Source organism: Candidatus Saccharibacteria bacterium oral taxon 488, assembly GCA_005697215.1.
Classification (GTDB): Bacteria; Patescibacteriota; Saccharimonadia; order Saccharimonadales; family Saccharimonadaceae; genus Nanosynbacter.
The window spans coordinates 173,015-230,685 of the sequence record CP040003.1 but is presented as its reverse complement, the minus strand read 5'-3'; the positions used below and the strand labels follow the sequence as shown (position 1 = coordinate 230,685).

Sequence of the window (57,671 nt, the reverse complement as noted above, 5' to 3'; positions counted from 1 at the left end):
CGTAACTACTGAACAAATTAATGACGCGGTGGCGCGGCTGGGCCGAGAGCTGACTAACGAATACCGGGACAAGAATCCGCTGGTCATCGGCGTACTGCGCGGTGCGGCGCCGTTCATGATCGATCTGGTGCGCGCCATGGATTGCTATATGGAAATCGATTTTATTGACGTCTCTAGCTACGGCGACACGACTGAATCATCCGGCGCGGTCACTATCCTCAAAGACATTGATAGCGACGTTACTGGGCGGCATGTTTTGTTGGTCGAAGACATCGTCGATACTGGCCGAACGTTGGAAAAATTGCTGGAATTATTCGCCGGTCGCGGTGCCGCCTCAGTCAAAGTCTGCTCACTACTCGATAAACCCGAACGGCGTATCGCCAACGTTACCGCCGATTACGTCGGCCTGTCAGTTCCTAACGAATTCGTCGTCGGCTACGGCCTAGACTTCCGCCAACAATACCGAAACCTACCGTATATCGGAGTGTTGAAGCCTGAGGTGTATCAGGGATAAAGTAATACGCTACTAATGATGAGTCTGAAAAGGTTCATTACTCATAGAGTGGTGTCTCACGGCAATCTGACCAGATAGCCTAGAGGCCGATTGTACATGATCACGCCATACTCTTTCAATGACCGACTTATGATCTTCATGCCACTTTTCTAATTCTACAGCCCTGGCCGGGTCAAGCTTACCGATAGCTTCCTTAATCACGAATTCTGCATCAGCAGGACTTAGTGGAGATTCGATCGGCCCAGCCGTTGCCAACTGATCATCACAAAGTAATGCCCCATAAAACCTCCTCGCGTCTATCGTATTCCCCCTAGCGCTATAGCCTGTTTTCCTAATAGAGATATAATACTCTTCGCTACCATAACCTTCAAAATATTCTATTTTCTCAAAATTTCCATTTTTATCATAATACGCAGTCGGGGTTTTTCGCTGCAAATCTGCTTCTTCATAGCCCCTCAGAACATGCCGAGCATCTTCATCACTCAATTCTCCCATACCAACAGCAAACTCAACGGCTTCTTTAAACTGAAAAGGAGATGCAAAGCAGGCCTGAAGAGAATCTTTATCAAGCATCCAATAAGTTGAGCATCCGGACATATCATCAAACCCCCTAAGGTAGAAATTGTATCCATCTAAGCTAACGATGATACTCTCCTCCTCTTTCCCATGACGGATGGTACGATGTACTTTATTCTCAGAGTCAGCACAACGAGGCTCAGGTATCTCTACAATCGGTAACTGCAGTCTATCGGCATGCATATGCATTACCTGCGCAAGACGATGATTTACCGGCTCACCTTTTGGTGTTACTTTGTAGAAAAAACCAACGGTTTGCAGCTGGTGACCCTCGTGTTCGGCGAGAGCCACGACTTCATTATGATCATACTGTGAAGTCCTATTTAAAAGTTCATTCGGATCTATAATATCACAAATATGACCCTGTTTTATGAGCAGATCTCGATTATTGTTACGAGCACTCGCATCAGCTCCAGAAGTTATGACTATATTCCCTTCAGGAGCATCAATAATAAGCCCACCGGCCCCCCAAGTGGCGGTGTGGTCTTGGTCGATCAATGACATACTAGCGGAAACCCTATCTCCAATGCGCTCAGGTTGTTTATACATAGATATAGATTGGTCTCCTGATGTCTCAGGACCAAACCCCTCCATTAAGCCCAAGGCACAACCAGCCGTGGCGCTCATTTTGGCAAATGGATTAATAGCGTGAACAAGATATCGGAAATGTTTTGGATTATGTTCTTTCGGATCAGTCGTTTCACCCCAAAGACGCGGCTGATGATGTTGTTCAATAGACCTATCTTTTTCTGACATAACAACTATTATACATATTTTATTGTAACATGTCAACGTTTTGGTCTAAGATGTTGCTCAACTACGGCAGATCGTTATAACAAAACTACCACCTACAACTTCTCCACCGCCGCCACAAATTGCTCGCCGCGGTCGACGTAATTTTTGAACATGCCAAAGCTGGCGGCCGCCGGACTGAGGATGACAACATCGCCCGGGCGAGATAATTGACTGGCTTGGGCGACGACATCCACCATCGTCGTCTGGCCGAGCACCACTGTTGTCGCCGTCACCGATGCTTGACGCAGCGACTGCTCAATCTTCGCCGCATTCGCCCCGATAATGACCACCGCCCGCACCGTTTGTCTGGCAATCTCCGTGGCCATTTCATCATAATCCGCCCCCTTGTCGTACCCACCGACGATCAGCACTTTCGGCGCTTCAAACGCCCGCAGCGCCGCGATGGCACTGCCCGGTGTGGTGGCGATACTGTCATCGTAATACTTCACGCCGTTTTTCTCAGCAACGAATTTTAATCGATGTGGCAATCCCGTAAAACTCTCTAGCCCAGCCGCGTACTGCTCGTCGGTCACCGTGATCGGCAATTCCGCCACCGCGCTCATCGCCGCACAGGCGTTCTCGAGGTTGTGTGCGCCCGGTAGCCGCAAATGATCAGTGCGACAAATCCGCCGATCTTGCACACAGAAGTAGCCATCCCGGACATACACCTGATCCTCGTCGGGAACGGCATAGCGGTGCGCGAAATCTAGCGCATCACCCCCGCAATACTCACACGTCGCATGACCCTGCTCATCCAATAGTCCATTAAAAGGCGTAGCAGCTACTTCCTTCGAATATTTATTCGTTGGATGATATAAACATGTATCAATAATGCCCTGGTGACGACGAATATTTTTCTTGGCGTCGAGGTACTCGGCAAAATCCGTATGCACCTCCAAATGGTCTGGCTCAATCATCAACACCACGGCAATGGTTGGCGACTTCTCGAGATCCCACAGCTGAAAACTCGATAGTTCATAGACAACGAAGTCGTCCTTTGTGATGTTTGGTAGCGCGTCCAGTGCCGGCACACCAATATTCCCAACCAGATACACCGTCTGACCGGCCGCCCGCAAGATCGCCGCGATCAGACTACAGGTCGTACCCTTGCCTTTCGTCCCCGTCACGCCAATAATCGGCGCCGGACACTTGTCAAAAAACTCATTGGTCGCCGACCATATTCTGCCCGACGTTTTGAGTAGCCGCGGTGGCACACCCGGTGCTCGCACCACCATATCGGCATCCTGCAGCTGCTCAGCAAACACCGACTCGCCAGTCCGCACTACCACCCCGTCCGGCGCATCTTCAACCGCTTTCTGATCAGCAATCACAAATTCAGCATCAGGAAAAGCCTGCTGAAAATATCTCAAACTTGATATACCCTCAAGTCCATAGCCAGCGATAATGATCTTCATAGTTTCTATTATACCATCAAGAACTTCGAGATATTGGAACATCTAGCGCTGGATTGACTACATCTCTCTCCTGCAGCTTCTTGCCCCACTCTTTACTAAGAGTATCAAAACTAACTCGGGCAACCACATACGATTCCGCTTTATGCCGACGTAGCTCCACGTTAACAGCAACTGGAGGGATTAATCCGGAATCTATATGGGTTTGAAAGCGATGCAAAAGATCGTCTCGGATAAAGTCGACGATATAGTCACCAGTAACCTGCGGCACAAAATCATAGCGTAGCAAAGGCCTGCGTGGGAACCGGGATGGAACTGTTGGGTTTTTGTCATCGCTGTTTTGATTAATAAATATAGCCCGTTCTTGGCTGGCAACACTAGGGTATATTCCATCCCCTTTCTGCCGATCCTCCAGGGCGCACTGGCGTACAACTTGTGCAAACTCAGCAATTTTGGAGCACCAATGCAATATAGCAAGGTCATCTGGCTGTAAAATAACCTCTTCGTTCTGTGGAGTTAACTCTTCAGAATCAGCGGTACTATGCTGTGAAGCATCACTCCGAATCGCGTGTTCGCCTATCTCTCGCAACACTGCATCACTAACGGCCTCCTCTTTAACTCCTTCATCAATTTGTCGTGGATATACGTTAGCCCTAAAAATTACCGAGCCATATGGAAGCACCGGAAGCCGATCGTCATAGGACGGTTTAACTGTATGCGCTTCGATAATACTCTCGGGAATAAGCCCAGAGTCGATATACGGCTGAAGCCACTTTTTCATATGGATTTCGATAAGCTCCTCCTCATCCTTTGGACGCAACGAATTCCTATTAGTCTCAGTCGCCTTGCATACTTCATATAAACAAATCGCATCATCCCTATGCCTATTGTTGAGATTGTCGGTATAATCAAGGGGCATACTCGCCACAAGATGAACAGCGGAAGGATCGATAGGCCGCGAGCCATTTATAATACTCCTGCGCAGATCACGCACTTCACGATAGATCGTACTGACGAGTGCCAACACATTTCGACCCTCTAGTATGCGGCCCTTATCAATATCCCGCTCTAGTGTTTCAGCAGCCGCATCACTACGCTCCTGATCAGCAATCATCCGCCCGAGCAGCTCCGCTCGCTCCTGCTCCGATATTGCTGGACCAATATCAGTCCTTTCCCCCTGAGTCGATATGATATGTCCACATGTCTCGCTCGTATTACCCTTACCCATGTCTTGCCTCCTCTCCTATGTTTCCTACCCAAACAACCCCTCAAGCTTCTCCTGCAGTCGCCCGAGCAGCTCCTTATCGCCGCTACTCACGCCAGCAAGCACCCAGGTATTTGCTGCAAAAAACTCTCGTGCCACCCGAACAATTTGATCAGCGGTCACCGCCAAAATTGCTGTCGGCACGCCCTCGTAATCCTTGACGAAATCATCGGCAAAATAACGCCCGGTATAAAAATTGCTGACCTGTGCCACCGTTTGTGCCCCCATCTGATAGCGGCCCAGCGCATACGACTTGGCATTCTCGATGTCCTCCGAGGTGATCGTCCCGTTCAGCACCCGGCGCAGCTCACGCACGATGATATCGAACAGCGCCTCTGCTGTCTCGAGGTTGACCTGGCCGCCAAAGTCCCAGGCCGAATCATAAAACCCGACCGAGGTGTCGCTGAACACGCCGTAAGCCAGCCCCTTCTTGCGCGCCGCCCCGAAAATCCGCGAGCTCATCGTCCCGGTCAAGATATGATTCAAGCAGCCCATAGCATCAGAATCCTCATCGCTCAGCTCACGCGGCAAATTCATCGACCAGCCGAATGTCAGATTCGAGGCCTCCTTGCGGCGGATAAAAATCGGTGCGGCACTCGACAGGTTATCGTGCGGAATGGTAAACCGCTCGCCCGGCTCTAGCTGCCACTGCTCCAGCGATTCACGAATCGTCGCCATCCGCCCAGTCAACTTGCCCGCCACCACAAATCGCATATTGTTGAGCGTATGCGTCCGCCGATGATGCTCCTTGATATCCTTTAGCGTGATCGCGTCAATCGTTTTCAGCCGCTGATTATATGTCAAAATATCCTCGCCCAGCGCTTGCTGCACCCGCGGCCACATCACGCGGTTGTGGTTATTGAGATAGCCGGTCAGCTCGCTCCGAACGTTACCTTTCTCGGCCTCTAGTTCTTCGGCATTAAAGCGCGGCGTAGTAATTGCCAGCCGCTGTAATTCCAAAATCCGATCCCACTCAAAATCCGCGCAGGCGGCCTCATACACCATTGAATAATCAGAGGTGAACGCATTATGATAGGCGCCATTCTTGGTAAACTCCTGCTCATACGCGTGCTCCGAACGAAACTTCTCATTCGCCCCAAACGCCATGTGCTCCATGATGTGCGCCGTCTCGTAGATGTCCTTGCCGCGAACGTAGCGATTGCCCGCTCGAAACTGCACCTGAAAGCTCATCACCGTCGCATCCGGCACATCAATGAACAGGCCTTTCGCACCATTTTTCAATTTTATTTCTTTGACCGTATGTTTCATCTGTCTGTCGCTCTCTGCCCACCGGTTTTAGATTTATTTGCGGTTCTTTTTGCGGTTTTGGCGCTGCGCTTTTTTCTTCTTGCGTGCTTGGTTTTTAGCGCGGTTCGACTCAGCGTTAGATTTACCCTTTTTCACCGAAAAGTCACCGTCGCGATTTTCCTCGCCCGCACCAACTTCATTGACACCGCGCTCAACTGCACTTTCGGCTAGGCGCGTTAGCTCGGTATCATACTCATCATCCTGCGACTGGCGAATCACCGCGTCAGATTTATGAATATGAAAAATTGTGTTCAGAACTTCGTTACGCAGATTTTCCTGAAGGCTGGTGAACAATTTTTGTGACTCCGCCCGGTATTCTACCAATGGATCGCGCTGGCCAACGCTGCGCCAGTGGATCCCTTCGCGTAGGTGTTGCATATTCTCTAGGTGCTGCATCCACAGGGTGTCGAGCACCGCCATATACACCTCGCGCTCTACACCGCGTAACTCTTCAGTACCGATTTCTTCATCTTTTTCCCGGTAGGCCTGGTGTGCTAGTTTCAGGGCTTTCTGGAGGCGTGGACGGTCTTTTTTCTCGCGGCCAACCTTGCGCACGGCCGCCTCATCGACCGGAAAGGCCGACGTAAATTCTTCGACAAACTCCGGATTATTCTTAGTTGGCAGCGCTGCCAGTTCATGAACTTTCGCTCGCAGTAAGCGTTCAATCTCCGGCTTAATATTGTCGCCCTCCAAGATCTTGCGGCGCATGACGTATACCACGCGGCGGTGGCGATTAATCACGTTGTCATACTGAACAACACTTTTGCGCGTATCAAAGTTGTAGCCCTCGACGCGTTTCTGGGCTGCCTCCAACGTCTTTGACACGGCGCGGTTTTGGATTGGCGTTTCCTCGTCGACTCCCAACCGATCCATCAGCGCTGCGATTCGCTCGCCCTGGAAAATTCGCATCAAATCATCCTCGGTCGATACATAGAACTGCGTCTCGCCCGGGTCGCCCTGACGACCGCCGCGACCGCGCAGCTGATTGTCGATGCGTCGTGACTCGTGCCGCTCTGAACCGATCACCACCAAGCCGCCCAATTCCTTGACGCCCTTGCCGAGCTTAATGTCAGTACCACGTCCAGCAATGTTTGTCGCTAGGGTAATCGCGCCCTTTTCACCAGCCTTCTCGATGATAGCCGCCTCGCGCTCATTATTCTTGGCGTTCAAAATCTCAAACTTGATGCCTTCTTTTTCCAAATATTTGGCAATCTGCTCATTCTTGGCAATCGAGCCAGAACCAACCAACACTGGCCGGCCTTGCTTGTGATAATCCTTGATGGCTTCGGCGACTGCCTTCAGCTTGCCCTTTTCGGTCTTGAAAATCAGGTCTTCTTTGTCGTCGCGAATCACTGGTTTGTTCGGTGGAATCTGAATGACATCCAGTGAATAAATTTGTTGAAACTCCTCCGCCTCGGTGAACGCCGTACCGGTCATACCGCTCAATTTATTGTACAAACGGAAATAATTCTGGAACGAAATGGTCGCCAGCGTCATGCTTTCTTCCAGCACTGGTACGCCTTCTTTGGCCTCAATTGCCTGGTGCAGGCCTTCGTTGTAGCGGCGTCCTTGCATCAAACGACCGGTGTGCTCATCAACGATAATCACCTCGCCGTCATTAGTCACCACGTAATCTTTGTCACGCTTGAACAATGTTTGTGCTCGCAATGCCTGATCCATGTGGTAAACGCTGCGCACGTGGTCTGGCGTGTACAAATTTTTTATTCCCAGCAGTTTTTGGACTTTTTCCACGCCCTCGTCGGTCAAGGCCACGCTGCGGCGCTTTTCGTCCAAAACATAGTCCTCTGGTACTAATTTACTGGCAACTTTGGCGAAGGTGTAGTAATTATCCGGGTTTTCCGCTGCTGGCGCCGAGATGATCAGCGGCGTACGCGCTTCGTCGATCAAAATTGAGTCCACCTCGTCAACGATAGCAAAGTTCAGCTCGCGCTGACGTAATAAGTCAACGTCGTTCACCATGTTATCGCGCAAATAATCAAAGCCAAACTCGTTGTTGGTACCATATGTAATGTCCGCCGCATAAGCTTCCTTACGAGTGACTGGGCGGAGCTTACGCATGCGCGGATCGTCGTGATGCTCATTATCATACTCTTTGTCATAGATAAACGACGCTTCGTTGATGATCACGCCAGTTGTCAAGCCCAAAAAGTCATACACCTGACCCATCCAGCCAGCGTCGCGCTGCGCCAGATAATCATTGACGGTCACCACGTGAACGCCCTTTTCCTCCAGCGCATTGAGGTACGTCGGCAGCGTCGCCACCAAAGTCTTACCCTCGCCAGTCTTCATCTCGGCCACATTGCCCTCATGAAGAACCATGCCGCCGATTAGCTGGACATCGTACGGACGCTCGCCGATGACGCGCTTGGCGGCTTCGCGCACCACTGCAAAGGCGTCTGGCAAAATAGTGTCCAGCGTCACATTCTTCTTTGTCAAACGCTTCTTCAGTGCTTCCGTTTGTTCCTGCAGCTCTTTGTCCGACATTTTTTCATATTTCTCAGACAGACCGTTAATTACGTCAACTTGCTTCTGCAGCCGCTTCAAAATCTTCTTCTGCGGATCGCCAAAAATCTTACTCAGCGCCTTTTGTTGTGTCATTGCCATAAACTCAAAACTCCCTCACTTTCAGGCATTTTCAAAACTGTATACAATTATACCGTGCAGGGCTAGAAAATTAAAGGGGTTGATTTAAACCCCTTCTACTGCTCGCGCTGGAAACCGCGCTTGAACCGTGCCAGTACGCTGCGGCTGCTGCCAACGTGCGCCAACACATCATCCTTATACTTACGTAGCTGCCCATTCAGCTTCGCCTCAACGATATCGACTGCTGCTAGCACATTCATTGTCGAATCTTTAGCGGTGATTTTCTTGTCTGGCACATTGATAATCACCTCAACCTCGTACTTGTTGCCGCCAGGATTATCAATCTGCTTAATCTTCACGTCAGCGGTGGCGCTCTTGCGGGCATGTCGTGGCAAGTACTTGCCCAACGCACCGATTTTGCGCTCGACGTATTTCTTTGTGGTGTCCGTCAATTCGTATTTGACGCCAGTAATGGTAATATCTTTGATCATGGTTCCTCCTCTTATCACGTGCTAGCGCGGCAAAACAACGCCCGCGTCCTTCGCCATTTTTAGTAATTCTTCGTTAATCACGAGCAGCTTTTCTTTCGATGACATTTTGGCAAAGCTGGCGCTCATAAATGATTTGTTCGGCTTACCGTAAATAACATCGTATATCTCTTTAATGTCGTTCGTCAGTGCCTGTAGTCTGCCTTCAACCATGCCATCAGCGATCGCACCCTTGATCCATTGCTTGTCATCGTTCGTCAGTGCCATATACCCTCCTAGACTCCATTATATCATCTCGCGGCCATTCATATACGGACGAAGTGCTTCTGGTATCACGACATCACCCTCTGCGGTCTGGTAATTTTCGATAATCGCCACCATGCAGCGTCCCAGCGCAAAGGCCGTCGCATCATTCGTGTGGATCAATTCAACTCCGTTGTCCGTGCGCACCCGCGTCATCAAGCGGCGCGCCTGATAATCCGTCATGTAATCAGCAGTATGCGTCTCGCGGTACTTGCCCTGACCCGGTAGCCAGACTTCCATGTCAACACCGCGCGCATTTGGCTTGCCGATATCAGCAGTGCATTTCATCAGGACATGGTACGGTAGCTTGAGCTGAGCCAAAAGCCATTCTTGAATCGCGATAAATAGCAGGTGCTCGTTATAACTATCCTTCGCCTCGGTGAAGCTCTCCATCTCCAGCTTATCAAACTGGTGCATCCGAATCAGACCCTCCATGTCCTTACCATAGGTCCCTGCTTCTTTTCGAAAACTAGTCGCAAAGCCTAGGTATCGTAACGGCAACTGCTTGGCGTCAAAAATCTCACTAGCATGCATACTACCGAGCACATGCTCAGCACTTCCCTGTAGCCACAGTTCCTCGCCCTCAATCTTGTAGCGATCATCACTCGGCTGGAGGCGATCCATCTGATCATACGGCTCAGTCCGGATCATCAATGGCGGCAGTACTGGGATGAATGGTTTTGTGTTGACATCAAGGCCAGCCTTTTCGGCAATCTCTTTGATCACCGCTGGGTTCGTGAGAGATGTGATCACAAACTGGATAATCGCCTGTTGCAACAACACCAAATCCCCCATGATATAAGCAAAACGAGCACCAGCAACCTTGGCGGCCCGCTCTTTGTCGAGCCAGCCTTTTGCCTCGGCAATTTCGTAGTGATTTTTCGGCGCAAAATCAAAGGTTGGAATGTCGCCGACGACCTTGACTTCCACATTCTCGTCCTCGCTGAGACCAACTGGCACGTCAGCGTGCGGCATATTGGGGACTTGCTTTAGCAGTGCTATAAAGCGTCCCTCGATGTCACTCAACTGAGCTTCAAGCCCGCTCAGCTTGGCCTTGATGGCCTTGCCCTGCTCAATCAGACCCGGCTCAGGCTTGCCGCCCTTCATCTGCGCAGCAATCTCATTACGCTGCTGGCGCAACTCATCAACCTGCCGCTGCGCCTCACGACGCTCGTCGTCTAATTGCAACAATGTCGCAATAGACACGTCACACCCCTTGTGTTTCGCCGCAGTCTGCACTGCCTCGGCGTTATCTCGAATAAAGCGAATATCTAACATGGTATCATTGTAGCAGATATACGATAATTTATCTCGCTAACTTGACTGCTAACTTCACTAGTTTGAAAGCTTGGTGATTGTCAGGCTTGCGTCGCTAAGTTGCACACTCTGGAGGTCTGATACGACGATCAACTTTAGTTTGGTGCCAGCCGTGGCCCGCATCATCCGTGAATATGGCAGCGTCGAACGACGGACACCAGCTTGGTTAGATGACCACGTGCCCTCTGGACGATCACCGTTCACATCATTAACAATTTGGTAAATGTTACGCATCGGCGAGTTGTCAACGGTACGAATACTGGAACGGATGAAATATACACCGTCGCTTGGAATGGTATACGTGTGATTCACTGGATCCCAGGTGCCACCGCCGGTATTCGTGGTGATCGTTGTCATCGGAATGGCTGTATAAGTGTCAGCATTAATATTCACCGCCGTGATGTTACCATTACCGACACCGATCGAGCCAGCAAACATCGTTTCTTGCGGCAAGCTTCTCCACGCAACATCACAATCTGCCGCCGACTTTTTCATCAACACCTGACCAATTGACCCACCAGCCGGAATATTTGATCCGGTAAACGTCAGTCCAATATTTGGTGTACCATTGCCCGTAACGTTGAGCTTGGTCGAACATGGCTGAGTACTATTTGTCACATTGACTGTTGCATTTGCACCAGCTTCACCCTTTTCACCTTTATCACCCTTTTATCCTTGGGGACCAGCGTCGCCCTTCGGACCTTTAGCTCCAGGTGCACCGGCATCTCCCTTAGCTCCTTGCGGGCCGACAGGGCCAGTGTCGCCCTTGGCTCCTGACTCGCCTTTGTCACCCTTAGCGCCCTGTGGACCCCGTGGCCCCGCTGGACCAGTGTCACCTTTATCCCCCTTAACACCTGGTATACCCTGGGGACCGGGCAGGCCCTGAGGACCTACTGGGCCGGTGTCGCCCTTGTCGCCTTTTTGACCTTGAGCGCCTGTCGCTCCAGTATCACCTTTAGCGCCTTTGAGTCCTTGTGGGCCGGCGGGACCGACTGGACCTACCGGACCGGTATCACCTTTGGCTCCCTGAGGACCTGCAGGACCTTGTGGGCCATCATTACCTTTTTCGCCTTTCTCGCCTTTTTGGCCTTGTGGACCAGCTGGGCCCTGTGGGCCGGCAGGGCCAGTGTCGCCCTTCGGGCCTTGTGGACCAGCAGGCCCCTGAGAACCTTGTGCACCGGTTGCACCTTGAGACCCTGCTGCACCTTGCGGGCCAGCAGGACCTTGTGGACCGGTATCACCTTTATCGCCCTTCGGACCCTTCAAGTCAGATAATGCAATGAGGTTATTCCAAGTAGCATCACCCCTGTAGCGCCACTGTATATACAACGCGGTTTTCTGTAACTCGATCTCTCGCCCATCGTTACCAGCATCACCCTTTTGGCCTTGTGCGCCCGTCGCTCCAGTATCACCTTTAGCACCCTGTTGGCCGGCATCGCCCTTCTCGCCCTTGTCACCCTTAGCGCCGGCGTCTCCTTTATCTCCCTTGGCGCCAGTATCACCTTTGTCGCCCTTATCACCTTTTTGACCCTGTTGGCCAGTGTCACCTTTGTCGCCTTTGGGACCCTGTGGGCCAGCCGGACCGACGACACCATTGGCATCGCCCTTCTCGCCCTTGTCACCCTTTTGGCCCCGTGGACCAGCTGGACCCTGAGCACCGGTCGCGCCGGTGTCACCTTTTGGCCCGGTCGCACCGTTTTTACCATTCGCTCCATCCCGACCGTTAGCTCCACGCTGTCCTGTGTTCACACCGTTTTTACCATCTTTACCAGCAGCTCCGGCCTCACCAGTGTCACCCTTGTCACCTTTCTCGCCCTTGTCGCCTTTGTCACCCCGCAACTCAGAAAGAGAGATGATATCTTGCCAATCACCATCCATAAACTGCCACTGCACCTTGCCATTGCTTTGGCGTAGGCTAATCTGATCTGGACGAACCCCCTTGTAAAAGCGATTGCCGCCGCCCCACGGCCACCACCACAGCAGTAGAATGATTAGTATCGTGACGATAAATAAACATATTACCAGTTTACGACTCGCATATGTCTTATCTGAGCGCTCGTTCATATTGTATTATATCCCCTATTTGATCTTGCTATACGCCTATTTACCGTGATTATAGCATGAGCACATTCTAAAAGCCATAATTTTTATCAAAAATCGTGGGTAATTACGACAGGTCAGCCACAATTAAGTAGTACGGGCCAGTCATTCCCTCGCCATCAACCAACACTTCGCCTTGCTCAGGCTTATCCCCAGTCCCGAGATGGTGTGCGTCAGCGTCGGCTTACCCGAACCAGATTTGCCTAAAATCGCTACACTCGCCCCAGTGACCATACGCTTTTAACGACGAACTAAACCGCACTGATCGCGCCGCTCATCAGCAAAACAATGATCAGACCGCCCAGCCCGACTCGATACCAAATAAATAGCGAGAAGTCATTCCGCGCCACAAATTTGAGCAGCCATGATATCGCAATGTAGCCGACTACAAACGACACGATGGTCGCAAGTCCCGTCGCTGTCCAGCCGACACCGCCGGCAATGTGCTTTGAGGCGGTCAGCATCTCCAGCAGCCCAGCCGCCACCAGCGCCGGAATACCGAGGAAAAAGCTCAACTTCGTCACCGTCACTCGGTCAAATCCCCGCAGCAGCCCCACCGAGATCGTTGCTCCCGACCGACTGATACCCGGTATCAAGGCCAGACACTGCCCCACACCAATCGCCAGCGTATCTCGCCACGTTGTTTGTTGCTCACTGCGATGATTGGTTTTTTCTGAACGCTTATCAGCCCACCACATCACCAAACTCCAGCCAATCAACGCTACCGCCACAAACCACAAGCTACGCAGCACCGTCTCGACCTGATCCTTAAACAGTAGTCCAATCACTGCGATCGGCACCGAACCGATGATAATCGCCCAGCCATACACATAATCAAACTGTCGCCGCGCCCGCTTCCACCACAGCCCGCGCCACCACGCGCTTAGCACCCGCCAGATATCGCCCCAAAAATAGATGATCGCTGCCAAGATCGCGCCGATCTGAATTACTGCCGTGAACGCCGTCAGACTCGGATCATCAATTCTCATCCCCATCAACTTCTCGACAATCGTCAAATGTCCCGTCGAAGAAACCGGCAGAAACTCCGTCACGCCTTCAATGATGCCGAGGATGATCGCCTGCCACCACGCCACTTGCTTAATAACTCCTTATCATCCCTTCAGTGTAGCAGCTCAGTAAGCATTCGCCAACCTTCACGCTCACTATGCGTCACTTGATTGTGGTGCGGGCGATGGCGACAGCGGCCCGGACACATGCAGCCGCACAAACCCGAAGCAGTTGACATCAAGCTCTGGCGAGAGGCCAAACCACGTCGTGCGACAGCGATTACGCTGGTTTTCAACTCTGAGCACGAGCTTATCACCATCACGCACCGCCGACACTTTTGGCTGCTGACGCTTGCCCTTGAGGTCTATATAGCGCAGTTCAACCTTGATATCACCTCGGGTCGTATCCCCAAAATGCAACGACACATCCTCGCCCTCGACGTGGACATACTTCACGCCCTTCATATCACTTGGCAATTCAACCGGCACGACTTTTGTCAAGCGCTCCTCGTCACGTGCTAGCTCATTCGCCATACCTACACCAAACAGCGTCATTCCCGAAACTGATAGTGCTCCCACAACTAGCGCCACCACCGTCATAATCACCGATAGCCGCTTTAACGTCCACGTGAAAGCGCTGTGGCTCAATATCGCGCCCAGCCATACCGCCGCTACACCGCCAATAAATAAGGACACCCATAGACCCCACGCCCACGACTGCGCATAAAGCCCATCCAGCAAACCAATCACCGCGATGCCACTGACCGCCCCCACGATGAGTGCAATAAATAATCCCAGCGTTACCATGAGAATACCAACACCAAGAATAAATCGAAATACTTTTGCTGCCGTATGACCCGTGTTACTATTCCGCCCTACGGATGGCTCATTCCGACTGGCCTGACGCTTCAGCGAATCAAACGTTACCGCCTTGCCGCGCATCTGGAGCTTATCAGAAGCAGTCCGCGCCTCTGGAACTGACAGCCACATCACAATATAAATCAGTACCGCTGCACCAAAGGTAATAAATGGCGAGAAAATGAACAATAATCGTACCCACAAAGGATTGGTTCCCCAATAGGCAGCAATGCCCGCACATACGCCACCAATCAGCGCACGCTCCGTATCACGCATCAGCCGTCGCTCCGAACGCTCTGAACGCTCTGAACGCTCGGGCTCGTCATCGGTCTCCACCGTCTCGTCATCGTCCGAAAAATCACGCGGTTCGCCCATTTGTTTCTGCACCGCCAGGACGTCGTCGTGACTGATCACGCCATCCTTCGACACGCCGCGCTCCGCCAAAAGCTCCACCATTCGCGCCTCAATTTCGCGCATAGCCTCTGGCTCCGCATGCATATTTTTCTGGATTAAATTCAGGTATTTTTCCAATGATTTTTTAGCATCAACTTCCATACTAAACGGCGTTTTTGCCAAATGGATTCTGGTTATTTCTTTCATCGCTTTGCTCCTTTCTCGAGATTTTTCAGCGAATTATTTAACAGTTTTATCCGATCTTTCAATTCGTCCACCAATTGCTTGCCATTGTCAGTCAGCGAATAATATTTGCGCGGCGGACCTTGCTCGCTTTCCTGCCATTCGTGCTGCAAATAGCCGTATTTTTGCAAGCGGCTGAGCAGCGGGTAAATTGTCCCCTCAACCACCATCAGCTCCGACTCGCTCAATTGCTTCACAATATCGCCGGTATATTGCGGTTGTTTGGCGCAGACCAGCAGCACGCAGTAGACCAAAAATCCTTTACGCAACTGAATCGCCAAGCTTTCGGCATAAGCACTAACGTCCATGTTTCATCCCTCCCGGTACGGTTGATTTTTCGATACGCCCGTCTTTGATGATAATTTGATGATCGCATTTTTTCGCCAAATCAGCGTCGTGTGTCACCACGATCAACGTCACACCCTTTTGCTTATTATAATCAAACAACAATTCTTCTACTTTGGCGCCCGTTTCACTGTCCAAGTTACCAGTCGGCTCGTCAGCAAAGATGATTTGCGGATCACCGACAATTGCCCGGGCGATTGCCAAACGCTGCTTCTGCCCGCCCGACAAGTCTTTGGCGCGATTCTTGCGCTTGTCATACAAGTCCACCGCTTTAAGCGCTGCATTAATTTTATGTGCTCGTTTTTTCCGCGGCACCCGCGCAATTTCCAGCGGCAAACTGACATTATCAACCACACTTTCATTGCCTTGGACAAAAAAGCTCTGGAAGATAAAGCCGATTTTTTTAGCACGGAATTCATCGACACGCTTCGGCTTTAGCTGCAAGATGTCTTGCCCGTCGATGATCACCTGACCATGCTGTGGCCTGTCCAGCCCAGAGATCGCGTGCATCAGCGTCGATTTTCCTGAACCAGATTTACCGAGGATTGCCACGCTCGCTCCTGTCGGAATAGTCAAGCTGACATTTTTCAGCGCCGTAAATTGGTTTTTCTTTTTGCCGTAAATCTTCGTCACATTCTTTAGTTCAATCATGATCTCTCTCCTATTCCGTCCTTAATGCCTCAATTGGGTCTAGCTTTGTTGCTTTGCGGCTTGGCAACCAGCCAGAAATTATTGCCATCGCTACCAGTCCGATTACCAACAGTCCGATTTGCAGCGGATCAATTACTAGCAAATTAGTCCCGGCACCTAATTTTAAGAAGCTGGCAATCACTGGGTTCAGCAACGTCACCAAGCTTGCCAGTCCAACGCCAATCAAGCCGCCTAACAAACCAACCCACGCTGCCTCGTAGCGAAACAACTTGCCAATATCACGACCACGCATCCCCAGCGCCTTCATTAAACCAATTTGACTAGTTCGCTCCAGTACCGAAATATACATAGTGTTAATAATCCCGAACACACTGGCCAGCAGCGCCAAGCCGCCGAATCCTGCCAGTGCCACCTGCGCCACATTGACCATCGTTAGCAACGCCTTCCGGATATCCTGAATCGAATATGCGTTATAGTCCTTGCCAATCGCATCTTTAGCAGCATCAACATTTTTCTCATCATCCACCATAGCAATCGCCGTTGAATACTGATGCGGTTGGCTCTTATCATGGCTAAATTCATAGATAGCCTTAGCATCAGCCGTCGAAATCCTCAGCATTGGTTCATAAAACAAAACTGTGTCTGATTTTTTGTCCACTGCCGCAATCTTGAACGACGCCTCTTTGGCGACATCTCCACCCTGCGCTGCGCTGCGCACACCCAAGGTAATCGTCTGACCAATCGCCGACTGCGCATCCTTAAAACCTAACTGCTTCACATAATCATCTGGGATGATGATCTCACCTGGCTTTGGCATGAAATCTTCCAGTGACCCCGCCGCCAATTCTGCTCGAGTTCTATCCATTTTAACAGCCACAGTCAATGCAAATTTTTTATCACTGGCTGAGCTTTTAGCATAAGCAACGCCGTCAGTTGAATACGCCGGTGTTACCGTTTTTACGTGCGGTGTTCGTCGGATCTTCTCCAAATCCTTGTCATTGAGCAAATATTTGCTACGCGCCGCCGATGCTTTATTCTTGTCAGCCTCTTCTGCCGAACTGCCATACTCTGGCAATTGATCCTTCTTTTCGGCTTCAATTTTTTTACCAACCATAATCACTTTCTTGTCGCCAGCCGCATCGACTATGCTATTGGTATACAAACGGCCACCCTCGCCAGCCATCAGCGCCAGCCCAATCGTAAACGCCCCGACAGAAATTGCCAGCGATGTCAAAATTGTCCGACCCTTTGACTGGCGAAGATTCCGCCCCGCCCGCTTGATGATATCGATTCTTCTCATACTATGCTCCTTGCATTTTCATTATACATAGTACTATGTTATACAAGGTACTATAAAAAGTCAAGCTATTTACTATTTCTCGTCGTATTCATCCTCAATTTCCTGGTCCAAAATCTCTTCAATCACGTCCTCTAGCGTTACAATCCCCAGCTCCCTCTCGTCATCCATCACCACGAACAAATGGCTGCGCGTTTGAATAAATCGGCTGAGCACCGTGTCCAGCCGCGACCGCGCGTCGATGTCATGGATCTTATCACGGTATAGTTGACTAATCGGTAGCGGCAGCTCGCGCCCCACCACATCTTTGACATACAAAACCCCTACCAACCGTTCATCGTCACGCACCGGGATCCGCGAATATCCAGCATGCTTGATCTGTGCTAATAGTGTCGCGTCTAGCTCGTCATCCAAATCGACCGCAAACACCTCATCCATCGGCGTCACCAAATCACCAGCTGTCTTTTTACTAAATTGCAGCGCTCCCGCCGCGATCCGACTCTCGTCATAATCAACCGGACTGTCCGACCGCGCGGCATGCTCGTGAATAATCTGCTCCAACTCCTGATGTGAATACAGCTGTGGCGCTTCCTTGCCTAGCCAGCGGTTCAGCAGCTTGGACATCGGCCGGGCCAGCGGCCAAAATAACACATAAATCACATCCAGCAGCCAAAAGAAATGCCGCACAAAACGATAGCCGCGTTGCGTAAAAATCGCTTGCGGCAAAATCTCGCCAAACATGGTAATCAGCAATGTGGCAATCAGCCCACCAACCACGCCGTTCGTCATATTACCCAGCAAAATCGACATCGCGGTATTCACCCCAACATTACCCAGCAAAATACAAAATATCAGATAATAGCCATCCTTGCGGTAGCGATATACCCGCGCAGCGATCACATCGCCCTGCCGGGCCTTGCGCCGCAAATCATCCGGCCGCGCCATCATCAGCCCAATATTAAGACCTGAAAACGACCCTGACAGCACCAGCAGCACTACCGCCATCATTAGTAATAAAACGTCAGACACGGTTACCAGCCGCCGCCTCCGCCGCCACCTCCGCCACCGCCAGCAAAGCCGCCACCAGTTGAGCCACCCGTCGAGGACTCAAAGGAACTGACGCTTACGGCCGTACTCGACAAACTACTCATTCCTGCCGAAAATACTGCCGCATTAAACGCGCCTTGGCCGCTGTACCAATCCGGTTGCTCGCCGACCTGCTCATAGTACTTACCCAGCTGCGCACTCCACTCTTTTTCCTGCCCAAACAACACCGCGTACGGCAGTACCCGCTCGTACAACTTCACTAATTGTTTCTCATCAGCCGCATCAACCTTTACTTTTTCCGCGCCCTCAGGACTCTGCAGCATCTGCAAACGCTCGACCTCAGCCACGCCAATGTACCTCTTCAGGCCCGCCAGATGCCGCCTGAGCGCCAGACCCTTGTCGGTCAGCACCTTACCAAACGACAGGTAAAACACCATCCCCGCCAGCACCAAGAGCGCCGGCGACAGCAATAGCACCGCAAAAATGCTGATAATTATCGCATACCGTCGAAATCGTCGGGTATGCTGCAGCTCGCGCGCTTGCAAACCATAGTCGTCAATGAGCCGCCCTTTCATTTGCTTTGCGCTGTAGCGTACTCGCGCCGCATATGGCGCATTGTTACGCAGCGTTTTTAGATTTAACCGCTTACCAACTCTCGGCAAGGAGCCAAATATATTCCTCAGCATTTCTTGCTCCTCGGCCAGGAGTTTGCCCGGAGCTTGTATCACTTTCACTTCGTACTCAGCTGTTCGCCATGTCGTACGCGGCTTCACCTCGATAACCTGAATGTAGTGGCGCACCGCCAGGTCTATCATTTGTGCCGCCATCACCGACCCCTTGACCATATGAAACGGCTGCACCAACTTGGCCGACGTCGTCACGCTCGTACCTCGCGGTGGCAAATACTCCGGCGGAATTGGCTCCAGTTCTTTACGGCGACCAATCGACCGATAATAAGCCACGATGATCACCCCCGCCAATATCAGCGCCACCGCCAGCAACACCAATTGTAATTTCGCCCACCAATCGATCAGCTGTTCCATGAATGACATCTGATACGCCGCAAACGTCCCCGGCGCAAATCCGACCGCGATCGTCACGCCCGCCTGATTTGGCAGTGCGCGGGCTGTTGCCGTCAACGTATCACCCTGTTCACGCACCTCGCAGCGCTGATTACTACCAAACCGACCCTGATAACACTGGAGGTTCGTTCGTTTAGCGGCCACCAGCTCGGGACTCAGCTTGAGCGTCACCGATGCTGACTGAATTGGCACCTGCCAAGCAGTGCCGATCGCATCCCAATAAAACTCCTGTTTACCCGTATCGTGATATAATTTCGTCACGTCCCGCTGCGTATAGGTAATGACATAGGTCTTTTTGCCCTTGACGTAGATGTCTTTGTTGCCAATTCTCAGCTCATCATTATGCCACGTATACTCCAGTGGCGTACCTCGCTCATCCGTCACTGATTCCAGCGTAAAGTGAGTCGGATGTTTATCATACTGCTTGACGAACACCGGTGCAATACCATGGTTCTGCCGTGGTGGAAAGTCCGCAGTAATGATCAATTTGGTACGCAGTGTCGAACGCTGTTCACTATCGCGCCCCAGTTCCATGTCGACAGTATAATTACTAATCGTAAAATTATTTGCCGCCTGTGCCGTTGACCCGAACCCAACCAACAACACAATCGCCGCGACCATCCCAAAGAAAAACCGTCTCATATGTTAATTATATCACTTATTACTGATGCGCTTTTAATAATATTATCGCCAATGGCCTTGCAAAGATGAAGCATTTATTGGATAATGGAGAACGATGTTCAAGGATACGCTGCTAACAAGAGATGAAACCCCGACGCCCCCAGAGACCTCGACGTCCTCATGGGAAGTAGACCTGCCCAGTTGCTATGACAACCCAACTCAAGCAAAGGAGCTCTACCATGACGCCCGTTCATGGGTGGCAGAACTAAGGGGCAGGACGGAGCCCCCAGTCTATCCACTCCGTACCCTGATGAATGTGGTTAATGTGGCTGATTTAATCCGTGATAACTACCCAGAGAGAGCATATAATCTCGAGGATGCGCTGAAGGAATTAGAGCTTGAGCCCGGTGAGCTTTCTAAAGAAATGCAGAAGTGTCTCGGCCGAGTAGCTCTAGCAATACACAACTTTTATCATCCAAAAACCGACGCTGCACCAGCAGAAACAATCATGAAGCAGTTTAATCAGCAAAACTTGCCGATACAAGATGATATCATACTCCAACAGTTATCTGGAAGTGGGTCTCAGCAACTGACTGACACTAAAAGAAGTACGGAGACAAGCACACCGAGCCGTACAGAAGAAATTAAAAATAACGACAAGACAGCGTATATTTAGAAAGCAACATACACTGTCGCGTATACTATATCGCATCTTTCGTAACGTATTTTAAGCAACAAACTGTTGCAAATATCGCCTCAAGATCCTACCGCAGCGCCACCACCGTATACGCCAACTCACCTTTTGGCGTGTTGATCGTTACCGTATCACCAACCGCCTTGCCCATCAACGCCTGGCCAATCGGCGACTCATTCGAAACCTTCCCCTCTAGCGGATCCGCCTCGACCGGCCCAACGACGGTATAAACCACTGTCTTGCCATTCGCCTCCAGCTCCACTGTACTACCCAGCACCACTGTCGAACTACCGCCGACCTGGATAATACTTGCATTCTGCAAAATTGTTTCGATCTCAGTGATGCGCGTTTCTAACAGCCCTTGGGCCTCACGCGCTGCGTCATACTCTGCGTTTTCGCTCAAATCGCCAAAATCCCGCGCCGCCGCGATTTTATCAGCGATCTCACCGCGCCGACTTTTTAGCTCCTCCAGCTCTCGTTCTAGCTCACGCTGGCCACTCTCGGTAATCTGATATACCTTATTCATGTTACTCTCCTCACTCCATATATAGCGTCTACAAAAACAAAAAGTGCTATATATAGCGCTTATCCATATGGTTATTTAAGTCTCTACGAGTATAGCAATCACCCCAAACCATGTCAATACATGACGGAGCCCCTGGTGCAATCTGGCCTCCGTCGTACATATCAGACAATGTGATCACCCGCGCTCCAAACAAAAGGCGACGAGTTGCTGATAATCCAGCTTCTTTGTCTCACCAGTTGCCCGCTCGGTCAGTTCAAATAACCCATCGCTATCAATCGCTCGCTCGCCAATCGTAATCCGCCATGGCAGACCCATCAACTCCGCATCGGCGAACTTGACACCCGGCCGCTCAGCCCGATCATCCAGCAGCACTGCCACGTTCTTTTCCGCCAGCTCGGTATATAATGTACTCGCTAGCTCCTGACCCTTATCACCAATCGCCACCACATGAACCTTGAACGGTGCGATATTCTCCGGCCAGACCAACCCCTTATCATCCGACATTTTCTCGGCAATCACACCCATCACCCGCGTGATACCAATGCCGTAGCTTGCAAGGTAAATCGGATGCTGCTTGCCATCTTCACCGGTGTACATGATACCCATCTGCTCAGCTTTTTCGGTACCAAATTTAAAGATATTACCCACCTCCGCACTGACAACTGGCAGTAGATCATCTCTACTGATACCCAATTCCTTGGTAGCATCATCCAACACTTCTTCGTTGACAGCTACCGTCTGGTCAGCATTGACATACAGTGTATCCTCACCCGCTTCACATATCGTCTGAAACTCGTGACTAAACTTAGTAAACGCCCCGCCGCCAGCAAACGTCACAAATGTACTATCACCAATGCCAAACCGCGCATAACAGCGCTTATACGCCTCGATAACCCGCTCATAATACTGATCCATGTCCTCCTGTGTGGCGTGCAGGCTGTACATATCCTTCATGACAAATTCACGGCCACGCATAATACCGCTCTTTGATCGCAGCTCATTACGCAACTTGGTCTGAAACTGATACACACTAACCGGTAGATCCTTATAGCTTTTAACATATTGTTGCATCATTTCCATAATCGCTTCTTCGTGGCTCCAGGCTAACCCCAGCTCAGTGTCGTCTTGCAAGCGAGTTTTGAACCACACATCGACCACTTCATCACTCCAGCGACCAGTTGCCTCCCAGGTCTCGCGGCGCTGCAAATTCGTCATGATCAATTCTTGACCACCAATCGCATTCATCTCCTCACGGACAATTTGTTTGATGTTTTCCAGCACGCGCAGCCCTAGCGGCGTGTACGCATACACACCCGCCATCACCTTATACACAAATCCCGCCCGGATGAGGAGCTGGGCATTTTTCGACACTTCGTCCGCCGGCGCGGTCTTGGCCGTTTTGGTAAATAGTTGTCTCATTCGCATCTTACATTCCTCCGATAAGCGGCAGCAGCGCCGACTTTAGTTGCTCTAAAAGGTTTGGATTAACGTACAGCGCATAAAAGGCAATGCTGTTTTTCGCGATATGCATTAAAACTGGCACCCAGATCGCACCGGTATACTCCCGCGCTAGGCTCATCACGATACTCAGTACAAAGGTGTCTGCCGCGACCGCCCACTGCAACGACCCGCTGCCTCCCCACAAATGCGCCGCCCCAAACGTCAGGCTAGTAATCAAAACTGCCAGCCAAACTGGTGCCGTCCGCCGTAGTTTACCATACAAATAACCGCGGAATAATAGCTCCTCCGCCACCGGCGCCAACACTGCTATCGTCATAAACGCCGCGATATATTGCCACTGGGCACCGAGCATCGACTGCGAGAATGGCAGTGCTTGTGGCTGGTGAATATCAATTGCTATCAGTTTAGTCACCACTGTTAAAAACACCGCTGAACAAATCGTGTATACAATAAAGGCTGCCGGTGTAATCACCACGTCCCACCACGACGGCCAATCGGTCACTCCCATTTCTTTCAGTGTCGTCCGGCGGCGACGGACATAAAACGGCAGGCCTACCACCAAGATCACCGCCAGTACATACACAACAACCGATCCCGTCGCGTTCAGCAGCACCTCATTTACTGAACCAAGCGGCACGCCAACACGGCTAAGCGCCCACACTAGGCCAAGCACAATTAACTGCGCCATCCAAAACGCCGCATACGTCCACACTGGCAGCGCGATGAGCAGCCACCAATTATGTTTATTCAGCCGCCCCTTTGTCGACTGGGTTTTTTCACTTCTCGCGAGCTTTCTCATATTTTATCCCCTTAATACCTTCGTGATGTCACTCCATGTCACTAAAACCGTCAGCGCCATTAGCACCAAAAAACCGATGCCTTGAATCGTTTCCTCACGCTCTTTGGTTAATTTCTTCTTGAACAATTTAAAGCCCGCCATCGTGAACCACCGCCCGCCGTCCAGCGCCGGAATTGGCAGCACATTCATCACCGCTAGCGTCAGCGAAATGATTGCCGCCAGCAATAAAATCTGCGTCACACCAGAGCTCAGCACCGCCGGAAACAGCACACCCAAGATACCGACCGGCCCGGCCACGCTTTCGCCAACTGCCGCCAGATCAGCCTTGGCCGCCTGGCGAGATTCTGGCGAACCAAATAACTGCCCGATCGTCCCGTTGATCGTTTTTACAAGGATCGAGCCAACGCCCGCCACCGTCTCATACGTCAATTGCCCCGTAGTCACCACTGCTGCGATTGGCGCCGACCAAGTACTGTGAATCGTCTGCGTCTGTTGCGGGCCGACACCGAGATAGCCGCCATTTTTTGCTTGGTCGGCAGTTTGCAATTTGACCTGCTTGGTGAGTGTCTGACCGCCGCGCACCAGCTCAATCGTGACTTCGCGACCAGCTTGCGCTTTTGTAGCTGCCGACAGCTCCGCTGGTGTTGCCACATTATGATCGCCGATCTTTCGCACCTCATCGCCACGCTGAAGGCCAACTTTCTCCGCTGGCGAACCTGGCGTCACTCGCGCCACCGTCAACGCCGAACGCTCCACCCGCGAATCAAACGGCAGCACCGCTTGCTGTGGTAAAATTTTTGGCATCCCCACGAGCGCCAATATCATGAACAGCACGACGGCCGTCAGCCAATTCATCATCACGCCAGCTAGCAAAATCTTGGTCTTTACCCAAAAGGTAGCGCCGCCATACGTCCCCGCGCCCTCGGCCGAATCGTATTCACCCTTCAGCTTGACGAACCCGCCGAGCGGCAACCAGTTTAGACTAAACACCACATTCTTGCCGAGAAAGCTCTTTTTAGGCCGCCATTTTTTTGCAGCCGGTGGGAAGCCGATACCGAATTCCTCAACCACCACACCATTACGCCGCGCCACGATCGCGTGACCCAATTCATGCACCACTACCAATAAAACCAGTATGATCAGCCCAACCAAAATTCCAATGAACACCATTATTACCCTCCAAAGCGCCGATTACGTTTTTTGTACTCGTCCAGAATGAACTCCACATCTTTTGTTGTCATGTCTGGCCAGTTTTTCTCGATGAACATTAGCTCGCTATATGCCGCCCGCCACAGCATGAAATTACTCAATCGCTGTTCGCCGCTTGTTCGCACAATAAGGTCACACGGCGGTACTTCTGGCGCATATAAGTTCTGAGCGATCAGTTCTGGCGTCACAGCTTCGGCCGCCACGCCCGACTGAACAATTTTTTTAACCGCGTCGGCAATTTCCAAATGTCCGCCGTAATTGAGGCACAAAAGCAGCTCACCACCCGTCAAATTCCGCGTTCGCTCCTCGGCTCGCTCAATCGCTTTTCGTAAGGTCTCTGACAGCCCCTCGCGTGAACCAATCACCCGCATCCGCACATTATGCTCCAAAAATATTGGCACGTCCGACTCCAGCACCTTGAGTAGCAGACCCATCAAATGCCCGACCTCCTCCTCGGAGCGCTTCCAATTTTCTGTACTGAACACATACGCGCTGGCATACTTGACGCCACGGCGCAACGTCTCTAGTAGCACATCCTTCAGACTATTGTATCCCGCCAAATGTCCCTCATACGCTGGCAGGCCGTGCTGCTTCGCCCAGCGGCGATTACCGTCAACGATAAAGCCAACGTGCCTCGGCAATTCCGTTTTTTCACTCATGTTTCACCCTCCACTCATCAATCAACCTCACATCCTGTATATCTTTTTCGCGCCCGCGCCAGTTTTTCCAGCGGCGCAGAAAATCTAGATTGACAAACTTCACACCGTCATATTCCACCGCGTAGTCCAGTAGCTCGTCGTACTCAACGACTCGCCCGTCAATCTCCCAGCCATCCCAAACTTCCACTGATCCATCACACTTCACCAAATACTGGCGTTGATGTTTATCGACTTTTTCAATCCAGCCATCATCATGAGCAAGCTTTTCCAGCACCTCGCTACGAGCTGCCACATCAATATCAATAGACTGGCGGATTCCTAATTGATCCAAAATACCGCTACCAATGATAATGATCTGATCCAGCGGCAGCCCTAACTCTTTTACGCGCTTGGCAAACGTCTGATTCATCAAACCGTCAACACATCCTTTTCTTTTGCCTTAAACGCTTCGTCAATTTGTGCCTGCACCTTACTCATCAGCGCATCAATCTCCTTCTCGACTCGCTTATAATCATCCTCGCCAAGCTCCTTGGCATCCTTCATCCGCTTGGCATCCTTCAGAGCATCCTGGCGAATTGTTCGCATAGCGATCCGCGCTTCTTCGACCTTTTCGCTCACTTGCTTGACTAATTGCTTGCGGCGCTCCTCGGTCAATGCCGGCACCGGCACGCGCACCACTCGCCCGTCATCGGACGGATTAAAGCCCAAACTCTGATTATCGCGAATCGCTGCCGAAATCGCCGTAATATTACTCGGATCAAATGGCGTCACCAGCAGCATCTGCGCCTCCGGCGCCGTCACATTTGCCACCTGGTTCAGCGGCATCCGCGTCCCGTACGCCTCTACCATCACGCCGTCCAGCATTCCGGCATGCGCCCGGCCCGTCCGCACCTTTTTTAGCTCGTCCTGAAAATGACTAAACGCCTGCGCCATTTTATCCTCATATGGTTGTGTGTCAAACATATTTCCTCCCGTTATCTGTCATCCATTATAACAGACTAGTGGCAAGGTTGTCTGCTTGACTTATCCAAACATTCATGCTAAAATTAAAACGTTAACGTATAACTAAATAAAAACTTAGAAGATGGCCTGCGATATTGAGCGACTAACGCAAACTGGAGAGACGGAAGCGTCACTGCTTAGTCCTGAGGAAGTTGCAGCACGCAACAGTGGCTATAATGCAGACCTTTACGGTAATCTCCCGGATGGTATTAACGAACCTACCGGCGACGTGGAAACACCAGGCGACCAAGACGAAAGTCGTGAGTTCTTCGGTGAGGCTACCGCGATCGCTGCTGAGAATAATAAGACTCTTGATGCCGACAAGGAACACCCCAATGGCTTTAAGACCGTAAAAGTTAGGTACGGGGGACAGGAATTCACCATCTGCCGTGCAGAAGACTGGTATATGGAGGAGCACCCCGAAACACCACGAGTAACCATTGAATTTCCGCCAGTACCTATTGATTACCTGGGCGTCACCGGCACTCACCACGTCAAGCTCATCGAGAGCGCACCCGACACGTGGGAATGTGTCATCGAAAACGATATTACTAGTGGTAACGAGCAAGACCTACCGCCCGAATATAGAAATATGCAACGTCCACTTTCGCTGCATGAAACCCAAATCAAACATAGCATTCTCTCTCATCCAGGACTCATTGATCCAGAAGACCAAAAAAATCTCCGACGGGTAGCCGATCCTTATGCGGAACTAACCTCGCCAGAAGAAGCCGCGTGATATAATTATCATCAGTGATAACACAAATCAAACTATATCATTTTCGCTCCTACGGCCTCTATGAGACAACGCTCGCACCGAGCGGCACCGTCATCGTTGGACCAAACGGTACGGGCAAGACAAACTTGCTCGAAGCGATATATGTCGCCCTCCGCGGTAGCAGCTTTCGTGGCAGCCTTGCTGACTGTATGCAGCACGACCAAACGCAAACCATCATCTACCTCGAAACCGATAACACCTCTCGACGCCTCCAGCTGCTCCGCACGGCTGACGGCACGATAAGCAAAGAATTTACGATTAACGATAGCCGCAGCAAACTCCTTCCCCGCAAACATCGCCTGCCGGTCGTTCTGTTTGAGCCGAGCGAGCTACGACTCATTTCCTCCTCGCCATCGCGGCGACGGGATTTTTTGGATGGCATGTTGTCACGGTTGGATACTCAGTACGACACCACTCTCCGCGCCTTTCACCGAACCTTGTTACAACGTAATGAACTACTCAAACACCCCCACGAGACAACCCAAAACTGGCGTGATCATCTCTTTGCCTGGGACATTAAGTTCGTCCAGCTAGCGACCCACATCGCCCAGGCTCGCGCTAAATTCTTGACTAAGCACGAGGCGGCGCTGAGTAGTTTATATGCAGCGCTGGCGGGACGCAAGACAGCTTTTGCAGCTGCTTATCAAGCCAGTGCATCGCTTGATCGATACGAACAGTCGCTCCTTGATCGCCTACAGCGTGCCCGCGACTATGAGATCGCTACAGGCCACACCTCGGCCGGACCACACCGCGAAGATTTTACTACTTTCCTCCACAACCAGCCGGCCATCAAAGTTGCCTCACGCGGTGAAATGCGTACTATTATGCTGGCTTTCAAACTGCTCGAGCTGGAACTGCAGACAAAAGCTAGCCAATCGCGGCCGCTCATCCTCCTGGATGATGTGTTTTCTGAACTAGATGCCACTCGCGAAAAACTCCTCCAAGAAACCATCCAACATCATCAATTCGTAGTCACCACCACCGACGCCCGCCACCAGAGGGATGATTGCCTGATAATCTCAACACGCTAAAATCCCGCCATTTTGGCGGGATTTATCATGCTGAGCCAAAGCGTAACGATGTTACTCGCTCACACCCAGCTCGATTCGCCTAAACTGACGCACCACGATGTTTTCGCCGAGCTTAGCGATCGCTTCCTTGACGTGCTGCTCAACTGTCTTAGAGTCATCCAAGATGTACGCCTGGCTCATTAATACTTGTTCGACAAAATGCTTTTTCAATTGACCTTCAACAATCTTCTCGCGCATCTCTTCAGGCTTACTTGCTAGCGCCTCGCTGGCCATTAGCTCTGTCCTAACCCGCTCCATTTCCTCAGCCGAAATGTCCGCCTCGGAAACATACTTCGGACTCATGGCTGCAATTTGCATGGCAATTTCGTGCGCCAACGTCTTGAAATCATCCAGCCGCGCCACGAAGTCGGTCTCACAGTTCACTTCAACCACCACGCCAATTCGACCCGAGTGCACATAGCCCTCAATCAAGCCCTCACGCGCCTCGCGGTCACCCTTTTTCTCGGCTTTGGTCAAGCCTTTTTTACGCATCGCCTCCAGCGCCTTGTCAAAATCGCCATCAGTCTCGACCAGCGCCTTCTTTGCATCAGTCAAGCCCACGCCAGTCAATTCGCGCAGCTTTTTAATGTCGTCAACTGAAACTCCCATCCTATTTCTCCTCTTTTTTCACTGGTTTTTCTTCAGCTTTCACGCTACCCGCACCCTCAGCTACAGCTGCCGTGAAGTAGTCAAGCAGCTGCTGGATGCTCTTGATCGCATCGTCGTTGCCTGGGATGACGTAATCAATACCCGTTGGATTGACATTAGTATCAACCACGGCAAACACCGGCACGCCCAGAGCCTCTGCCTCGCACACTGCGTTCGCATCAGTCAGCGCGTCAACCACGACCACGGCGCCTGGCTTACCCATCAAGTTCTTAATGCCACCGTATTTGAAATTCAGGTTATCAATTTCCTCCTGGAAGCGCTGCACCTCTAGCTTGTTGTAGCGCTTTTCGAGGTCACCCGACGCCATACGCTTCTCGAGGTTCTTCAACTTCTTGATCTGCTGAGCAATCGTTGCGCCGTTGGTCAGCATACCGCCGATCCAGCGTTCAACCACGTACGGCTGGTTGATACCCTCGGCCGCTTGACGCACCACATCCTTGGCTTGTTTTTTCGTACCGACGAAAAGCACCTTTTTACCGCTAGCGGCAATTTTCGTCAACTCCGGCAGCGCTCTCTCTAGCGCCTCAGCCGTCTTTGCCAAATCAATGATATGGCTATCTTGGCGTTTTGAATGGATGTATGGCGCCATCTTTGGGTGCCAGCGACTGGTCTTGTGTCCGAAATGAACACCAGCCTCAAACAAAGCTTTCATGTCTACTGTTACAGACATTAGATTACTCCTTTTCCTCGCCCGCCGCTTTTGGAGCTGCGGCGAGCTGTGTCGTTATATTTAGTTGCCTCGTCATTTTAACACGAGTCGACACCAAAAGCAATCAGTTACTGAGCAGAGCGAGATACCATGAACTTCTCTAACTCTTGCTCAAGCTCGAAGACCTCATCACTTGAAGAAGAGAGCTTTTGAACAATAAGTCGATCCTGCCCCGGTTTCACAACCTGCATCTCGACAGATTGACCATTCTCCTCCGTCGGATCATTGCGACGTAATTCTGATTGAACTACATCACCACTTGTTTGACCAATTTCAAAATAGTTAATTGCGTCGCCATCCACAAAAGCACCAAATACACAGTTCTCACCCCACGCTAAGTCCTTTGCAGTTATACCTGGCGCCGGCTCCTTAATAAGGTTTCCCGCGACCTTAAACAATAAGATCGAACCAACCTTTGACCCGTCTCTCCCAACAGAGCCAGGCCCATAAGCATCAAGCGCTACAACTGAAGTATTTACTTCCATTGGCACGACAAGAGAGTTGTCGACGACACGTTCGTGGGGATTAAACAGTTTTACACTAACAGTACCACAAGCCCCAGGAGATAGGCTCACGTCAAGAGCTTTCTCAAGTGCATTACTAAGACGCGATAATGCATTGCCACTAAAAGGATTAATATCACCTTCCTCGCAGCCATCCGGGTAATCTAGTATTTCACCAACAACCTGCGCCCTTTCTTTTTCCTTATTGCGCCGAAACGCTTCCTCTGCCAACTGGTTGAGATTATGCCTACCCCAAATATTTGGCTGCCTTCCCTTGTCCATGTCGTGTAACTCCTTGGTTTTTTAGCTATCGGAGTCAACTATACTCTCTCTCTTGATTTGTCAAGTATATTACAATATTTTTGATGATTTACAAGCATAATTGTTGAACAGCCCTTGCCAAACGACGAGTATAGCTCCAGTATGCAGCTGCACTGGTGGCGGTATTTGCAATACCCGTGCTTTTTTGCTAAAATACCAAGGTTATGAAAAGCAGTATTCACCCACAGAACTATCGCCCAGTCGTATTTAGCGACGATCAAGCGGGCTTCGCGTTCTTGACCCAGTCAACAGCGCAAACCACGGATACCATCGTTTGGGAAGATGGCAAAACCTATCCACTTGTCAAGGTGCACATCTCTAGCGCCTCGCACCCATTCTTCACCGGCGAAGAAAAGATCATCGACACCGAGGGTCGCGTTGACCGGTTCAAGGCACGCCAAGCAGCCGCCGAGGCTCGCAAGGCAGCCCTAGCCAACAAAGCCAAGAAGGCTGCCGCCAAAAAAGCCGCCAAGGCAGCAGACGATGACACAGACGACACGAAGAAGAAAGCGGCTGCACCTAAAGTAAAAACTAAGAAGGTTAAGAAATAGCCCTAACTTATCAATACTTTTGGTATCACGTAATAGCTCCGCCAAAACGGAGCTATTACATTAGGCTGCGTTACGTCGGTCTATGCTAGCTCTTGCTAGCTTCTTTGAGTCCGTTATTAAAGTGCTCCATCATATGCTCAAGCCTCCGTAGATACGCCAGCCCTCCCACGTCCCTCCGATACAACGTACCTGGTTGCCGCACGCCATTTTCATCAATAGCAACATATTCGACGATACCATCAGGCGAAATCCATCGTATAGCACCGTCAGTTTTTGTCACCTCATAATCACCAGTATACCCACGACCGTCCTTCTCTCTTCGTAGGTAATTTGTGAGTTCAACCTCCTTTATCAAGCCCGTCGTGGAGTCATAAGCAGTTGACGTGCGAACACGCCGAGCGTCATGATCCGTACCTCCAACGCTACGCTCCTCAACCATACCAATAATCGATCCACCGTTGAGCCCCTTAGCGATAAAATCACCGTAACGCGAAACCTGCTTCACTATCATCTCCTCAGCTAGAGATGAAAGGTCATACATCGCTGGTAGCCACTTCTCTGTCGAGGCATCGCCTTTCTTCTTTAATATATACTCACTGGCACTTGTAACCATCTTAGCAACAAACTCAGGGGACCCCACCTTTGTCTCTGGGAGGCCTGAGCCATCTTTCAGTTCTGCTATGCGCGGCTCGTCAAGGGCTAAACTCGCTAACTTCCTTTCCGTCTGCCGGCGTGTATGTTCAGCATTTTCTTCTTGTGCTATCTCCTAGGCCTTCTCGACATTACGAACCCGCCCAAAGTTTGTCCCGAAAGCTCCATTGATTGTACATTTTAATGATTTGGCCATAATTTTTATTTTCCTTATCTTTGCTACTGCAATACGTGATGTACCAATGGTCTACATATTACTCTATTTTTCTTTATTTGTCAAGTATTTTATCATACTATCGGTATTTTACTAGTAAGCCCGCCACCCCCCACCAATATGCTATAATAATCCATATGACAAAAATCTCTCTCGACCTCGAGGCGTTGAAGGCGGAGCGGGCAGCGCTGGGTGATTTTTTGGCGCGTCCCGACGCGTATGGCTCGCCGGATTTCACAAGTAAAAATAAGCGGTTCTCAGAACTGGAGACGCTTATTGCCAAGGGCGAAGAGCGAGCAACGTTAGAGCAAAATCTACGTGATGCCAAAGAATTAGCGAATGATGGCGGCGAATTGGCAGAATTGGCAAAAGCTGAAATCACTGAAACTGAAGCGCGTCTGTCAGAGCTGGAAGAAGAGTTGTTTATCTTACTGACACCCAAAGATCCAAACGACGAGAAAAACATCATCATAGAAATCCGCGCTGGCGCTGGCGGCGACGAAGCCTCGTTATTCGCGGCGGAATTATACCGCATGTATCTACGCTGGTGCGAAGCTAACGGCTATAAAACCGAGCTGATTAGCGAATCCGCCAACGATTCTGGCGGTTACAAAGAGGTTATTTTCATGGTCAAGGGCGATGCGCCATATGCCAAATTGAAATTTGAAGGCGGCGTCCACCGCGTCCAGCGTATCCCAGTCACCGAAAGCCAAGGCCGCGTCCACACTTCCACCGTCACCGTAGCGGTGTTACCAGAAGCCGAGGAAACCGATGTTGAAATCAACGCCAATGATCTACGCATCGATATTTACCGCTCCAGTGGCCATGGCGGTCAGAGTGTCAACACTACCGATTCAGCAGTGCGCATCACTCACCTGCCGACTGGCATCATCGTCACTAACCAAGACGAAAAATCGCAGATCAAGAACCGCGAAAAAGCCATGAGCGTGCTGCGTTCGCGCTTGCTGCAGATGAAAATTGATGAGGAGAATGCTAAATTAAGCGCTGAACGGCGTTCGCTAGTCGGCACTGGCGACCGCTCCGAAAAAATCCGCACCTACAATTTCCCGCAAGACCGCATCACCGACCACCGCATTCACTACAGCCGCAGCAATATCCCCGCGGCGATGAACGGGGATATTGACGATTTGATTGAGCAACTGCAGCGGTACGAGCGGGAGTTGAAGGCGAAGAACACTACCTAGCGTGACCCACCTACCCGTTAATTATTGATTGTCATCTGCATCGCGTAATAGGGCAATTCTTGCGAGTATCTGCTGTTTCCGTTTAGGGTACATTATTCCCTCGGCATATTCTCTCTTGTAGATATCTTTCAATTGCGCAATAATCTCTTCCCGTACCTGCTGAGAAGCGTAATAAGGTAGCTCAGGAAGACCAGCAGCAGCATGATCTTCACTATCTGATTCTCTCACTAGGCGTGCCCTACGCCTCGCATCCAACTCAGGGCCATCAAAGCCAGGAGGGGCTGAGATGGGGAGTTCAGTAAAGCCTGTATCCACTCCTTCAAGGTACTTCTCTCCCTCTTCAAGAAAAAGATCCTGTTGAAGCTCAAAATCATTTGGGTCGTCAGTAAGATAGAGACTGCTGTTATAGCCATTATAGTAGTCAGGATTATAATGTGCCACGTGTTCACATCCTTTCATTTAAAAATATAATTTGTTGCACGAATCGTATATTACTCTCTCTCTCTCTTGATTTGTCAATACTTTTTACAACTTTCTAGCTATTTTGCAACCACAACCACTTTACTCATTCCTAGCTATGTAGTATAATTAACAACATGAATATAGCAACCTGGCTAAAGAACGCCGCTAAACGGTTAAAAGCTACCGGTATCACATCGGCGCGGTTGGACGCCGAGCTGATACTGGCTAACACCTTGCGGAAAAACCGGACGTACCTTCATGCGCACCTGGATGAGGAGATTGATCCGCGACGGGTTGATATCGCCGATGCCAGGCTGAGCCTGCGGCTTGATCGAGTACCGATGGCATATATTTTGGGTTGTAAGGAATTTTACGGACGGAAATTTATTGTTTCGCCAGCTGTCCTGGTGCCGCGGCCGGAGTCGGAGGAGATGATTATTCTGTTCTTGGCGCTGACAGCCGGTGAAATCGCGCCAAAGACGCTGATTGATGTTGGTACTGGTTCGGGCTGCCTCGGTATTACAGCGGCGCTAGAGCGACCGTCCCTGCGGGTTATTCTATCTGACATTAGTCCGCGAGCCTTAAAAGTTGCCGAGAAAAACGCGAGCAATTTGCAGGCGCGGGTGACGCTACAGCAACAATCGCTCCTTTCCGGGCAGATTGAGCCGGTAGATTATATCTTTGCTAATCTGCCGTATGTTGATCGGGACTGGGATGTTTCACCAGAACTGCGCCACGAACCCGCCGAGGCGTTATTCGCAGCGGATAATGGGCTGAGGTTGATCGAGACACTGATTGAGCAAGCGCCGCGCCACATAACAGCGGGCGGTCTGCTCTTTCTAGAGGCCGACCCGCGACAGCACCAGGCAATTCTCCATCAAGCAAGGCACCACGGCTTTCACGAGGTAGAGACGCGCGGCTTTATCATCGTCCTACGCTTTGTAAGCACCAAGCGTTAGCTTGACCTTCTGTTCCTTGCCGTCGCGCAGGATAGTCAGTTCTACTGTCTCGCCCGGCAAGAACTCAGAAACAAGACTGCCGAGGCCACCCTGCTCGCCGATTAGCTTGTCATTCACCTTGGTAATGACGTCGCCGTCCTTGATGCCTGCTTTATCTGCCGGCCCGCCAGCGACGACCGCCGATTTGTCGCGTGAACCACCGACATAGGCGCCGCTTTTGGCGGATAGTTTATACTCGGCACGCACCTCAGGCGTGATAGCGATATATCGCACGCCGATATACGATTTCTGAATTTTTCCAGATGCCAACACGCTGCGGACTAGCCCCTTGGCAGCACCGATCGGAATCGCAAAACCTACGCTTTGTGCATCCGAGACAATCGCTGTGTTGATGCCGATAACCTGGCCCGACATGTTGAGGAGTGGCCCACCAGAATTGCCCGGGTTAATCGCGGCGTCGGTCTGGAGCAAATCAGTCAAGCTCTCGGCTTCGCCGCTCCGCTCGCTAGTGGACGCCTGAACCGGCCGACCCTTGCCCGAGATGATACCCATCGTCACAGTATTTTGGTAACGACCCAATGAATTGCCGATTGCAATCACTTTCTGACCGACACGAACGGTACCTGAGTCACCCAGGGTGGCCGCTGGCAGATCATTAACGCCGTTAATCTTGAGAAATGCCACGTCGTTGAGTGGGTCGGCTCCAACAAACTTAACATCGGTATATTGCGTGCCGTCGCTGCTCACAATTTCAACACGATCAGCGTCCTTAACAACATGCTTATTTGTCAAAATATAACCGTCCTTACTAATGATAATGCCCGTACCAGCACCCTGCCGCACGTCGCTATACGAAAAGGACCGACCGTTTTTGGTTGTAACAATTGAGACTACGCTTTTAGAAACGCGCTGCACCACCTCGCTAACATCGGCTTCGTCTCGCGATATAACCCGGTTGCCATCAGCCACCGGCTGTGGAGATTGCTTCGTCAACTGAAGCGTTAACCACGACCCAAATGCCGCTGAACCAAACGCCAGCCATATGCCCGCAATGATACATATACTTATCAGCGCAATCTTCTTGCGGCGGTTCGGTTTTGGCTGGTTGGTTAGATTCGCTTCTTGCTCCATAGGTTTACTCCAATTTTATAATTTATAGTGTCACCGAGTTAAAGAATAGTAAGATAGTTAGGATGAGTGCCGACGCCAAGATAGCTGGGCCAGCAACTTCAGCAACAACGATCGTTTTATGCTTATGCCAAGAAGTATAAACACGCTCAGCTACGAATGACAGCAGTATAAAGATAATCGTCGCCTGTGGTAGTTGCAGCGCGTTTACCCCAAGCAGCGCATAGCCAAACGTCCAGTAATGCGCCAGCCAGCCAATCTCCGCAAACACCAGCCCCCAGGCTAGACTGAGTACAGTAATCTGCTCCTCACGAAACGTCGATAGAAAATGCCGAGCCGTACCATAGCCAATAATTAGCGCACCCAACACGACCACCGCGGCCGGCCATTCATGTGACACTGCAAACAGCGCTGCCGTACCGATAAACACCGCGAGTCCCGCCTGCAGCGTCATCTGCCAGCGCTTTGACAGCGGCTTGATGGCAACAAGCCACGCTGCATAAAATACCGCTAGTGCGATTCGTAGCTCCAACGTCGCCTGCGGCGCGTACATCAGCGCCACCACACCGAGACCAACCACTACGTCAACCAGACTTCCTTGAATATTCGTTAGCCAAAACTTAGGGCGCACCGACAATGTCCGCCACTTACTTAGTAGCACCAGCACAATCGCCGCCAACGGATAATGAATCTCCTGCGACATCCAGAACAAGACTGCCACCATCCCTAGATTGAGCGCGTAATAAGCAATATTACTGAGAAGCGACCGTCGCCTGGCTGTTTTTTTCAGAAACTCCATTGCCACCCTATTATACCAAATTACGGCCCGATTATCACCACGAAGTCAGCTTCGGCTGGCAGGTTAAATGGCGGTTTACCTTCGGTTAATGTTACACCATACAGTTCTTTAATCTTGTTGGCAGAAGCCTGCTTAGACTTGCCTGACTCCAGCTGATAAACCTTATACTTTTCGGTAATTTTCTGTGGTGAATTGCCGACGCTCACCACGTTGAGCGATGCCGCCTTTAGGCGATCAGCTTCGGATTTGGCGGCTCCGACCACGCCACTGCCATTGAGCACCAGGACGCGCGCCTTTTCCTTAGCGAGTGCATCACCGTATATTTCCACCTTGATAAATGATCGAATTTGCGAATAATCAAACTGGCCAGCCGTTGGCACGACCACGCTGGCGCCACCAACACTACTCGTACCGAGCAAGACATTATCTTTTTCAATAAAGCTGAGACGGTGAATGTCAGAATCTTTTATCTTGGAGGCAACATCCATCACCGTACGAACTTCCTTGGCGTCAACGTTAGTGCGTAAGTTCTTACCCATGGCGTCCATCAGCGCCGTCACCTTGCCAAGATCAGTCAGCGTACCTGTCGAGGCCGCCTTGTTCTTGAGCGCCATCAGCACCAACTGTTGGTTTTTCTCGCGGTCAAAGTTCGACTTATCCAGCCCATACGAACCGCCCAGCGCACCACGCGCTCGCGAGAAATACAGCGCCTTGTCACCGTCCATCTCATTTGGCCCATTCTTGAAATGAATGTAGTGCCCCGTCGGACAGCGTCGTTTCCGCTGCTCTGCCGACAGACCCTTCTCCCGACACATCCAGTCAACACTTGGGTCAAACACGCCACGCGGATCATCACTCTGGACATTAACTGTCACGCCACCAACTGCATTAACCGCATCCTTGATCACCTGAGCGTTAACATGCGCTACATACTGTAGATCCATGCCGAAAATCTTGCCGACGAACTCGCGACTGGCCTCCATCCGCTTTCTCTCGGCTTGCTCATCATTACCCTTGGCAATACAGTCAAAATACTCATTGATCTTGCCTGCGCTACCAGAATTACAAACCCGCCCAAACTGCACGTATAGGTCGCGCGGAATGCTGAACATATAGGCGTCGTGTTTCTTCTGATCAATACTGAGCACCATCATCGAGTCAGTCAATGTCGCGCCCGGGTGCTCCGGGTCGTCATCCGTCGTACCGAGAATCAGCATGTTACTTCGCCCGTGTGCATCCACTTTCAGCGGCTGATTCTGAAACAAATCAATCAGGCTACCACCACCAAACACTCGCCCCGCATTGACCCACGCCTTGTACAGCAAAAATCCACCCACCAGAATTATCAGCGCCACGATCACCAGGATAATAATCTTTAGCTTGCGACGTTTTTTATGCGATTTCTTGCGCTTTTCGCGAGGTGTTTCGGGCTTTTGGAGGTCAAGATCTTTGAGCGAATCGCTGATATCTTCGTCAATATCAGCAGTTGACGAAGTCGCGAGGCGCACCCGATCAGCTTGTGACAGCGACTGGCGCGGCAATTGGACCGGCTGCTGCCCAAGTATCTGTGGGGTAGACTGCTCCACCCGACGAGGATGAGCGGCTACCTGCTCTGGCGACACACCACCCAAACGAGACCGCTGAGCCCTCCGCGGTACAAATCCATCGACCGAATTCCTATTTGAAATTTTCACTGCTCCTTATTATAGCACACTTCTCTATTGATCAAGCTTTTGGTTTTCGCCGCCAAACCATGTATAATAAGGCGGATGGATGCTCACTTTCTCGATCGACACCCGCGCCTGAGGGACAGTCTGGGGCTGATTATTTTTGTGGTCGGAGTGATCATCGGGACAATCTTGATCAATACCTTTGTCTTTCGTAGTTTTGGCGTGCAAGGCCCAAGCATGGAAAACACCATGCACACCAATGACCGCCTGATCGTCGACCGACTATCAGTCACAATCAAACAGCTGCAAAATAAACAGTATATCCCCCAGCGCGGCCAAATTATTGTCTTTAAGAATCCTAATTACAATCCGACCCTAGGTCACGATGAATATATCGTCAAACGGGTAATCGCTTTCGCGGGTGAGCGCGTCACCGTCAAAAACGGCGTTGTCACCGTTTATAACAGTGAACATCCGAACGGCTTTAACCCCGATACAACCGTCAACAAAAACGAACCAAAGTCACCCACCTCCGGCGATGTCGACACCAAGGTGTCCGAGGGGACGGTTTTCGTGATGGGCGATAATCGCGAGGGTAATTTTTCGTGTGACTCGCGTAACTGCATGGGCAACATTCCGCTGTACGACATCGTTGGGCCGGTCATCGCCCGCATTTTCCCCTTCACACAGATCAGAGGATTTTAGTAATCAGCCAATCAAGTCGCGGATCCGCTCAAAATCCGCTTGGTCTTTGAAAGGGATGATAATCTGACCGGCACCGCGCTTACTGGTGCGAACCGTAATGTCAGCACGAAGTTTTTTCGACAGGCGCACTACCGACGAGGCGTGCGGCGAGCGGGCTGGCTTTGGAGTTGGCGCGGGGCCCGACGGCTGCTGCGACCGCTTCCAGGCGGCAATCATCTGCTCAAGCTTGCGCACACTCCAGCCCTGATGAATCGTTTGCTGCAATAAATCCTCCGCCACATCATCTGGTAGCCCCACCAATGTTCGCGCCTGCCCTTCAGAAATCTTATTTTCAAACAGCGCCGTCCGCACCACGCTCGGTAATTTCAAGAGGCGCAGTGTGTTACTAATGGCGCTGACCGATTTACCGCCAACGTGCTGGCCGATTTGTTCCAGCGTCATATTGAACTGGTCGCGCAGCTTCATGTAGGCCGTCGCCGTCTCGAGTGGATTGAGGTCGCGTCGCTGCAAGTTCTCGATCAGCGACACCTCCAATCGGTGCTGATCGCTTAAACTGCGAAGGATGCTCGGTATCTCGACTAATCCAGCCAGTTGCGCTGCTCGCCAGCGCCGCTCGCCAGCCACGATCATAAACTGCGCCCCATGTGGTGTCACGACGATCGGCTGCACCACACCATGCCGACGAATCGAATCGGCCAGCTCACGCAGCGCCTCCTCATCAAAGAACCGCCGTGGCTGGTCTGGATCTGGCGTAATATCGGTAATTGGTATCTGACGTAATTGCGACATTGTCGCATCTTGACCAGCCGTCGGGTCAAAGGCCTCGTCAAACAAATTTGTCGGTATCAGCGAATCAAATCCCCGCCCAAGTCCCTTTTTCATCCTTCAATCCTCTCGATAATTTCTTTGGTCAGCGCATGGTAAGCCCGTGAACCCTTCGAGAAACGATCGTACACGCCAACCGGCACGCCGTGACTTGGCGCCTCGGCAAGGCGAATATTACGCGGAATCGTCGCCTTGAAAATCGTATCAGCAAAATGCTTTTTAATTTCATCGTACACCTGACTCGACAGAGTTGTCCGCGAATCAACCATGGTGGTCACCACGCCGAGCAAGCGCAGATGCGGATTGAGCCCCTTGCGGACCAACTTCATCGTCTCCATCAGCTGCCCCAGCCCCTCGAGCGCATAAAACTCTGCCTGCACTGGCAATAGGACGTACTGCGCTGCGATCAGCCCATTCACGGTCAGTAGACTCAGACTCGGCGGACTATCAATGATCACATAATCATACCCAGCGAGGCTCGCCAGCGCCTGGCGCAGCCGCACAAACCGCCCCTCAGCTTGGGCCAGTTCAACCTCGGTATTTGCTAGGTGTGGCGTGGCCGGTGCGATCGATAGATTCTTGATGTCAGTTTGAATAATTATATTATTCAAGGCCGTCTGGCCAGTCACCACCTCGGTCATCGTTATGCCCAATTCTTGCTTATCAATGCCAAGGCCGCTGGTAGCATTTCCCTGCGGATCAAAGTCAACGATTAGCGTCCGCTTACCGGCTTTTGCCAAAAAATACGCCACATTGATTGAAGTCGTCGTCTTGCCGACGCCACCCTTTTGATTTGTCACCGCAATAATCTTCGTCATCGATACCCCTTCTGCTTACCTCATTGTACCATAGTTTCGGCCATAAAAATACCGCCCTCATCACGGGGCGGTATGCTAATTCATCGGTTATTTGATCGAGGTAATCTCAATCTTGGTGTACTTCTGGCGATGACCAGTTTCTTTGTGGACACGTTTCTTGCTCTTGTAGCGGATAACGCGGATCTTGTCGCCCTTGACTTCTGCTTCAGCGACCTTTGCCTTCACTACCACACCTTTGACGGTTGGCGTGCCAACTTTTGTTTTATCACCATCAATCACTAAAAGTGCGTCGAGAGTGAGTTCTTTTGTGCCTTCAGGGAGGAGATCCACCAAGAGGGACTCTTTTTCGCTGACAATGTATTGCTTGCCAGAGATTTTTACGACTGCTTTCATTTCGTTCCTTAACAATTAGTTTTCAATCTGTTTCATTGTACCAGAGATATGGTGATAAATCAATCACATTATCACATCCGTGCTGCACCATATGGTATACTCTATATTAACCGGTAGTTCTGTGTCAGTAGTTCAAATATCCTACCCGTCGTAACACTACTGGCTTTAATGTATCCCCACCAGCAAATTCTAGCGCTACTACCTACAAACGTCGTAACCGATAAATACCGATCAGACCAGCGGCAACCGCGAGACTCGATATGCCAATAAGTAGATAACCATTATCACCAGTGTCGGCTAGTGATGTGCCAGATTTCTTCTGATTCTGGCTCTGAGCTGGATTTGGACTGCCCGGCTGCGGCTGTGGAGCCGGTGGTGTTGGTAAAGTGATTGTGAATGGCCTTGTCACGGTCGAGGTATTGCCAGCGATGTCGGTAAAGGTTAGCTTGACCGTGTGCACCCCATTGCCAAGCGCAGCGATAACATTCGCCGGCAGTGTCCAAGTTCCTCCTGCAACCGTCGCCGGATAATCAACACCATTAATAGTTACAGTTACCTTAGCAGCAGAATCAGTTACCGTACCGCTCAAAGCAGGCGAAGCGGTCGTGGCTTGTTGCGTGCCAAGCGTGCCAGTCGGCGCAATCGTATCAATCGTCAGTGTTAGCGGTGTTGACAGTGCTGATATATTACCAGCTGGCGTCTCTCTGCGGTACACCACGGTATGATTGCCATCATTTAATGCATTCGGTAAAGTCACCTCAACCGGTCCCACTGCTGTACAGTTGATAGTCTGCACCTCAACACCATCAACGATAAGATGCAGCTTGTCGGTAGCTGATATACACTGCAGTATTACCGTCGGTGTCGTGTTGTTGGTAATATTATCTGAGTCGCTCGCACCGGAATCAGAAGATGATTTAAGCGTTGCTTTCGCTGGTGGCGCAACAACATCAGCATCAACGTTGTAGGTTTTTGTCATACTCGTACTAGTCGTATTGCCAGCCACGTCAGAAGCAATTACCGTTACGTCAATCGTATGATCGGGGTCTGATACTAGCTCAGCACCCGGAACTGTCACTGCAAAGGCGCCGGTCCCATCAACAGTCGTCTCATACGTCGTACCATTAACCGTTACCCTCACCTTATCACCAGGACGAGTACCAGTAGCCAAGCCACGAATAATTTGCGGCGCAGCTGCTTCAGCGGCATTAATTGTATTATCAGCAGTCACCGAATCAACCGTAACCGCTGGAGCGGCCGGAGCAGTCGTATCAATTGTTACCGTTAGTGCCGGTGAGCCCTGCGAAGCATTACCAGCCGCATCAGTCTCAGTAAATGTTATTGCGTGATTACCCTCAGACAGTGGTGTTGTCGGAGCTACATTAACCGGACCAGGGCCAGTACAATTTACCGTCCCATTTGCAACCCCATCTACGTACAACGTCAAGGTGCTGCCTGCCTCAGTGCACATCAGCGTAAAGGCTGGTTTGGTTTTATTCGTAATATTATCCGAGTTGCTATCGCCAGTATCTGAAGGAGCGGTCATATCTGGAGCGGCAGCTGGTGTTACTGGCGGCTGTGAATCGCGCCACTGGGCGTACAGTGTCACGTCACCCGTTAGCTGAATATTGGCACCAGCGGCGTAAGGCGTGCCTGTACCGTTTGCCTCGGTATTCCAGCCAGTGAACGCATGACCTGCTTTCGTGAAGCTATTTGCTGCTATCTGAACAGTACTATTATAATTGCCAACTGTATCGCTCATTGTCCCCGTGCCAGTATTAGCATTGTAGTGAATTTTATACTGGTTAACCGTCCACTTGGCGTACAGTGTTGCGTTAATGTCTGGCATGGTGTCGGTACCAAAGTTCCATGGATTAGCAAACCCAGCATCTTTATACCAACCGGCGAACGTGTGGCCAGTCTTAGTTGGTGGGGTCGGCTCAGTTACCTTAGCGCCATACTCTACCGTTTGTGACGGTACAGGTGAACCACCCTTCGAGTCAAAAGTAAGCGTATAATTATTCTTGCGCCACTGAGCATACAGCGTTACATCACCAGTCAGGTGGAAATTATCACCAGCCGCATACGCTGTACCGCCACCGTTAGCCATCGTGTTCCAGCCGGTGAACGCATGACCGGTTTTTGTAAAATTACTATTCGCCAACTGTACTGTAGCATCATAATTACCAACAGTATCCGGTGTCGCGCCGCTACCAGTGTTCGCATCATAATGCACCTTATATTGGTTCACTGTCCACTTGGCATGAAGTGTTGTATCGGCTGCCGGCATCGTGTCGGTCGTAAAATCCCAGGGTTGTGTAAATCCAGCGTCCTTATACCAACCAGTGAATGTGTGGCCTGTTTTAGTTGGTGCTGTTGGCGCTGTTGCCTTCGCACCAAATGCCACTGTTTGATCCGGTACGCTAGAGCCACCCTTGGTATCAAAATGCAATGTATAGTTATTAACTTGCCACTGTGCATACAGCGTTGTATCAGCTGTTACCGTCACAGTTGTGCCTGCTGCGTATGCCGTGCCACCGCCGTTAACCATCGTATTCCAGCCAGTGAATGTATGACCTACTTTTGCCAAGTTACCGGTATTTGCTGCCACAGCCACTGTAGCACCAGAGCGAAGTGTCTCTCCTGTTGAGGCTGGTACTGTACCCGCATCGGCACCATTTGCATTATAGGAAAGTGTGAGAAGGTTATTCACCGTAATCGTTAGATGCTTATCAAACGTCTGTCCAGCCTTGTTGGTCGATCGCACACAAATCGCTAGCGTAGTATTTTGCTCATAATCTGGTGACCGCGCCAACTTGATCGTATTACCATCAATCGTCACAAGATTATTTTGCGCACCAGCACAGCCAAGTGTATAGGTGAAATCACCCTGTGGTGAGCCGACAGCGTCAGTACTCGTCAGCCGACCCAACACCGTCCCAGCTGCACTATTCTCATCAATATTGGCAGCACCGGCATAGTCTACCGCGGTGACTGCATATGCTGTACAGTCTTTACCACCATCAGTAATCGTCCATGCTTTTGCGTTCACCAAGTTGCTGCGCTGCGTATCCGCCAGGCAGAACTTGCTATTACCACCGCCGAGCTTGACGTTATTATTTACGGCCTGTCCCTGCCACGCCATCAATGTCGCATCATAATTTAGAGTCGATATCTTTATTCCATTGAGTAATCCGTCTGCATTTGTTAATTGACGGACATCCCAATGTGCCAGTGACTGGTCAAATTTCTCAGCACCAGCCAGCGCTAAGAGGGCGTCCGCCAGTCGCGCAGTATTCCACTCACCAATTGGCTGATTAAATTTCTTAGCGTATGCTAATACTGCCACCATCGTCGTTACTTTGCTAACATCCCATTTCTGAATCGGCTGATTAAACTCGTAGGCATTGGTAAACGTGTTATCCATATCAGTTACCTTAGCCGTATTCCAGTTAGAGATATCCTGGTTAAACTGGCGAGCTCCAGAGAACGTACTATTCAAGCTCTGGACATTGGCGGTGTCCCATTGCCAGTCAGCACCTACACCCTTCAGGTTCTTAGCATCTCGGAACATATAAGCCAAGCTCACCACTTTACCCATCCGTGGTTTATCGGTTGCTTTCACATCGAGATTCTCGGCACCGTCAAAGGCGTGCTCCATATTCAGCCACTCGTTTGTTCCCCACTGGTCAATTGATATAACTTTTAGCTTATCACCGGTAAAGTTAAAGAATATGCGTGGGAAAGCACCGCTAATGCGAATCTGATATTCACCAGCTGCAGCATATGAACATACCGCACTGCCCGTTTGACCAGTTAGCGTTACGCCGTTACCACACGAAACGTTGTAATTATAACCACCACCAAATGTTGGTATGGTAAACGTATTGCCAACACCTTTTCGCGTATCGATGGTCATGACGAAGTCGGTTGAGTTAATAGGATCAGCTTTTGCCAGCTGGCTTGGTGCGAGGTAGTGCATCGCAAACACACCAACAACAACTGCAACCACCGCATTTGTCAACAATAATCGCCTTGTCTTTTGTATTACCTTCATGCGTGATGTCCCCTGTTATTATTGTATATTTCAGTATTTAGAGTACTAATGCTTACATTATACGCTAAGCATAAGCGTTTGGCAAGCAAAAATCATGCTCAATCAGACCTCAACACGAACACGACCCCGACCGACCGCACACCACATTGTTTGCGTGCAACCAGCCCTCGACATTACCGCCGTCCAAATGCATACCTACCGCTGGTACAACCTTGACGACACCGCCGGCCCGAGCATAATTACTGATCGCATCGGTCAACTCATACTCACCACGCGGCGATATTTCAACATCAGCACAAGACTGAATAACTTTCTTGGTGAGGACATATTTACCGATGTTGGCAAAGTGGCTCGGTGCCTCTTCTGGCCTTGGCTTTTCAACGATCTCGACAAAATTGCCGTCTTCATCCATCACAATCGCCCCGTACCGACTAATGTCATCACCCGGCACTTCCTGGGCCAGCAGACTACATTGACCGTCTGGCGTCGCCGCCAATAGCCGCGCCACTTCGCTTGAGCCATCGGCATTATACATAAAGTCATCACCCATCAGCACCACTGCCGACTCACCATCCTCGAGATAATCAGCCGCCAGGGCTACCGGTACTGCTGAGCCATACTTGCCATAGCTCGGCTGCGTCACAAAATGAAGCTTCGCATCGATCGGCGCCACCAGAGCCAACTTGTCGTCCTTACCCTTGCTCCGCAAATAATCGTTGAGCAAAATATTGCTCCGATAATAGCTCTCTAACTGTGAACTCTGCTCGCCAACCACAAAAATCAGCTCACGCACGCCGGCCGCCAAGCAGTCCTGCACCACATAATCAATCAGCGGGCGATTACCGATCGGCAACATACATTTTTCAATTGATTTGGTAATTGGCAACATCCGCGTACCCCAACCAGCGACCGGAATAATAGCTTTGGTAATCATATCTCCTCCTTACATCTTGAGTTCTTTATGTGATTTCTGCAAAATATCCATCATCTCCCCGTAGCGCATCTCGCCAGTGGAAATTTTGGCATAGAGATAAACAATATTATCTACCACCTCAATATTAACCTTAATATCCTGATCATACAACCACGCCATGAAACTTGGGTTGAGCAGTTCAAAGCTCGTCACCTGATTTTCATCGGTGGCGTATACTTGGTAGCGCTTGTTAAAGTCACCCCATTCCAGTTCTACTTTTTTATAACCCGACGGCGCCCTGAACCGCTTCAGGAAGCGCGAATCCCGACGCTCCACCAAAATCCCGCCATACGACTTTGGTAAATTAACCTGTCCAATAATGTATGTAGTCGCTGAATCAGTATTTGAGGCGTCAGCCACATAGGTGTATAGCTGCACCAATAAATTGCCCGTCCAGAATCCAATGATATGGTTATTGATGTCAGTACCCTTAAAGCCGCCCTTAAACAATTCACCGCGGGTCGGTAGCAGTAACCGCCCCCAGTCCGGACTGAAGTACATGTCGTATTGCGCTGCAAACTGCTGCATAGAGGCAACAAGCTGGGCAGTATCTTCCGTTTCCTGATCAATACTATCCAGTAACCAGCCATCACCCGAGCGCACAAAGTTCCACTGCTCACCAAACTCGCCCGTGTCACGATGTAGCACCGCACCGCTCGCCGTGTCAACCAGCTCATCATTTGCCGAGGCAACAAAACTCACACTCACGCAGTCATTCTGATCATTCGCATCATCATACGCCCGGGTGATAATCGCTTCACTGACCGCCACATTCTTCATGCGATTGACTCGCCCCATCTGTTGTAGAGCGTACAACATTAGTCCGATGTGCCGTGCATAATTCGGCGTGACGTATTGCTGAATTGATGACAGATCCATCCGCCCCCAATCATATTGAAACCGATTGAACACCGTTGTTGCATAATTGACAATACCCTGTTCGTTCCAGGCGCTGTCCTGAGCCGCCGCTTGCCGGACGGCTTGCTGCGCGGCCTCACTGCCCTTGCGAAAACGGCTGATCTTATCCGTAAATGCCCCGATAATCGCACCGACTAATGCCGAGATAGCCACCATGATAAATACAACAACACCGCCGAGTAGGTAGAACAAACTAGCGAGTAGGCCGGCCAAAAACCCGACCGCTATGGCGGCCATCTTTGACTGGGTGGTTTTTTTCACAAAACCACTTACCGAAATTGCAATTACCATCGGTATCCCGAAAAGGACAACGCCACCACCGCCGCCAGAACTTGACCCGCCGCCACCGGCTCGCGCAAAAAAGAGTAACTGACTGAGAACTGCTAGATTACACATAGACCCATTGTACCGCGTTGTATGGCGATCGCCAAGGTCATGAATGTCCGATCGGCGCGCAGCCGAGCAAACGTTTGTCACGCATTAGTTTTAAGGTAGTAACTTTTATCCTGATGACTATTTTACAACAGCAAGAGCAATCTCGAGCTCAGCCCCTTCAACCGTCACTGTCGACTGGTTGTCATGCACCTCGCCAAACACCGCCAGCGTCTCAGTAGCAATCACCTCAGTATGCTCATCAATCGCTTGATGAAGTTGCTCGTCATTCGTCGTCAGCTGCAGCATAATCCGATCGTCCACTTGCAATCCCGCCTTCTTGCGCGCACTCTGCACATGACGGATGACTTCACGCATCAGGCCTTCGCGTTTGAGCTCGGGCGTCAATTGCTTGCTAATTTCGATCCAATTCTCTGGCTTGATCGTGCCCTCGGTCACATCATAATCAGCCAGATACTCGTCTAGATTCTCAATCCAGCGAATTTCCTTAACATTTAGCTCCTCGGCCATGATCTGCTCGTAGTACTCAGCCAGCTTTGCACCCGCATATGCCGCATATTGCAGCGGCTGGCGAACCTTGATCGATGTTTGATGCTCATCCTGCTTCATCCGCAAACTAAGGCCGTTGTTGATCAATTCGCGTGTCCGAGCCATATCGGCTAACACCTGATCATTGATTGCCCCAGCCGTGAGCCAATCCTTCAAGTGAATCGATTCATCATCACCCGTCAAATTGTGATACAACTCCTCAGCCAAAAACGGCGTAAATGGCGCCAAAATGTAGCTCAGGCGTACCAAGACGTAGTGTAGTGTGCGGTACGCATCGTTTTTGTCACCATCATCTTCCGACTTCCAGAAGCGGCGGCGGCTGCGGCGCACGTACCAGTTGGATGCGTCGTCCAGGAATGGCAAAATTGGGCTCAGCGCATCAGGAATATTGTAGGCATCCATGTTTTCCTCAACTTTAGCTACCAGCTCGTGCAAACGACTGATAATCCAACTATCGAGCGGGTTAGATAGTTTATCAATATTGACACTAATCTGGAACGAGTTCTCAGTTCCAGTGCGAGACAAGGATTCGGGAGTATCGGAGTGAGTTGTATTAGTGATACGGTGAACGAGAAACGCATCCGAAGACGCCGTATCGTACGGAAATGTGAACTCGTCAACTTCCGCATACATGGTGAAGAAATCATACATATTCCAAATCATACTGAGCTTGCGCGCCACGTCGCCGACGTCTTTATCATGCAAGGCAAAGTCTTCACCGTTGAGCAGCGGGCTGCTCAGCAGCAAGAAACGCAAACTATCGGCACTAAACTTATCCATCAGTTCATTCGGGTCGGTGAAGTTACCGAGGGATTTACTCATCTTGCGACCGTCATTGCCCGCCACCACACCAGTGGTGATGACGTTGCTGTAGGCGTTTTTGTGTTGCTCACCTGCCTCGCCAAAGGCACCAATCTCCGCCAAAGCGGTGTTGACGGCATGCACATAGTAGAACCATGCCCGCACCTGACCGATGTACTCAACGATGAAGTCCGCCGGATAATTCTGCTCAAACTTGGCCTGGTTTTCAAACGGATAATGCAACTGTGCAAACGGCATTGAACCTGACTCAAACCAGCAGTCGAGCACCTTATCGATACGGGTAAATGTCTCACCGTCAATTTCAAAGGTGATGTCATCCACCCACGGACGATGATAATCATCCAGCTCCACACCACTCAGTTCCTTGAGCTCCGCGTACGAGCCAACCACCTTGACCGTACCCTGGTCACCCTTCCATACCGGCACGGTTGTTGCCCAGAAGCGGTCGCGGCTCAGGTTCCAGTCTGGTGCTTGTTCGATATTTTTAGCAAAACGGCCGTGCTTCAGATGTGCTGGGAACCAATTGATATGCTCGTTCTGCTCCAGCATCAGCGGCTTTTGCCCCTGAATGTCAAAGAACCAGCTTGGAATCGCCCGGTACATGATACGCTGCTTGCTTCTAGGATTGAATGGATATTCGTGGCGAATATACTCAATCTTCCACACCGCGCCCTTTTCCTTCAGATCTTTGGCGATGAATTTATTATTTTCCCACACCTCCAGGCCTTTGTAATTGGTATCGGTGTAGTAGCCGTTATCATCAATCACATGGAAAGGCGCGATACCATTAGCTTTACCAAGCTCAAAGTCGTCCTCGCCATAGGCTGGCGCAATGTGCACAATGCCCGTACCCGACTCGTGCGAGACAAAATCCGCTGCGTAAATGGTGTGAATCTTGTCATTTTCTGGCCAGGTCGAGCCGGTATCCAACGGCTGGTATGTTTTACCGACCAGCTCGCTGCCGGGGAATTTCCGTAATACTTTGTAATCAAGTGGCTGGTGTTTTTCATCCTGCAGGGTGCGCTCGAGGGCTTCTTCGGCAAGGATGAACTTTTCACTTAGCGGCAGTGTAATCTCTGGCGCCAAACTTTTCTCCGTCGCAAAGAAGTGCCCCTTACCGGGTTCATGTTGCATCACTGCGTCAAGCTCTGTGCCAAGCTGCGCAAAACCCTGGTTAAGCACCTCAGCATCGTCCGAATAGACAATAGTCGGCCGCTGATCAATCTTCCGTCGCACCTGAGCAAGATCAACCGCAAGGCCAACATAGCCCGATTCTTGCTTCCATTGCTCATCACTACTATTCGACACACCATACGCTGGCGCGATCATCGTCAGCGATGCAACCGTCACATTAGCATCCTGCAGATACTTCAAGAACGTCGCTGCACCGAGCGAATGCGTCACCACATGCGCATTGGCAAAGTCATATTGTGCCAACCGCTCTACATTTTCTGCTAAGTCTGGACTATCGGGGTTGACATGATCAATAATCGTCACCGCATACCCCTGTTGCTCAAGCTGCTGCTTCAGCTGCGGGTAGTACTCACGTGACGCGTAGGCATGCTTACCCGAGAGCAAGAACACATTTTTTGTACCCTTTGGTACCTTTACTTCGCAGTACGTCATCTCCGGGTTGACCGCCAGCATCAGGTTGGCTGGCAGCGTCCATGGGGTGGTCGTCCAAGCCAAAACAGCAGCGCCTTCATCATCCAGCTTAAACTTCACATACACACTCGGGTCAGTCACCGTTTGGTAGGCATCGTTGTCCATAGTCACCTCAGCCTTGCTGACAGGGGTAGCGAACTTGGTGTCGTACATCAAAACCTTTTCACCTTCGTAAATTTTGCCGGCTTCATACAGCTGTTTGAAGGCCCACCAGACGCTCTCCATAAAGTCCTTGTCCATGGTGCGGTAGGCACCCGCAAAGTCCACCCAGCGACCGATGCGGTCGATCACGCCCTGCCAGGTTTCGCTGTTGGCCACCATGCTCTCGCGCGCCTTGGTGATGTATTTTTCCAGACTGATGGTTGGCAAAGGATTGCCGTCTTTGTCCGACAGTAATGGTTGACCATACATAGGATCTGGAGAGCTACTCACTTCGAGACTATATAGCAACCAGTTGGCCCCTGTTTCGGTAGACATATGCTCACCAACTCTTTGAAATCCATTGCGCTCATACAAATTCACCAATTTAGGTTGATGCTCGCCAACCTCTATGCGAATCTCTTTGACCCCTTCCTGCTTACTTAAGCGAAAAGCTTCTTTTAACACTGCATCCGCATAACCTTGCCCTTGGAATTCCGGTAGTACCGCCATTTTATAAAGATAACCAACCGACGTGCTATTATCCTTTTTGCCAGCAAAAAAATTATAACTATCCTTATCGCTTATGACGACACCCCCCACTAACTTATCGTCATCGTAAGCTACATAAAAATTATCTCTCCCAAATTCCTCTTTTAATTTATCTGGCGTTAGGTTGTCGGCATCCCAGCTGCTGCTACCATAGCCTCGCTGCTCCATCCAGCCAGCAACTTTAGTAATAACTTTCGTTGCGTTATCGAAATCATTTACCAGCTTGACTCGCTTAACGCTACTCGTCACAATCTGCCGCCGATCCACGATATTCATCTGCTTTTCGACAAAATTCTCTGCCGGCAGGCCATGACAGTCCCAGCCCCAGCGGCGCTCCACGCGCTTGCCCTTCATCGTCCAGTAGCGCGGCACCGCGTCCTTCACGATACTGCTGAGCAGCGTCCCGTGGTGCGGCACCCCAGTGATAAACGGCGGCCCGTCATAAAAGACATAGGCATTATCCGCTGACCGCTGCGCCACCGACTTTTCAAACGTCTGGCCATCCTTCCAGCGCTGCACCCAATCCTTCTCGTATTCTGCCGCTCGGCGGCGTGTTCCGTGTTTGAATTTCATATTATCTCCTTTATTTAACCTTTTATATTCTAAATATCCCGTCACGCACAGTTGCCATTGATTTTAGCGTGTTCTTTGCGCGTGCTATCATACGCTCCCCAACGTCACCATAACCAATACGTTGATTCACTTCACCGATATCCACCAAGCGATAGCCAATCACTGAGCCACCGACATCACCCGCAAATTCACCGAGTTTCTCAAGCTTCGCTACTACCCGAAATTGATAGTCAACCTTACCGTCAGGATTGGTTAAAACCTGATAACCAATCGGTTGCCACTCAACCACTCGCATATTTAATTCTTCTTGGACTTCACGACGTAATGTTTGTTCGAAAGTTTCGCCTGACTCAGTATGCCCACCAGGTAAATTTTCCCTACCATGTGCGTAATAAACCAACGGTACCTTACCTTCAAGATCACCAATCACATAAATCTGTTGCCATGGTAAATCAGGAATCGCCGTCTTGTCATCAACATCAAACCATTCTGCTTGAATTACCTGATTCCGATAGATAAAAGAGGTTTTTAGGACTGGTACCTTTGGATCTGGATCTTGTGAAATTACTGTTTGCTTCATTTTTTGCCTTTGCCTTTCTTCATTAACTCGGTACAAGTTACTTGAATTAGTTGGCGCATTAAATCATAATCTTCAAAATCATCAATTTTAAACATCAGCGTTTTGGCGCCACTATAAGCTAGTCCAGTCGAATAATTTTTACCCAAAATCACCTTGCCAGCTTCTGTTATTTTAATAAAAAGGTATCGTCACAAACCAACGCAAAAAATACACCGTCGCAATAAACACCATAATCACCAAACATTTTACGACAATAAATCTCACCAGCGCCACTCGCCGTCAATTGCTCTTTGAAATATTTGATAAATGCTTGAGAACTAGCCACGGCAAGCCCCCAAATTAGTTGTTATTTTCGTTAAATCACCGTTTAATTCGATCGGCTCTAGCGCCGCTAAATCCACTGCGTAATCAAGTTCCGTTGGTAACTGATTCAAGATAAAAATCGGCTTATTTGTACCAAACGCATACATCATCTCACCCAGCGTACTCACACCAATATAATTATTAACTTGATTTTTTGGTGGATTAACGACCAAAACTGCCACCGACTGATCGATTTTTGCCAAATGTTGTTTAATTAAACGATGACGGATCGCTTTCGCACGCTCAACATCCACCGTAAATTCCGGCTCACCAGACGCCACCGGTCGCAACACTTCAAAACCAGCCAGCTCCAATTGCTCAGCCACGCTCGTCATTACATCAATGAATTTAATCGATCCACATAACGTAATGATTCTTTTAGGCAAAGCTGCGTTTTGTTGCATGCTCATCCTCTCTCTCCTCCATAGCCTTGCGCAACCTACCGTGTGCATTTCGCAATGGCGCGACTGTGTTGAGCTCAATTATCCGTGCCATGGTATACTCTCGTCCACTCGTCTTCGTCCGATACCATACGACGCGGTAGAGGTCGTCTTCTGATGTCTGCTCGATCAGTTGGTCAATCGCTGCCACCGCTTCATCAAGCTTTGTCAGTACGGCACCATACGCTATATCAGCATATTGCATATAGAACTTTTGCGCTACCGCACCATAGCCAGTGGTAATAATCGTCGGCACCATATGAGTCTGATGATATTCACTGCCCCACTCTAGCACCGTGGTAGCCCACCCTAGTAGGTAGCTGGCTAGCTGGTGAGGATTCATCATCGTGCCTTTTATCTGCCCCGGAAGCACCAGCTCATCCGCCCAGGGAGCGGCTGCCTCGAGCAGTGGCCACAGCGCCGCACACTCATGGCGAATGGCGTGCTGCAAGGCTGACTTGTGGGCTGGTATCGGCATGGCTACTCCTTATATAACTAAAATCACCTCTTCTGACTTCGAGAATCCGCTGGAGGTGCTTCAAACGGACGGTACCATCTCGATTCCAAAAGAAGTGATTCTTCGCGATCTTTGCCAAGTTGACCGGCATCCACGCACTCTTTTAGCACTCAATTATCACTTTGTCGCAGTGAGTCACGGCGGGGTCTAATCTCAGCTGATAAAAAGCCAATTTCTTCCCGCAGGCTTCGCGGTTGATAGCCGCTCATTTCGCGCTAATGTCGCCAAGACTACTACCCAGCACACGCGAAAACGCCCTACGACAATTGTAGCGCGTTTTCGACGGAATTACTAGATACTACCATCTCAGGCCATCTATGATCTGGTTGAATTGCTCATTAATCTTTGCGTCATCCTTTGCCCGACGTAGCTTATCCAGGCATTCCTGTACGATAGAGGAATATGTTCTCTCAGTTTCACCATCACCCAACCAACAGTTTTGACAATCCTCGTCGGGAAACTCACGCAGATAATCTAATGTTTTTATCAGACCAACCTCAAAATTATTAGCATATCGTTGGGCATAAGCCAATGCCTCAGGTGAATGATTCGCCTGAATTACTTGCACAGCCTCATTAGTTATCCGCATAATTACATTTTCTATGCCAGCATCTACATATGGCCAAGGCTCTAATAGCCTCTCATCATCAGCGTCGCCCAAAAATACAAACTCCGGCAAAACATTTTGTGTATAATACGTAACGGCATCCTTGAGGTCTTTATAGACTCCCATTGCCTCTTTGGCCTCAATAAATTCCCCATAGGTATTACAAAATTTATGATATCCTTCATCCTCAAGTTTTTGGTATCTTTTAGATAAAGCTTCGGGTATATTGATCTGCGCCGCCTCATCAATCTGTATAAACTTTTCTATTTCTTCCCCTACCCGGCTCTGGAGCTTATTTCTATCAGCATCAGCAACGCCTTCACGATACTGACCCGTACAGCCCCTCGCGATTGCGCTTCGGGTCGTCTTCAAAACATCTACTACTAGTCGAAGATCATCACCTGGTTGTAGGTTCTCCACATACTGTACAAATTTACCAACATCCTCCGGTGAATCGCCCGGAACGACCGGATAAATTTTACCGTCACCGACCATGGTCTCGCTAGAACTACCGATCATCGCCATTGAGCCGCCCCCGTCCGCCAGCCGAACACCCGCATTACCAAGAATCTCTGCATGCCGTAGACATTGGATATCAGCCTTGATACGATTCTTGCTAGTCTGATCCGATAAAGCCTCTTCGAGACTACCACTGTCTACCTCGGCTGCTTCGGCTTTGTTTGTTGCTATTATAGCAAGTACTAGGTCTTTAAATGGACTAACTCCCCTGTTGTGCTCAATGATTCCATCATAGGCCTCTTTCACCAATGATACCGGTGGTATCGGATGCTCATGTCGTGGCGATAGATGATCATGCATTATTTTTACCTAATTCCTTTTTTTCTTATCTTTACTGAACTATCAAAATAATACTCTATATATCTATATTTGTCAAGTTTATAATGCTTCTGCCGTGCACTGCCCTTAGAACATAAAGGCCAGTAGAATTCTCCACTGGCCTTTTGTACGGTAAAAAGCTTATTTAACTTCCAAGCCGCCCAAAATACACTCACCCCTCAGGTGGATTGTCTTTTTAGCAGAAGACTTCGGCGCAGTTTTATCCTCACTGCCGCCCAAAATACCACGAACCTCATTTTGGACAATTACGTCGTCCGGCAAACTAATGCTGGCGCCGCCACAAAACGTAAACACATCAATTACCGCACCGTCCTTAATCTTCGCCTGACGTAGATCCAACTCCACGCCGCCAAATATCGCCGTCACTGAACCGCCGGTATAATCGCCTTTCACCCGCGATTCTTCGCCGTAAAAAATTGCAACTTTTTCGTTATCGCTACCATCAGCAGCCAGCTTCTTAGATCGTCTGCGGCCCCCAGACCCGATACTCAGCATGATTACCAAGCCAACAATGATTAATATCACTGGCCAAAATAGCTTCCAGACACTAACATTAATCACATTATAGGTGTTCAGTCCGATCGCCGTACCAACAGCTATCAACAGTAACCCCCATACCCAGGCCGCTGGTCTGCGGGAGCTGAATAGTGCTGATAAACCAGCCAGGAGGAATATACCTGCCCAAAAAGTACCCCAAAATAGGTGCCAGTTATCAAAGGTAATAATCCCGAGATTCCGCAGCAGCAGAATCCCGCCGAGCGCCACGATGGTAATGCCCAAAAACGCTCTGACGAGAAAATTTTTCTTCATATGCCTAGTATACGGATACTAGTACCATTATTCAATACGCCTACTCTTAATTTATGCGAATAGCTCACGCCCGAATGTTGCCAAAATAACAACAACGATCACAACGGTCACTAGCGCCAACAGGAACGTGTCAAATCCCCGATCGACAAATTTTCTCGTACGCCTACCGCCAACCATCCTAGTCACCACATTATATCTCGTCAATCCGTAACAGACCAGCAGCATACCCGCGTCCAGCGTCAAACACCACGGACACAACGCGCCAATCTCAACATAACTCATATAAAACATCCAACCAGCAAACAGAAGGCCCGCCACCGCACCAAGCTGCGCGCCCCACATAAACCACTTCGGCAACTTCGCACCGACTAGCAACGCCACCGCAATTGTCACCATTACTGGTAGCGTCATCACGCCGATGAAACTATTGGGAAAGCCGAGTAGTGTCGCCGACCAATGGTTTGCCACCGCCGAACAGCTTATCACCGAATTCAAGTCGCAGTTCAGTGCAGCATGCGAATTTTTAGCAAGCGTCAGCGCCTCGATCGACAGTACAAACGAGGCCAACAAGCCCAAACCGCTGCCGAGCAGCAGCGCTAATACTGCGAACTGCCGGCGTTTTGAATCTTTGTTCGAGAGCCACTTACGCAGCATGTCAAACATAAAAACTCACCTCACTAATCGTCGGTAGCGGTAATCCGCGCCACATATTCTGCATCTGGCTATCAGCGCTCAATGCGATAACGGTCGGGTATTCAACGATGTCGTATGTCCGGCAAAAATCGCTGCCCTCAGCCGAATCTGGGTCAAGCTCTTCAATCGTATGCCCCGTCTGCCGACTAAAGTCATGCAGAAAACTAGTGACTTGGCGCGCGTAATCACTTTCTGCCCGATATACGACAACGACTCGCATTATTCTTGTCCTTTCTGGCGGCGTTGTTCTAGTATCTTGACGAAATCATCCAGCGTCTCAAACTTCTGAAACACGCTGGCAAAACGTACGTACGCCACTTCGTTACGCTTAGCTAATTCATCCAGCACAAACTCGCCTATTTGCCGCGACGGCACTTCTGAGGCGCCCAGAGCATACAATTTATCCTCAACAGCCGTAATAATCGACTCGACTTCCTCGTCGGATTTAAGGAATTTGCCGACCGACTGGCGCACCGCATGCGCGAGCTTGACTCGGTCAAACAGTTCACGACTACCATTTTTCTTGATCACAATGAGGTTTGGCTTTTCTACTCGTTCATACGTAGTGAAACGCCGTCCATCCGGCGTCTCGCGGCGGCGGCGAATCGCCACGCCATCAGAAACCTCTCGCGACTCGATCACGCGGCTATCACCAATGTTAAATCCGCTCATTTATTCCTCCTTGTTCTTTTTGCGGCGGCGAAGGAAGGCCGGCGTATCATCTTCGTCCGCCTCATCCTCAGCTGGCTGATCCCAGATGTTATTTTCCTGCTCAGACGTAAAGTCCGTCGCTCCGCTCTGTTCACTGAGCTCCAGATCAATCCCTTCAACCACCTCGTCATCAACCTCAGTCTCTGATTCATGCGACGCTTCACTCGTCAAACTCACCTCATGATCATGATATGTCTCGCTATCAAACCCAGTAGCGATAACCGTGATGATCACCTCGTCTTCAAGCTCTGGCTTGAGCGTCGCTCCAAAGATAATATTAGCATCAGGACTGACCGCACTGGTAATTACCTCGGCTGCCTCCTGAATTTCTGCCATACTCATATCATAGCCACCGGTCACGTTAAACAACACGCCCTTTGCACCGTCAATCGACACCTCGATCAGCGGACTCTCGATCGCTTGCTGAGCGGCCTGCACCGCACGGTT

The 57,671-nt window shown here is 50.4% G+C and carries 56 protein-coding genes and 1 pseudogene (2 of these 57 running past the window's edge); 8 read left to right on the top strand and 49 right to left on the bottom strand.

From position 1 onward, the window contains the following. Positions 1-514, top strand: the 3' portion of a protein-coding gene (hpt, locus tag FBF24_01150; GenBank protein ID QCT40499.1) for a hypoxanthine phosphoribosyltransferase. The gene continues 26 nt to the left of window position 1, outside the view; only the last 514 of its 540 coding nucleotides appear in the window; its start codon lies beyond the left edge, outside the window; the stop codon is at positions 512-514. 12 nt (positions 515-526) lie between these two features. Here the strand turns inward: hpt and FBF24_01145 are convergent, their stop codons facing one another. The 17 genes from FBF24_01145 to FBF24_01065 form a co-directional block, all read right to left on the bottom strand. Beyond that, positions 527-1,846, bottom strand: coding sequence for a hypothetical protein (locus FBF24_01145; protein ID QCT40498.1), 1,320 nt, complete (start codon positions 1,844-1,846; stop codon positions 527-529). Positions 1,847-1,938: 92 nt separating this feature from the next. Next, on the bottom strand, positions 1,939-3,342 hold the full coding sequence (murD, locus tag FBF24_01140; protein ID QCT40497.1) for a UDP-N-acetylmuramoyl-L-alanine--D-glutamate ligase: 1,404 nt from the start codon (positions 3,340-3,342) through the stop codon (positions 1,939-1,941). Further along, a complete protein-coding gene (locus FBF24_01135) occupies positions 3,317-4,525 on the bottom strand; it encodes a hypothetical protein (GenBank protein ID QCT40496.1) in 1,209 nt (402 codons plus the stop codon). Before FBF24_01135 ends, murD begins: the two co-directional genes overlap by 26 nt. A gap of 24 nt (positions 4,526-4,549) precedes the next feature. Continuing rightward, complete coding sequence (locus tag FBF24_01130; protein QCT40495.1) at positions 4,550-5,830, bottom strand: insulinase family protein; 1,281 nt, start codon at positions 5,828-5,830, stop codon at positions 4,550-4,552. Positions 5,831-5,863: 33 nt separating this feature from the next. Continuing rightward, positions 5,864-8,488, bottom strand: coding sequence for a preprotein translocase subunit SecA (gene secA / locus FBF24_01125; GenBank protein ID QCT41163.1), 2,625 nt, complete (start codon positions 8,486-8,488; stop codon positions 5,864-5,866). 101 nt (positions 8,489-8,589) lie between these two features. Further along, positions 8,590-8,964: a ribosome-associated translation inhibitor RaiA gene (gene raiA, locus FBF24_01120; GenBank protein QCT40494.1), complete on the bottom strand. Its 375-nt coding sequence runs from the start codon at positions 8,962-8,964 to the stop codon at positions 8,590-8,592. 21 nt (positions 8,965-8,985) lie between these two features. Next, positions 8,986-9,228 carry a hypothetical protein gene (locus FBF24_01115; protein QCT40493.1) on the bottom strand — a complete coding sequence of 81 codons (243 nt, stop codon included), beginning with the start codon at positions 9,226-9,228 and terminating at the stop codon, positions 8,986-8,988. 18 nt (positions 9,229-9,246) lie between these two features. Further along, positions 9,247-10,542, bottom strand: coding sequence for a serine--tRNA ligase (gene serS, locus FBF24_01110; protein ID QCT40492.1), 1,296 nt, complete (start codon positions 10,540-10,542; stop codon positions 9,247-9,249). A 57-nt stretch (positions 10,543-10,599) separates the two neighbouring features. Further along, on the bottom strand, positions 10,600-11,199 hold the full coding sequence (locus tag FBF24_01105; protein ID QCT40491.1) for a hypothetical protein: 600 nt from the start codon (positions 11,197-11,199) through the stop codon (positions 10,600-10,602). A 51-nt stretch (positions 11,200-11,250) separates the two neighbouring features. Next, positions 11,251-12,645: a hypothetical protein gene (locus FBF24_01100; GenBank protein ID QCT40490.1), complete on the bottom strand. Its 1,395-nt coding sequence runs from the start codon at positions 12,643-12,645 to the stop codon at positions 11,251-11,253. Positions 12,646-12,932: 287 nt separating this feature from the next. Further along, positions 12,933-13,775 (bottom strand): undecaprenyl-diphosphate phosphatase, encoded by an 843-nt coding sequence (locus tag FBF24_01095; GenBank protein ID QCT40489.1) that lies wholly within the window; start codon positions 13,773-13,775, stop codon positions 12,933-12,935. A gap of 69 nt (positions 13,776-13,844) precedes the next feature. Then, the gene (locus FBF24_01090; protein QCT40488.1) at positions 13,845-15,146 is read right to left on the bottom strand and encodes a PspC domain-containing protein; all 1,302 of its coding nucleotides are present in this window, start codon (positions 15,144-15,146) and stop codon (positions 13,845-13,847) included. Continuing rightward, complete coding sequence (locus tag FBF24_01085; protein QCT40487.1) at positions 15,143-15,490, bottom strand: PadR family transcriptional regulator; 348 nt, start codon at positions 15,488-15,490, stop codon at positions 15,143-15,145. The genes FBF24_01090 and FBF24_01085 overlap by 4 nt, the downstream gene beginning before the upstream one ends. After that, a complete protein-coding gene (locus FBF24_01080; GenBank protein ID QCT40486.1) occupies positions 15,480-16,178 on the bottom strand; it encodes an ABC transporter ATP-binding protein in 699 nt (232 codons plus the stop codon). Before FBF24_01080 ends, FBF24_01085 begins: the two co-directional genes overlap by 11 nt. Before the next feature lie 10 nt (positions 16,179-16,188). Next, the gene (locus FBF24_01075) at positions 16,189-17,478 is read right to left on the bottom strand and encodes an ABC transporter permease (protein ID QCT40485.1); all 1,290 of its coding nucleotides are present in this window, start codon (positions 17,476-17,478) and stop codon (positions 16,189-16,191) included. Between the two features lie 72 nt (positions 17,479-17,550). Then, a complete protein-coding gene (locus FBF24_01070) occupies positions 17,551-18,504 on the bottom strand; it encodes a DUF21 domain-containing protein (protein QCT40484.1) in 954 nt (317 codons plus the stop codon). A gap of 2 nt (positions 18,505-18,506) precedes the next feature. Continuing rightward, positions 18,507-20,246: a DUF2207 domain-containing protein gene (locus FBF24_01065; GenBank protein QCT40483.1), complete on the bottom strand. Its 1,740-nt coding sequence runs from the start codon at positions 20,244-20,246 to the stop codon at positions 18,507-18,509. Positions 20,247-20,550: 304 nt separating this feature from the next. Here FBF24_01065 and FBF24_01060 point away from each other — a divergent pair, with 304 nt between their 5' ends. Then, the gene (locus FBF24_01060) at positions 20,551-20,901 is read left to right on the top strand and encodes a hypothetical protein (protein ID QCT40482.1); all 351 of its coding nucleotides are present in this window, start codon (positions 20,551-20,553) and stop codon (positions 20,899-20,901) included. An 88-nt stretch (positions 20,902-20,989) separates the two neighbouring features. On the opposite strand, the gene greA is transcribed toward FBF24_01060, so the two are convergent. From greA to FBF24_01025, 7 genes are all read right to left on the bottom strand, one after another. Beyond that, a complete protein-coding gene (gene greA, locus FBF24_01055; GenBank protein ID QCT40481.1) occupies positions 20,990-21,445 on the bottom strand; it encodes a transcription elongation factor GreA in 456 nt (151 codons plus the stop codon). 174 nt (positions 21,446-21,619) lie between these two features. Further along, positions 21,620-22,870: a prolyl-tRNA synthetase gene (locus FBF24_01050; protein QCT40480.1), complete on the bottom strand. Its 1,251-nt coding sequence runs from the start codon at positions 22,868-22,870 to the stop codon at positions 21,620-21,622. 1 nt (position 22,871) lies between these two features. Then, positions 22,872-23,705, bottom strand: a complete 834-nt coding sequence (locus FBF24_01045; GenBank protein ID QCT40479.1) for a CPBP family intramembrane metalloprotease — start codon at positions 23,703-23,705, stop codon at positions 22,872-22,874. A 3-nt stretch (positions 23,706-23,708) separates the two neighbouring features. Further along, positions 23,709-24,875, bottom strand: coding sequence for a PDZ domain-containing protein (locus tag FBF24_01040; protein ID QCT40478.1), 1,167 nt, complete (start codon positions 24,873-24,875; stop codon positions 23,709-23,711). 2 nt (positions 24,876-24,877) lie between these two features. Next, positions 24,878-25,573, bottom strand: coding sequence for a di-trans,poly-cis-decaprenylcistransferase (uppS, locus tag FBF24_01035; protein QCT40477.1), 696 nt, complete (start codon positions 25,571-25,573; stop codon positions 24,878-24,880). Continuing rightward, on the bottom strand, positions 25,566-25,982 hold the full coding sequence (locus tag FBF24_01030) for a hypothetical protein (GenBank protein QCT40476.1): 417 nt from the start codon (positions 25,980-25,982) through the stop codon (positions 25,566-25,568). Before FBF24_01030 ends, uppS begins: the two co-directional genes overlap by 8 nt. Continuing rightward, positions 25,982-26,536 carry a ribosome recycling factor gene (locus FBF24_01025; GenBank protein QCT40475.1) on the bottom strand — a complete coding sequence of 185 codons (555 nt, stop codon included), beginning with the start codon at positions 26,534-26,536 and terminating at the stop codon, positions 25,982-25,984. The genes FBF24_01030 and FBF24_01025 overlap by 1 nt, the downstream gene beginning before the upstream one ends. A gap of 121 nt (positions 26,537-26,657) precedes the next feature. Here FBF24_01025 and FBF24_01020 point away from each other — a divergent pair, with 121 nt between their 5' ends. Both FBF24_01020 and recF read left to right on the top strand, forming a co-directional pair. Further along, on the top strand, positions 26,658-27,314 hold the full coding sequence (locus tag FBF24_01020; protein QCT40474.1) for a hypothetical protein: 657 nt from the start codon (positions 26,658-26,660) through the stop codon (positions 27,312-27,314). 14 nt (positions 27,315-27,328) lie between these two features. Further along, positions 27,329-28,384, top strand: coding sequence for a DNA replication and repair protein RecF (recF, locus tag FBF24_01015; GenBank protein ID QCT40473.1), 1,056 nt, complete (start codon positions 27,329-27,331; stop codon positions 28,382-28,384). 51 nt (positions 28,385-28,435) lie between these two features. Here recF and tsf read toward each other — a convergent pair whose 3' ends face one another. The 3 genes from tsf to FBF24_01000 all read right to left on the bottom strand — a co-directional run bounded on the left by tsf (position 28,436) and on the right by FBF24_01000 (position 30,586). Then, complete coding sequence (gene tsf, locus FBF24_01010) at positions 28,436-29,032, bottom strand: translation elongation factor Ts (GenBank protein ID QCT40472.1); 597 nt, start codon at positions 29,030-29,032, stop codon at positions 28,436-28,438. 1 nt (position 29,033) lies between these two features. Further along, complete coding sequence (gene rpsB, locus FBF24_01005) at positions 29,034-29,762, bottom strand: 30S ribosomal protein S2 (GenBank protein QCT40471.1); 729 nt, start codon at positions 29,760-29,762, stop codon at positions 29,034-29,036. Between the two features lie 107 nt (positions 29,763-29,869). Next, positions 29,870-30,586 carry a hypothetical protein gene (locus FBF24_01000; protein ID QCT40470.1) on the bottom strand — a complete coding sequence of 239 codons (717 nt, stop codon included), beginning with the start codon at positions 30,584-30,586 and terminating at the stop codon, positions 29,870-29,872. Between the two features lie 203 nt (positions 30,587-30,789). On the opposite strand from FBF24_01000, the gene FBF24_00995 reads away from it, so the two are divergent. Further along, positions 30,790-31,176 (top strand): type B 50S ribosomal protein L31, encoded by a 387-nt coding sequence (locus FBF24_00995; GenBank protein ID QCT40469.1) that lies wholly within the window; start codon positions 30,790-30,792, stop codon positions 31,174-31,176. A gap of 85 nt (positions 31,177-31,261) precedes the next feature. On the opposite strand, the gene FBF24_00990 is transcribed toward FBF24_00995, so the two are convergent. Continuing rightward, on the bottom strand, positions 31,262-31,789 hold the full coding sequence (locus FBF24_00990) for a hypothetical protein (protein QCT40468.1): 528 nt from the start codon (positions 31,787-31,789) through the stop codon (positions 31,262-31,264). Positions 31,790-32,178: 389 nt separating this feature from the next. Here FBF24_00990 and FBF24_00985 point away from each other — a divergent pair, with 389 nt between their 5' ends. After that, on the top strand, positions 32,179-33,246 hold the full coding sequence (locus tag FBF24_00985) for a peptide chain release factor 1 (GenBank protein QCT40467.1): 1,068 nt from the start codon (positions 32,179-32,181) through the stop codon (positions 33,244-33,246). Positions 33,247-33,267: 21 nt separating this feature from the next. On the opposite strand, the gene FBF24_00980 is transcribed toward FBF24_00985, so the two are convergent. Then, positions 33,268-33,705, bottom strand: coding sequence for a hypothetical protein (locus FBF24_00980; protein ID QCT40466.1), 438 nt, complete (start codon positions 33,703-33,705; stop codon positions 33,268-33,270). Between the two features lie 137 nt (positions 33,706-33,842). Between FBF24_00980 and prmC the strand changes: the two genes are divergently transcribed. Next, positions 33,843-34,667: a peptide chain release factor N(5)-glutamine methyltransferase gene (gene prmC, locus FBF24_00975; protein ID QCT40465.1), complete on the top strand. Its 825-nt coding sequence runs from the start codon at positions 33,843-33,845 to the stop codon at positions 34,665-34,667. Here the strand turns inward: prmC and FBF24_00970 are convergent. The 3 genes from FBF24_00970 to FBF24_00960 are packed head-to-tail and all read right to left on the bottom strand — an operon-like array spanning position 34,641 to position 38,288. Continuing rightward, positions 34,641-35,798: a PDZ domain-containing protein gene (locus tag FBF24_00970; GenBank protein QCT40464.1), complete on the bottom strand. Its 1,158-nt coding sequence runs from the start codon at positions 35,796-35,798 to the stop codon at positions 34,641-34,643. The genes prmC and FBF24_00970 overlap by 27 nt on opposite strands. Before the next feature lie 22 nt (positions 35,799-35,820). Further along, the gene (locus FBF24_00965; GenBank protein ID QCT40463.1) at positions 35,821-36,594 is read right to left on the bottom strand and encodes a hypothetical protein; all 774 of its coding nucleotides are present in this window, start codon (positions 36,592-36,594) and stop codon (positions 35,821-35,823) included. A gap of 20 nt (positions 36,595-36,614) precedes the next feature. After that, on the bottom strand, positions 36,615-38,288 hold the full coding sequence (locus FBF24_00960; protein ID QCT40462.1) for a LytR family transcriptional regulator: 1,674 nt from the start codon (positions 38,286-38,288) through the stop codon (positions 36,615-36,617). 75 nt (positions 38,289-38,363) lie between these two features. Here FBF24_00960 and lepB point away from each other — a divergent pair, with 75 nt between their 5' ends. Continuing rightward, positions 38,364-38,969, top strand: a complete 606-nt coding sequence (gene lepB / locus FBF24_00955; GenBank protein QCT40461.1) for a signal peptidase I — start codon at positions 38,364-38,366, stop codon at positions 38,967-38,969. A gap of 3 nt (positions 38,970-38,972) precedes the next feature. Here lepB and FBF24_00950 read toward each other — a convergent pair whose 3' ends face one another. The 17 genes and pseudogenes from FBF24_00950 to ftsZ all read right to left on the bottom strand — a co-directional run. After that, a complete protein-coding gene (locus FBF24_00950) occupies positions 38,973-39,851 on the bottom strand; it encodes a ParB/RepB/Spo0J family partition protein (GenBank protein ID QCT40460.1) in 879 nt (292 codons plus the stop codon). Further along, positions 39,848-40,612, bottom strand: a complete 765-nt coding sequence (locus FBF24_00945; protein ID QCT40459.1) for a ParA family protein — start codon at positions 40,610-40,612, stop codon at positions 39,848-39,850. The genes FBF24_00950 and FBF24_00945 overlap by 4 nt, the downstream gene beginning before the upstream one ends. An 87-nt stretch (positions 40,613-40,699) precedes the next feature. Beyond that, positions 40,700-41,005: a 50S ribosomal protein L21 gene (gene rplU / locus FBF24_00940; GenBank protein QCT40458.1), complete on the bottom strand. Its 306-nt coding sequence runs from the start codon at positions 41,003-41,005 to the stop codon at positions 40,700-40,702. A gap of 202 nt (positions 41,006-41,207) precedes the next feature. Further along, the gene (locus tag FBF24_00935) at positions 41,208-45,062 is read right to left on the bottom strand and encodes a BspA family leucine-rich repeat surface protein (protein QCT40457.1); all 3,855 of its coding nucleotides are present in this window, start codon (positions 45,060-45,062) and stop codon (positions 41,208-41,210) included. Positions 45,063-45,171: 109 nt separating this feature from the next. Continuing rightward, the gene (locus FBF24_00930) at positions 45,172-45,996 is read right to left on the bottom strand and encodes a hypothetical protein (GenBank protein QCT40456.1); all 825 of its coding nucleotides are present in this window, start codon (positions 45,994-45,996) and stop codon (positions 45,172-45,174) included. A gap of 9 nt (positions 45,997-46,005) precedes the next feature. Next, positions 46,006-47,349 carry a DUF3137 domain-containing protein gene (locus FBF24_00925; protein ID QCT40455.1) on the bottom strand — a complete coding sequence of 448 codons (1,344 nt, stop codon included), beginning with the start codon at positions 47,347-47,349 and terminating at the stop codon, positions 46,006-46,008. 117 nt (positions 47,350-47,466) lie between these two features. Continuing rightward, the gene (locus FBF24_00920; protein QCT40454.1) at positions 47,467-51,645 is read right to left on the bottom strand and encodes a GNAT family N-acetyltransferase; all 4,179 of its coding nucleotides are present in this window, start codon (positions 51,643-51,645) and stop codon (positions 47,467-47,469) included. Positions 51,646-51,667: 22 nt separating this feature from the next. Continuing rightward, positions 51,668-52,225 carry an NUDIX hydrolase gene (locus tag FBF24_00915; GenBank protein QCT40453.1) on the bottom strand — a complete coding sequence of 186 codons (558 nt, stop codon included), beginning with the start codon at positions 52,223-52,225 and terminating at the stop codon, positions 51,668-51,670. Then, positions 52,222-52,550 (bottom strand): annotated as a pseudogene (locus tag FBF24_00910) (TfoX/Sxy family protein). Before FBF24_00910 ends, FBF24_00915 begins: the two are co-directional and overlap by 4 nt. Then, positions 52,543-52,998, bottom strand: coding sequence for a hypothetical protein (locus FBF24_00905; GenBank protein ID QCT40452.1), 456 nt, complete (start codon positions 52,996-52,998; stop codon positions 52,543-52,545). Before FBF24_00905 ends, FBF24_00910 begins: the two are co-directional and overlap by 8 nt. Further along, positions 52,967-53,506 carry a ClbS/DfsB family four-helix bundle protein gene (locus tag FBF24_00900; protein ID QCT40451.1) on the bottom strand — a complete coding sequence of 180 codons (540 nt, stop codon included), beginning with the start codon at positions 53,504-53,506 and terminating at the stop codon, positions 52,967-52,969. Before FBF24_00900 ends, FBF24_00905 begins: the two co-directional genes overlap by 32 nt. A gap of 337 nt (positions 53,507-53,843) precedes the next feature. Continuing rightward, positions 53,844-54,971 carry a hypothetical protein gene (locus FBF24_00895; protein ID QCT40450.1) on the bottom strand — a complete coding sequence of 376 codons (1,128 nt, stop codon included), beginning with the start codon at positions 54,969-54,971 and terminating at the stop codon, positions 53,844-53,846. Between the two features lie 159 nt (positions 54,972-55,130). Then, positions 55,131-55,820, bottom strand: coding sequence for a hypothetical protein (locus tag FBF24_00890; protein ID QCT40449.1), 690 nt, complete (start codon positions 55,818-55,820; stop codon positions 55,131-55,133). A 51-nt stretch (positions 55,821-55,871) separates the two neighbouring features. Continuing rightward, complete coding sequence (locus FBF24_00885; protein ID QCT40448.1) at positions 55,872-56,483, bottom strand: vitamin K epoxide reductase family protein; 612 nt, start codon at positions 56,481-56,483, stop codon at positions 55,872-55,874. Further along, positions 56,476-56,733: a hypothetical protein gene (locus FBF24_00880; GenBank protein QCT40447.1), complete on the bottom strand. Its 258-nt coding sequence runs from the start codon at positions 56,731-56,733 to the stop codon at positions 56,476-56,478. The genes FBF24_00885 and FBF24_00880 overlap by 8 nt, the downstream gene beginning before the upstream one ends. Further along, positions 56,733-57,185 carry a transcriptional repressor NrdR gene (nrdR, locus tag FBF24_00875; GenBank protein ID QCT40446.1) on the bottom strand — a complete coding sequence of 151 codons (453 nt, stop codon included), beginning with the start codon at positions 57,183-57,185 and terminating at the stop codon, positions 56,733-56,735. The genes FBF24_00880 and nrdR overlap by 1 nt, the downstream gene beginning before the upstream one ends. Continuing rightward, positions 57,186-57,671: the end of a cell division protein FtsZ gene (gene ftsZ, locus FBF24_00870; protein QCT40445.1), read on the bottom strand. It continues 705 nt past the right edge of the window; only the last 486 of its 1,191 coding nucleotides appear in the window; the start codon falls outside the window, past its right edge; it ends in the stop codon at positions 57,186-57,188.

Excerpts from the sequence above, each read along its gene's own strand:
- FBF24_01145 (QCT40498.1), bottom strand. The coding sequence starts at position 1,846 with ATGTCAGAAAAAGATAGGTCTATTGAACAACATCATCAGCCGCGTCTT.
- murD (QCT40497.1), bottom strand. The coding sequence starts at position 3,342 with ATGTTCCAATATCTCGAAGTTCTTGATGGTATAATAGAAACTATGAAG.
- FBF24_01135 (QCT40496.1), bottom strand. The coding sequence starts at position 4,525 with ATGGGTAAGGGTAATACGAGCGAGACATGTGGACATATCATATCGACT.
- FBF24_01130 (QCT40495.1), bottom strand. The coding sequence starts at position 5,830 with ATGAAACATACGGTCAAAGAAATAAAATTGAAAAATGGTGCGAAAGGC.
- secA (QCT41163.1), bottom strand. The coding sequence starts at position 8,488 with ATGACACAACAAAAGGCGCTGAGTAAGATTTTTGGCGATCCGCAGAAG.
- raiA (QCT40494.1), bottom strand. The coding sequence starts at position 8,964 with ATGATCAAAGATATTACCATTACTGGCGTCAAATACGAATTGACGGAC.
- FBF24_01115 (QCT40493.1), bottom strand. The coding sequence starts at position 9,228 with ATGGCACTGACGAACGATGACAAGCAATGGATCAAGGGTGCGATCGCT.
- serS (QCT40492.1), bottom strand. The coding sequence starts at position 10,542 with ATGTTAGATATTCGCTTTATTCGAGATAACGCCGAGGCAGTGCAGACT.
- FBF24_01100 (QCT40490.1), bottom strand. The coding sequence starts at position 12,645 with ATGAACGAGCGCTCAGATAAGACATATGCGAGTCGTAAACTGGTAATA.
- FBF24_01090 (QCT40488.1), bottom strand. The coding sequence starts at position 15,146 with ATGAAAGAAATAACCAGAATCCATTTGGCAAAAACGCCGTTTAGTATG.
- FBF24_01085 (QCT40487.1), bottom strand. The coding sequence starts at position 15,490 with ATGGACGTTAGTGCTTATGCCGAAAGCTTGGCGATTCAGTTGCGTAAA.
- FBF24_01080 (QCT40486.1), bottom strand. The coding sequence starts at position 16,178 with ATGATTGAACTAAAGAATGTGACGAAGATTTACGGCAAAAAGAAAAAC.
- FBF24_01075 (QCT40485.1), bottom strand. The coding sequence starts at position 17,478 with ATGAGAAGAATCGATATCATCAAGCGGGCGGGGCGGAATCTTCGCCAG.
- FBF24_01065 (QCT40483.1), bottom strand. The coding sequence starts at position 20,246 with ATGAGACGGTTTTTCTTTGGGATGGTCGCGGCGATTGTGTTGTTGGTT.
- greA (QCT40481.1), bottom strand. The coding sequence starts at position 21,445 with ATGAATAAGGTATATCAGATTACCGAGAGTGGCCAGCGTGAGCTAGAA.
- FBF24_01050 (QCT40480.1), bottom strand. The coding sequence starts at position 22,870 with ATGCGAATGAGACAACTATTTACCAAAACGGCCAAGACCGCGCCGGCG.
- FBF24_01045 (QCT40479.1), bottom strand. The coding sequence starts at position 23,705 with ATGAGAAAGCTCGCGAGAAGTGAAAAAACCCAGTCGACAAAGGGGCGG.
- FBF24_01040 (QCT40478.1), bottom strand. The coding sequence starts at position 24,875 with ATGGTGTTCATTGGAATTTTGGTTGGGCTGATCATACTGGTTTTATTG.
- uppS (QCT40477.1), bottom strand. The coding sequence starts at position 25,573 with ATGAGTGAAAAAACGGAATTGCCGAGGCACGTTGGCTTTATCGTTGAC.
- FBF24_01030 (QCT40476.1), bottom strand. The coding sequence starts at position 25,982 with ATGAATCAGACGTTTGCCAAGCGCGTAAAAGAGTTAGGGCTGCCGCTG.
- FBF24_01025 (QCT40475.1), bottom strand. The coding sequence starts at position 26,536 with ATGTTTGACACACAACCATATGAGGATAAAATGGCGCAGGCGTTTAGT.
- FBF24_01020 (QCT40474.1), top strand. The coding sequence starts at position 26,658 with ATGGCCTGCGATATTGAGCGACTAACGCAAACTGGAGAGACGGAAGCG.
- tsf (QCT40472.1), bottom strand. The coding sequence starts at position 29,032 with ATGGGAGTTTCAGTTGACGACATTAAAAAGCTGCGCGAATTGACTGGC.
- rpsB (QCT40471.1), bottom strand. The coding sequence starts at position 29,762 with ATGTCTGTAACAGTAGACATGAAAGCTTTGTTTGAGGCTGGTGTTCAT.
- FBF24_01000 (QCT40470.1), bottom strand. The coding sequence starts at position 30,586 with ATGGACAAGGGAAGGCAGCCAAATATTTGGGGTAGGCATAATCTCAAC.
- FBF24_00995 (QCT40469.1), top strand. The coding sequence starts at position 30,790 with ATGAAAAGCAGTATTCACCCACAGAACTATCGCCCAGTCGTATTTAGC.
- FBF24_00990 (QCT40468.1), bottom strand. The coding sequence starts at position 31,789 with ATGGTTACAAGTGCCAGTGAGTATATATTAAAGAAGAAAGGCGATGCC.
- FBF24_00985 (QCT40467.1), top strand. The coding sequence starts at position 32,179 with ATGACAAAAATCTCTCTCGACCTCGAGGCGTTGAAGGCGGAGCGGGCA.
- FBF24_00980 (QCT40466.1), bottom strand. The coding sequence starts at position 33,705 with ATGAAAGGATGTGAACACGTGGCACATTATAATCCTGACTACTATAAT.
- prmC (QCT40465.1), top strand. The coding sequence starts at position 33,843 with ATGAATATAGCAACCTGGCTAAAGAACGCCGCTAAACGGTTAAAAGCT.
- FBF24_00970 (QCT40464.1), bottom strand. The coding sequence starts at position 35,798 with ATGGAGCAAGAAGCGAATCTAACCAACCAGCCAAAACCGAACCGCCGC.
- FBF24_00965 (QCT40463.1), bottom strand. The coding sequence starts at position 36,594 with ATGGAGTTTCTGAAAAAAACAGCCAGGCGACGGTCGCTTCTCAGTAAT.
- lepB (QCT40461.1), top strand. The coding sequence starts at position 38,364 with ATGGATGCTCACTTTCTCGATCGACACCCGCGCCTGAGGGACAGTCTG.
- FBF24_00950 (QCT40460.1), bottom strand. The coding sequence starts at position 39,851 with ATGAAAAAGGGACTTGGGCGGGGATTTGATTCGCTGATACCGACAAAT.
- FBF24_00945 (QCT40459.1), bottom strand. The coding sequence starts at position 40,612 with ATGACGAAGATTATTGCGGTGACAAATCAAAAGGGTGGCGTCGGCAAG.
- rplU (QCT40458.1), bottom strand. The coding sequence starts at position 41,005 with ATGAAAGCAGTCGTAAAAATCTCTGGCAAGCAATACATTGTCAGCGAA.
- FBF24_00935 (QCT40457.1), bottom strand. The coding sequence starts at position 45,062 with ATGAAGGTAATACAAAAGACAAGGCGATTATTGTTGACAAATGCGGTG.
- FBF24_00930 (QCT40456.1), bottom strand. The coding sequence starts at position 45,996 with ATGATTACCAAAGCTATTATTCCGGTCGCTGGTTGGGGTACGCGGATG.
- FBF24_00925 (QCT40455.1), bottom strand. The coding sequence starts at position 47,349 with ATGTGTAATCTAGCAGTTCTCAGTCAGTTACTCTTTTTTGCGCGAGCC.
- FBF24_00920 (QCT40454.1), bottom strand. The coding sequence starts at position 51,645 with ATGAAATTCAAACACGGAACACGCCGCCGAGCGGCAGAATACGAGAAG.
- FBF24_00915 (QCT40453.1), bottom strand. The coding sequence starts at position 52,225 with ATGAAGCAAACAGTAATTTCACAAGATCCAGATCCAAAGGTACCAGTC.
- FBF24_00905 (QCT40452.1), bottom strand. The coding sequence starts at position 52,998 with ATGAGCATGCAACAAAACGCAGCTTTGCCTAAAAGAATCATTACGTTA.
- FBF24_00900 (QCT40451.1), bottom strand. The coding sequence starts at position 53,506 with ATGCCGATACCAGCCCACAAGTCAGCCTTGCAGCACGCCATTCGCCAT.
- FBF24_00895 (QCT40450.1), bottom strand. The coding sequence starts at position 54,971 with ATGCATGATCATCTATCGCCACGACATGAGCATCCGATACCACCGGTA.
- FBF24_00890 (QCT40449.1), bottom strand. The coding sequence starts at position 55,820 with ATGAAGAAAAATTTTCTCGTCAGAGCGTTTTTGGGCATTACCATCGTG.
- FBF24_00885 (QCT40448.1), bottom strand. The coding sequence starts at position 56,483 with ATGTTTGACATGCTGCGTAAGTGGCTCTCGAACAAAGATTCAAAACGC.
- FBF24_00880 (QCT40447.1), bottom strand. The coding sequence starts at position 56,733 with ATGCGAGTCGTTGTCGTATATCGGGCAGAAAGTGATTACGCGCGCCAA.
- nrdR (QCT40446.1), bottom strand. The coding sequence starts at position 57,185 with ATGAGCGGATTTAACATTGGTGATAGCCGCGTGATCGAGTCGCGAGAG.